Here is a 57,209-nt window from a genome sequence, read left to right as displayed (position 1 = left end):
CCTCATCGAGATCAAGGAGCAGCACGACATCGTGTGCGTGCATACCCGACCCGATGCCGTGCGAGGGAGGGGATCCAAACTCGTTTCGTCTCCCGTGAAGCGCGTGGCGCTCGAATCCGGCATTCCTGTGCGCGAACCGCGCACCCTGCGCGATGCCGGAGAGCTCGCTTTCCTGAGATCCCTCGCCCCCGATGTCGTCTGCGTCGCCGCCTATGGGAAGATCCTTCCGCAGGCCGTCCTCGACGTTCCACGCTTCGGATGCCTGAACGTCCATGCCTCGCTTCTGCCGAAGTACCGCGGCGCCGCGCCGATCGAGCGTGCGATTCTCGCGGGCGACGAGCAGGTAGGCGTCTGCATCATGCGCATGGAGGCGGGCTTGGATACCGGCCCGTTCTGCATCAGCCGTTCGGTCGCCGTCGCCGGCCGGGGCTGCGAGCATCTGACGGGGGAACTCGCCGATATCGGATCATGCGCGCTGCTTTCCGCCCTCGCCGAACTCGAAACGGGAGCGGTGCGGTGGATCGACCAAGACGACGCGTGCGCGAGCTACGCGCCCAAGATCGAGCGCGGCGAGCTCGATCTCGATCCTGCGGAGTCCGTCGCCGTCAACCTCAGACGGGTGCAGGCATCGTCTACGGCCCATACGTCGCGCTGCCGTATCGGCGCGAAGGGGATAACGGTTGTTTCCGCCGGGGCGGCTCCTGAAGGAGCGCGTGCGCCCGCGCAGGGCATGGCGACGTTTTCCGGCAAAAAGCTCCTTCTGGGATGCGCGGACGGAGCGGTTGAATTGCATGAGGTCCGTCCCGATGGGAAGGCGACGATGAGCGCGAAGGCCTTCGCCGCGGGCGTGCAGGGATTGAAGAACTCGGATATCGATTGGGAGAAGAGATAATGACGGAGCATTCGCATAACGGGTCGTCTTCGAACGGCAAGCGCAGCCAGGGCGGCTCTCCGCGCGGCGGACAGGGTTCGTACGGCGGCGGGCGCCCCGGATCGGGGCGCGGGGGATATCGTTCGTACGGGTCGAACCAGGGCCGCGGCGGGCGTCCCGGCGCAGGCAAAGGGGGCAGGCCCGGGTCATCGTCGCACGGCTCCGGCCCTTCGAGGGGCTTTTCCTCGGATAGGCGGGATCGTCGCGACGGCGGATACGCCGGCAAGGGTTCTTCGGGCGGTCAGAGGGGCGGCAAGCCGTATCGGTCCAATCATCCGGGATCCTCGTCCGACCGCGCGGATGGTGCGAAACGGGGGTACGGCGCGCGTTCGTATGACGGGAAGAAATCCTACGGCGATTCGAAGCCTCATGGGTTCAAAAAGCCGTATGCAGGGAAGAAGCCGTATAACGATCGTTCCCGCGATGGAGGGGCCCAGGGGCGCAGGCCCTACGGAACGGACGAACGCCGCGACGGGGACCGAAAGCCGTACGGATCCGGCCCGCGTCGGGACGACGGCCGCACGTCGTATTCATCCGGTCCGCATCGCGGCAACGACCGCAAGCCGCATGCATCGGATCCGCGTCGGAGCAACGGGCGTGCGCCGTATGGCGCGCCGCGTTCCGGCGGCGGACGCGGGTTCGATCGCAAGCCGGGTTCCGGCCAAGGCCGGCCGTTCGATCGCGACGCGAAGCGCTCCGACGCCCGTCCGAACGCTCGAGGGACCGATCGCCCGAAGCGTTCTTCCGAGCGCGATTCCCGTTCAGGGGCCCGTGCAGGTGCGCCTGCACGTCGTACGCATCTGACTCCCGCCGCACGTCATGACGCGCGCTTCAAGGAAAGCGGTTTCGTGTATCGCGGCGCCCTCGAGGACAAGCGCGACCGCATGAGCGGTCCGCGCACGGGTCCTCGCGGCGGACGCGGGTTCGATGCCAAGCCTCGACGCCCGTTCGACGATAAGCCGCGCCGCGATGCGAAGAAGCGTCCCGCGCCTTTGAAGCTGCGCCTGAAGGACGAGAGCATCGAACGGAAATTCCGCGTGGCCGACGGCCGCGTGGCCGCGTACGCCATCGGGCGCGCGGTGCGCGAGCGCGGCGCCTACGTGTCCTCCGTCGCGCCGACGGTCACCGCACGCATCGAAGACATCGATCCCAAAGACGTCGCCTTCGCGACTCGCCTTTCCAAAGGCGTCGCGGCCACCTGGGGCACCCTCGATGAATTCATCGATCGCACCATGTCGTCGCCCGACGACATCCAGGCCGACGTGCGCGATGCCCTGCGTGTGAGCGCTTACGAGCTCGTGTTCCTGCATAAGCCTCCGCATGTCGTCGTCGACCAGGGCGTCGAGCTCGTGCGCTTCGTCGAGCCCAAGGCCGCGAACCTTGCGAACGCGGTCTTGCACCGCATGGTCGAGGCCGCCGACGACTTCCCGTTCGGCGATCCCGAGACCGACGATGCCGCGCTCGCCCGCTCATGCGCGTTCCCAGGCTGGATATCGCGCCGCCTGATCGACGAGCTCGGGCGCGCCGATGCCGCCGAGTTCATGCGGGCCTCCATGGGCGATGCCCCGGTCTTCGTCGCGGTGAATTTCGTCCGTGCGAAGGTATCCGAGATCATTCAGGCATTCAAAGAGGTCGGCACCGAAGTCGAACCGATCGCGGGCGTTCCCGGATGCCTGCGCGTCCACGGCGCCAAGGCGTTCAAGACGCCGCGCATCAAGAGGCTCTTCGACGAAGGCAAGATGCTCGTGTCCGACCAGTCCGCCCAAGCCGTCGCCCTCTTCGCCCTTCCCAAGGAGCGTCCTGCGCGCTTCCTCGAAATCGGCAGCGGACGGGCGACCAAGACCGTCCTGATGCAAAGCGCCGCGTATCGCCGGTACGGCGCGTTCATGGATATGGTCTCGGTCGACGACCATGCTTTCAAGGCCGAGATCCTGCGCGAGCGCATGGAGTCCTACGGCATCGAAGGCGTCGAGGCGCGCGTCGCCGACGGCCGCATGCTTTCGAAGTCGTTCGACGCCGGATCCTTCGACGCCGTGTTCGTCGACGCACCCTGCTCGGGCATCGGCACGCTCCGTCGCCATCCCGAGATCAAGTGGCGCCTGACCGCATCGGACGTGTCGACGCTCGCGATGACCGGCTTCGACATGCTCATCGAGGCTGCCGGTCTCGTGCGCGTCGGCGGCATGCTCACGTATTCGACCTGCACCGCTTTCAAAGAGGAAAACGAACAGGTCGTCGATCGGTTCTTGAAGATGAAGACGGGCGAATCGTTCGTCGTCGAATCCACGATGGCCGTCAAACTCGTCGAGGGCGGTCCCGACGCGCATTACGCGGTCAGGCTGCGCCGCGTCCGATAGGCGTGGCTCCTTGCGTCGAAGGGCGCCTGTCCGATCGTCCCGATACTGCGGGATCGATGGTCGGACGGGTGCCCTTCACGCATTTTCCCGCCGCTCGGTCGGGACGCCTACGAGCGCGCATTCCTCCGTCCGAGGGCATCCACGTCTATGCCCTCGAGTTCCAGCAGATAGCGCTTGATCTTGGTTCCGTATGCATAACCGACCATATCCCCCGACGATCCGACGACGCGATGGCAGGGGATGACGATGGGGATGGGGTTCCTGTTGTTCGCCATGCCGACGGCCCTGAACGCCTTCGGCCGTCCCACCTGCGCGGCAATGTCGGCATAGCTGCGCGTCTGGCCGTACGGTATGGATGAAAGCGCCTGCCAGACCTCTTTCTGGAACGGCGTGCCCTTCGGGGCGAGCGGCAGCGAAAACGTGCGGCGCTTGCCCGCGAAGTATTCCATGAGCTGGGTCGCCGCTTCGTTGGTGAGCGCCGTGGGAGAAAGCGCGCTGCCCTCGACGTCCAGCACGCCGAATCCGATGCGGACGACGGCTCCTCCGCTGTCGACGATGGTCATGCGGCCCTGGGGCATGGCATAGACGTAGTGGTTCATCGATCCTCCTTCGGCTCGTATTCCGATTATACGGATTCGTCTCGGCGTGCGTTTCCGGCCTTCCTGCGGCATCGCGTGAAAAACGCGTCGGTGCGGCGTTGCTTAGACGCGAACGGCGCACCCTCGCCGAAGGGCTTCCCGGTTGGGGTAGAATGACATGAAGTCACACGCGCCTTCCAAGGAGTCCCGCATGCATTCCGATGTCCGCATCTCACCTTCCATCCTCTCGGCCGACTTCATGAACATGGAACGCGATATCGAGGCGATCACGATGGGCGGCGCGGATCTGATCCACGTCGATGTCATGGACGGGCACTTCGTCCCGAATCTGACGATAGGCGCGCCCGTGGTCGAAGGGCTGTCGCACGTCGCGCGCATACCGCTCGACGTGCATCTCATGGTCTCGAATCCCCTTGATCAGCTGCCGTGGTTTCTGAAGCATGCACCGTATCTGGTCACGGTTCATGCAGAGGCGCTTAATGCCGAGGCGGGCGAGTTCTCGCAGGCCATCGATGCCATCCATGCCGCCGGTTCCAAGGCGTGCATCGCGCTTAGGCCCGACACCGACGTCGATGTGCTCGCGCCCGTCATCGCCGATCTCGACATGGTGCTCATCATGAGCGTCTATCCGGGCTTTTCGGGGCAGTCCTATATCGGAGGATCCGATGCGCGCGTCGCGCGCGTGGTCGAAATCGCCCGCGTCGCCGGCGCTTCTCCGCTGATCGAAGTGGATGGGGGCCTGGGTGCCAACGAAGCGACGCGTGCGGTCGTCGCCGCCGGAGCGGACGTGCTCGTCGCGGGCAGCGCCGTGTTCTCGAACGGCGATTTCGCGACGAACATCGCCGCTATCCGCGCGGCGGCATCCGAGGCTCGGGCAGGATGCGCGCGATGACCTATCTCGACTACGCCGCCACCGCGCCGCTCGTTTCCGAGGCGCGTGCGGCGATGGAGCCCTTCATCGCGGATGCGGGCCATCTCTTCGGCAACGCCAACTCCCTCCACCAGACGGGGCGCGATGCCTTCGCCCTGCTCGAAGATCTGCGCGTATCCTTGGCGCGCACGCTCGGCGCACGTCGTCCCGACGAGATCGTCTTCACATCGGGGGCCACCGAATCGGACAACGCCGCCCTTATCGGCATCGCGCTCGGCATGCGCGAAGAACGCCGTCTTGCAGGTCGTGCGACCTCGGGGCGCGTGGTTATGTCGCGCATCGAGCACCATGCCGTGCTCAACTGCGATCGGATGCTGCGCGCCCTCGGTTTCGATGTGTCCTTCGTCGATAACGACGCCGCCGGCCGCATTTCTCCCGAAGCCCTCGAGCGCGTCATGGACGATGACGTCGTGCTGGTCAGCATCATGATGGCGAACAACGAGGTGGGAACCGTCCAGCCTGTCGTCGGGCTCGCACGCGTCGCCCGCACGCATGGCGCGCGCTTCCACACCGATGCCGTCCAGGCGTTCGGAAAGCTTCCCGTCGATGTGGACGCCCTCGGAGCGGACGCCCTCTCGCTTTCGGCGCATAAGGTCGGCGGACCCAAGGGGCAGGGCATCCTGTACCTGCGCACGGGCACGCCCTTCGTCGCATATCTCGCCGGAGGCGGGCAGGAACGCGGGCTGCGCAGCGGCACCCAGGACGTCATGGGCATCGCGGGGTCGGTCGCCGCCTTCGCGCAGGCGGCTGCGCATGCGGATGCGGAAGGATCGCGTCTGGCGCTCCTGCGGGACGCGGCCTACGCGCGCTTGTCGGCCGTTCCGGGCGTGACGCCGACGCTCGCATCGGCTATCGGCCCCGGTTTTCTTCCGAATATCGTCAATGTATGCGTGCGCGGATGGGAAAGCCAATCGCTCGTGCTGCGCCTCGATATGCGCGGGTTCAGCGTTTCGGGCGGATCGGCCTGCTCCTCGAATTCCCTTTCGCCTTCTCATGTGCTGTCCGCATGCGGCATCGACGGCAAGCGTGCCCAAGGGTCGTTGCGTCTGTCGTTCGGCCCCGACACGACGATCGAAGACGTGGAAGCCGTCGCGCAGGCGCTCGAAGATATCGTCTCGGCAGGGGATAGGTGATGGCTATGCTGACGGTAGGCGAGCTCGAGCGCAGGCTTCTCGAGCGGTATCCGGCCTCGGACGCCGAGCCGTGGGATCGCACCGGCCTGCTCGTCGGCGATGCGCATGCCGCCGTCACGCGCGTGGCCTGCGCGCTCGATGCGACTCCCGATGCCATCGCCCAGGCGCGCGATGCAGGCGCGAACGTGCTGCTCACGCATCATCCCGCCTTTCTCGAGCCTCCGTCGTCCTTCGTGCGCGGCCGCGCTTCCTACGAAGCGTCCATCGTCATGGCCGCGCTTTCATCGGACGTCGCGCTCATGAACTTCCATACGGCGCTCGACGTGAGCACGGATGCCCGCGAGACGCTTCCGGCGATGCTCGGCCTTTCCGTCGAAGGCGTTCTGGAACCCGTATCTCCTGGATCCGACAAGGGATACGGGCATATCTGCCGCCTGAACGCCCCCTGCGCGCTCGACGACATAGCCCGTTCGTGCGTGGGTGCCTTCGGGCGCATGCCGCGTATCTGGGGTGCGTCCGGCCTGTCGATACGCACGCTCGTCACCTGGACGGGCTCTGCCGGAGGGTGCGAACGGGAATGCCTTGCGCGCGGTATCGATCTGCTTATCTGCGGCGAGGTGAAGTACCACGCGGCCTTGGCCGCCGCCTCGCAGGGCCTTGCCCTCGTCGAGCTCGGCCACGACGCGTCGGAGCTTCCGTTCGCCGACGTGCTCGCGCGCGCCTGCGTGCGGGCGGGGGTCCCCTCGGACGACGCCTTCATCATCGGACGGGAAGACTCCTGGCATACCCTCTGAACGGAAAGGCGGCCACCATGCGCGCGACCGAAGAGCAAGTCGAAGCCCTCGAGGGGCTGCAGAAGGCCGATACGGCCATTTCGCGTCTGACACGCGAGATCGAGGCGCTCCCGCAGCGCGCCGAGATCGCAGAGGTCCGCCGTCGGCGCGCGGCGCTCCAGGATCGCCGCCGCACGCTCGTCGGCATGCGCAAGGATGCCGAAGCCGATATCGACGACCTCAAAGACCAGGATGCCGTCCACGCCTCACGGCAGGTCGAGGCCCAGGCGGCCATCAACGATGCCGCGGGCAACTATCATGAGATATCGACGCGCACGAGGGCGCTGGAAAACCATACGGCCAAACGCGCGGCATTGGCTGCGAAGATCGACGAGCTCGAGACCCGCGTGCTCGAAGCGTCCGAGCTCGAAGAGGCGGTCGACGGATCCCTTGCTGCGCTCGATGCGCGCGAACACGCTCTCGCCTCGGCGTTCCGCGATTCGGCGTCGGGGCTGGCATCGCAGCTCGAAGCCCTGAAGGAGCGCCGTGCGCGTCTCGTCGCGGCTGCAGGCGACGATATCGTCGCCGAGTACGGACGCATCGCCGCGCTTAAAGGCGGCGTGGCGGTCGGGCGCCTCGAGGAAGGGAAGTGCACCGCCTGCCGAGCGCCCATCGAGCCGGAACGCATCCTCGCCCTCCGTGCGGAGGCGCCGCTCGGCGCATGCCCGCGATGCGGCCGCATGATGGTCGTTCCCGAGAGGTAGGTTCCTTTGTGTGAATCTCCTGATGACGAATTCCTGTGCGGCACGTCGCCTTGCGCAAGCCGTATCATCGTGTCCACGTAAGGCGCACGACGTCCAGGTTCTTGCGCCTACCCGCTTGCAATGGCGGATGGCCCTGTGCTATATTGCTTGAGCTTTTTTGCGTATAGCCAGATAGATATCTGATTATGATGGAGTGTGAATTATGTCCAAGGTTTGTGATATCTGCGGTAAGCACCCTGTGGCGGGTCGCAGCATCAGCCACTCTCACCGCGTCTCCAATCGCATGTTCCGTCCTAACGTGCAGAAGATCACGGTTCTTGAGAACGGCCATCCGGTCAAGAAGAACGTCTGCACCCAGTGCATGCGCTCCGGCAAGGTCACGCGCGCATAATCACGTCCGTCTTCGCATGCATCAAGCCCGCCTTCGCGGGCTTTTTTCGTATCGGTCGCCTTCTCCGTTTGTGAAATCAGGTGAGATGCGGCGACGCCGCAGCGCAGAGCGGGCGATGGGCTATACTTTTCCCATATACGCGCGGTCGTGAGAAAGGATGATTTCATGGCTCTCCAGGTTTCAGGCAACCTGCATGTCTCCAATGACGTAATCGCCGACATCGCCGGCAAGGCTGCGATGGAATGCTACGGCATCGTCGGGATGTCCTCTCCCTCGCTGCAAGACGGCATCGCGACGCTGCTGCCGGCGAACCGCCTCCGCCGCGGCATCCAGGTCACGTCCTCGGAGGCCGGCATCCACGTCGATGTCTACGTCATCCTCGAGTACGGCACCAACATCGGCACCGTGTCCCAGAACCTCATCGACAACATCACCTATACGCTCGATACGTACGTCCAGGTGCCGCTTGACGGCATCGACGTGCACGTGCAGGGCGTCAAGGTCCGCAAGTAACGCGGCCAGGGGCTATTCGACAAGGAAGAGAGAGTACGTAACGTATGAGTGACTACACGCTCAACGGCATCCTCAATGCCGTTGCCGTTGCTGCGAAGACCCTCGACGGCCGTAAGGAAGAAGTCAACCGCCTCAACGTGTTCCCCGTCCCCGACGGCGACACGGGCACCAACATGTCCCTGACCCTCCAGATGGTCGTCACGAACCTCGCGAAGCTTCCAATCGGCGCGACGGGCGACGATATCTGCAAGGCCGTCACCACCGGCGCGCTCATGGGCGCCCGCGGCAATTCCGGCGTCATCACGTCGCAGATCCTGCGCGGCATCTGCGAAGGAGCCGCATCCCAGACCGAGCTGACCGCCTCGGCCGTCGACGCGGCGCTCGACCGTGCGCGCGAAGTCGCCTTCCAAGCCGTGCGCAAGCCGGTCGAAGGCACCATCCTCACCGTCATCAAGGATGCCGCAGCGGCGGCGCGCAAGGCCAAGAAGCGCAAGCTCGGCGTCGAAGAGGCGATGGAGGAAGTCGTCAAGGAGGCCTACGCGTCCGTCCAGCGCACACCCGATCTCCTTCCCGTGCTGAGGGAAAACGGCGTCGTGGATGCCGGCGGCTTCGGCCTGGCCATCCTTCTCGATTCCTTCGTCGCGTCGCTCACGGGCAAGGAAGGCTTCACGGAAAGCGCCTTGGCGCTTTCGCGTCCGGCCCCGAAGGTCGAAATCGAGCAGATCAACGACTGGGATCCCGATTCGGCGTTCCGGTACTGCACCGAATTTCTCGTCCATTCCGACACCATCGACGTGGATGCCGCCAAGGATTTCCTCCCTACGATGGGAGATTGCGACCTCATGGTCGGCATGCATCCCAATTTCAAGGTGCATGTCCATTCCAACCGTCCCGACCAGGTCCTCGGTTGGTTCCTCACGCATGATGCCCAGATCTCCGAGGTCCATGTGCACAATATGGGCCTGCAAAGCGAAGAGCGCGAAGCCAAGATCGAAGCCGATGCCGCCGCGGCACGCAAGCCCTTGGGCGTCGTCGCCGTGGCCCCGGGCGCAGGCAACGCCAAGATCCTCGAGTCGCTCGGCGTGGACAAGGTCGTGTCCGGCGGGCAGACGATGAATCCCTCGACGGCCGATCTGCTCGAAGCCGTCAAGGGCGTGAATGCCGATGCCGTCATCATCCTGCCGAACAACAAGAACATCATCATGGCCGCCCAGGCCTGCTGCGATGTGTCCGAGAAGCCGTGCGGGCTCGTGCCCACGACGAGCGTTCCCCAGGCCTTCAGCGCCATGTTCGGATTCGATGCCGACGCCGCGCTCGAAGACAACCTTTCGGCCATGGCCGATGCCTGCGCGGAGACCAAGACCGGAGAAGTCACGCATGCCATCAAGGACGCCAAGGACGCGCACGGCAATCCCATCAAGGACGGCGACGTGATCGGTATCGCCGACGGCTCGATCGAATCGATCGGCATCGACGTCTCAGACGTCGTGCTGGCGCTCTTCAAGGTCATGGACGCGGATGAAGCCGACACCGCCACCGTCCTCGCAGGCGAGGACTTCGCCGACGATGCCCTCGAAGCTCTGGTGGAACGTATCGAAGAGGCATATCCCGAGCTCGAGGTGGATTCCCAGCGCGGCGAACAGCCCCTGTACCCTGTCGTCTTCTCGCTCGAATAAGCCTACGTAGAGGAATGTCCCTGCATGCAGGATCGCTTAGCCGCCACCCTCGCCTTCGATGCTTCGGTCTCTGCCTTGACCGGCGTCAGCTCGGGCAGGGCGGCGGCGTTCCTGCGCCTCGGCATCGAAACGGTACGCGACCTGGTCCAGCATTATCCTCGACGCTACATTGATATGACCAGGCTCGACACGATCGAGCATGCGCCGCTCGGGGAGAGGGTCACGATCATCGGCGAGGTGCATGAGGTCGTGCTCAAGCGTCCGCGCCGCGATCTGAGCCTCGTCGAGGTCACCGTCGTCGACGGTACGGGAACGCTCATCGTCACCTTCTTCAAGCAGCCGTGGCTGCAACGCTCGATACGGCAGGGCATGCGTGTCGGCGTCTCGGGGGAGCTTGAATTCAATTACGGCTACAAGCGCATGAAGTCGCCCTTTCTCGACGTGATCGACGAGGGCGGGCCGATGCTCGCCGGCTCCATCATTCCCGTGCACGGCGCGACGGAGAAGGTTTCGGCCGGCATCATGCGCAAGGTGATCCGAGCCGCGCTTGCGTCCATCCAGGGCTGCTTCGATCCGCTGCCGCTCAGGCTTCGCACGAGGTATCGCTTGATGAGCCGTGCCGCCGCGCTCGCGTCCATCCATTTCCCGCAGACGGCGGATGACATCGCGCAGGCCAAACGCAGGCTTGCCTACGAAGAGCTGCTCCTGCTCGAGATGCACCTTCTCGCCTCGGCCCGCTCCTTCACGCAGGGGAAAGCGGCCCATGTCCACGTCTTCGACGGACCGTTCAGCCGCGCGCTTTCCGCCGCGCTCCCGTTTTCCCTGACCGACGATCAGCTGCGCGCCGTCGCCGACATCCAAGGCCGCATGGCGACGGATTCGGCCATGTCGCATCTGCTGCTCGGCGACGTCGGCACCGGAAAGACCATCGTCGCAGCCTTCGCCGCCGCCGCTGCGGCCGATGCGCGCGCGCAGACGCTCATGATGGCGCCGACCGAGGTTCTGGCTTCCCAATACGCTCGCGCGCTCGGCCCTCTGTTCGATGCGGCAGGAATCACGTGGGCGTTGCTTACGGGATCGACGCCCGACACCGATCGTCGGGACATGCTCGCCCTCTTGAAAAGCGGGCACATCGACGTGCTCTTCGGCACGCATGCGCTCATCGAGCCCGACGTCGTCTGCCATGATTGCGGGCTCGTCATCGTCGACGAGCAGCAGCGTTTCGGCGTGCGGCAGCGCGCCGATCTGCTCGCGAAGGGCGTTCTGCCCGACGCGCTCTATATGACGGCGACCCCCATTCCGCGCACGCTGGCGCTTGCGCTCTACGGCAATCTCTCGCTGTCATACCTGAAGGATATGCCGGAAAACCGGCCGGGCCGTACGACGCACGTCCTCGGTTTTCGAGAGCGGGGCCGCGCCTACGATGCCGTGCGAGCAGCATGCGCGAAGGGAAGGCAGGCGTTCGTCATCTGCCCGCTCGTCGGCACGAAGCCGCCGCGCGACGAGGGAGCGCATCCTCGTCCTCGCGACGATGAGACGGATAGGGAACCCTTCATCGATTCCTTCGACGACCTCCCCGAGAACAACGTGCGCGCGGCGGAGGCCGAAGCGGCGTTCCTCCAAGCCAAGGTCTTCAAGGAATTCCGTGTCGGGCTTCTGCACGGCAAGATGAAGCCCGCCGAGAAGGAAGAGGCCATGGCTCGCTTCAGAGAAGGGGACATCGATGTGCTGGTCGCGACGACGGTCGTCGAGGTCGGCGTCGACGTGCCGAACGCGACCTGCATGGTCGTCGAGGACGCCGAACGCTTCGGGCTCTCGCAGCTCCATCAGCTGCGCGGCCGCGTGGGCCGTGGCGGCATGCGCGGCGAGGTCTATCTCGTCGCGGCGACGTCTTCTGACGAAGCGCTCGAGCGGCTTTCGGCGATGGAGGCGACCGACGACGGCTTCGAGCTCGCCGAACGGGATCTTGCTCTGCGCCGCGAAGGCGATATCCTCGGGAACCGGCAGCATGGGGCATCGGCTCTCAAGCTCGTGAACATCATGCGCGACGGGGCGCTCATCGAGGCGGCCCATGCCGATGCGGCCGAGCTCGCAGACGACGATTCCGAAGAAGGCAAGGCCGTCTCGGCGCTTCTGCTGCACGAGGCCGAAGTCGTGTTCGGTCCGGCGACGCCGGATGCGGTGCTAGGAGGTTGACATATGATGAGGGTTATCGCCGGCGAGTTTCGCGGACGCAGGATCACGGCTCCTGAGGGCCTGGATACGCGCCCGACGGCCGACCGGGTGAAGGAATCCATGATGAGCGCGCTCGTATCGGCGACGGGCGGCTTCGAGGGAACATGCGTCCTGGACGCCTTCGCCGGAAGCGGCGCCTTAGGCATCGAGTGCCTTTCTCGGGGCGCCGATCTGGCCGTGTTCTTCGATTCGTCGCGCGATGCGTGCGCGGCCGTCGAGGCGAATCTGAAATCCATGGGCATCGACGCCGGGCGAGGCCGGCTTGTGGCATGCGATGTCCTGAAGCGTCCGCCCGTCTCGCCACACCGCCCGTTCGACGTCGTGCTGCTCGACCCGCCCTATGCGATGCCCGCAGCCGAGGTATTCGACCTCGTACGACGCCTTGCCGCGGCGCGCGCTCTCGCTGCCGACGCCGTCGTGTGCTACGAGCACGTCGCATCGCTCGATTTCGATGCGGAGACGGCGTCTGCGGGCCTGGCCGTCGACGTTCGGTCGCGCAAACGCATGCGCGACGTGGCCTACGACATATTCACGCTGCGCGACGGCGCGGCATCGAAAAAGGGGGACTGACATGAAACGAGCGCTCGTTCCGGGAACGTTCGATCCGATCACCAACGGCCACCTCGATGTCATCGAACGCACGGCCGGCATCTTCGACGAAGTCGTCGTCGGCGTGGCCGCATCCGCGAAGAAGCGTCCCATCTTCACATTGGAAGAGCGCGTCGCCCTCGTCCAGGAGTCGACGGCCTGCCTCGAAAACGTCACGGCCGTCGGCTTCGACGACCTTCTTGTCAATTTCGCACGTCAAGCAGGTGCCACGGTCGTCGTCAAGGGTCTGCGCGCGACGACCGACTTCGAATACGAATTCCAGATGTCGGCCATCAATTTCAAGCTCGACGGCGATGTCGACACCATGTTCATCATGTCGTCGCCTGACAAGATGCATCTGTCCAGCTCCATCGTGCGCGAGCTCATGCAGTTCCATGGCGACATCTCGTCCATGGTGCCTCCCTGCGCCGAGCGCGCGTTGAAGGAAAAGTTTTCGTGCTAGAATGCCAAGAAGTATTTTCTATGCACCGGGATACCGACTCCACGCGCGTCCGCACATCGGGTACCATATGCTGCGGATTTGCATGCAGAGCATCTAGGAAGGGAAGACATGGACGAAACGGGAGTATTGGGGCTCATCGAGGAGCTTTCCATCCTTCTTGAGGACTCGAAGCCGGTCTTCGGCAAGAACAATCTCCGTCAGGTCGACATCAACCAGGCCTTCGAGATCATGGATGAGATTCGCGAAACCTTCCCCGGGGAATTCGCCCAGGCCCGCCAGATCGTGCGCGAGCGTCAGAGCCTTCTGGACGATGCCGATGCCGAAAGCGCGCGTCTCATCGACGACGCCCGCAGCCAGGCCATGACGATCGCCTCCGAACAGGAGATCGTTCGCATCGCCCAGCAGCAGGCCGATACCATCATGGCGGATGCCCGCGAGCTCGAGCGCCAGACGCGCGCCGGGGCGGAAGATTACGCCGACGAAGTGCTCGGCCACGTCGAATCCAGCCTAGATTCGCTGATCACGAGCGTTCGTCGCAGCCGCGACCGTCTCAACAACCAGAGCGTCCAACGATGAGGAACGGCCTGTCCATCGAATTGCCTTCGACGCTCTTCGCCACCGCGGAGAGCGTTCCCTTTTCAGGCGCCTACGATGTCGGCATCCTTGCATCGGGTTCGGACGAATACCGGGCCGACGCCCCCTTCGTCTGGAACGTGCGCGTCACGAACGTCGGAGGGGCCATGCTCGTCGAGGGCACGGTCTCAGGCAGCCTGACCACGCGCTGCAGCCGCTGCCTCGCCGATGTTCCTATCGATGTTTCGGGCGACGTCGAGGGGTATTTCATCATTCCCGGCAAGGGCACGGCGCCCGACGGCATGGAGGCCGACGAGTTCGACGTCCTGAGCAACGATCACGTCATCGATCTCGAACCTCTGCTCAATGCCGCGGTCCTGCTCGAGACGCCGCTTATGCCGCTGTGCAGACCCGAGTGCCTCGGGCTCTGTCCGACCTGCGGCGCGAATCTCAACGACGGTCCCTGCGGCTGCGCGCCGGGCTCCGCGGGACCTTTCAGGGAGAATCCGTTCTCGGTTTTGAAAAACCTTGATTTAGGTGTGGAGTAGCCTTGCGAGGTGGCGTTTCCTTTGATAGCATATCTCGTCGCGTGATTTCGTAGTGTATGTTCGGCCGGTGGTTCGGCCGGCTGGATAAGGAGATGGAGAACCATGGCAGTCCCTAAGCGTAAAACCGGTCGTGCCCGCACCCATTCGCGTCGCAGCGCCAACGACGTCGTTCCTATGCCCGCTCGTTCCACCTGCCCGCAGTGCGGCGCCGTCAAGCTTCCTCACCGCGTGTGCGGCAACTGCGGCTACTACAACAAGCGTGAGGTCATCGAAGTCGAGTAGCCTCGCCTTGGAACCGAACGCCTTGAATTGCCGGCTTTAGGGTCGGCAATTTGCGTATAGAGAGGTAGTGCAATGAGCAGCATCGTCATCAGCGTCGATGCCATGGGCGGAGACGATGCCCCGGGCGTCGTGCTCAAGGGAGTGGCCGAAGCGCTTGCCGCCGATACCGACCTCGAGGTCGTCCTGGTCGGCCCCGAAGACGTCGTCGGGGATTTCTGCCGCACGCACGACCGGTGCGAACCCTGCGTGGCCACCGAGGTCATCGGCATGGGGGAGCATCCCGCGAACGCCGTGCGGGTCAAAAAGGATTCGTCGATCGTCGTAGGATGCCGTCTCGTCAAGGAAGGCCGCGCCGACGGGTTCTTCTCGGCAGGCTCGACGGGCGCCTGCCTCGCGGCGGCCGTGCGCGTCATCGGACGCATCAAGGGCGTGCGCCGTCCGGCGCTCACCACCATCATCCCGTCCCCTGAAAAGCCCGTTGTCATGGCAGATGTCGGGGCGAATGCCGATTGCAAGCCCGAGTATCTCGTGCAATTCGCTCAGATGGCCGTCATATACGCGCGCCGCATCATCCATATCGCCGACCCTCGGGTCGCGCTGCTCAACATCGGCTCCGAGCCGACCAAGGGCTCCCAGTTCTATCAGGAAACCCATGGGCTTCTGCGCGCCCAGGTGCCCGAATTCGCCGGCAACGGAGAAGGAAACGATATCATCCCCGGCGCCTACGACGTGTTCGTCTGCGACGGATTCACCGGCAACGTCGCGCTCAAGACCATCGAGGGGACATCGAAGCAGCTGTTCAAAAGCCTTAAAGGCGTCATGACCGCACATCCCCTGAACGCTCTCGCCGCCGCCGTCCTGAAAGGGTCGCTGCGCGATTTCGCATCCCGGCTCAGCGCGGATACCTACGGCGGCGCGCCCCTGCTCGGCGTGCGCGGCGCAGTGATCGTCGGCCATGGCTCGAGCAGCCCGCTCGCGATCAAGAACGGCATCCTCACCACGGCGGCCTGCGTGCGCGAAGACGTCTGCGGGCTCATCGAGAAAGCGGTGCAGGCATGAGCCATACCCCCGAGCAATCGGCCAAGCTCGATTTGGCGCAGCACGTGATCGGCGTTGCATTCGACGATATCGACATCCTTCTCGCCGCCATCACCCATCCTTCCGCGACCGAGGGCAAGCCGGTCAAGTTCTCATACGAACGCCTGGAATTCCTCGGCGACAGCATTCTGGGAGCCATCGTCGCGAACGAGGCCTTCCACGCGTATCCTGAAATCGACGAAGGCGGGCTGACCCGCATCAAGGTCGCGCTCGTTTCAGGCTCCAGCCTGTCCGATGTCGCCGCCAAGCTCGGGTTCGCCGATATCATCGTCTTCGGGTCCTCCGAGCGCGGCACGGGACGCCGCGGCCTGCATTCCGCGCTCGAAAACGTCTACGAGGCCGTCGTCGCCGCGCTTTTCCTCGACAAGGGCATGGACGGCGCGCGGGATTTCGTGCGCCGCACGCTCATCCCGCGCATGGATATCGAGATGGCGCGCGAACCCGAGAATCCCAAGAGCGCGCTTCAGGAAAAGCTTCAGGAAGAAGGCATCACGCCTACCTACAAGCTGGTCGAAACGCAGGGTCCGCCGCACGACCGCACGTTCGTGTCCCAGGTGTTCGCCGGTCTGACCGCGCTCGCGCAAGGCATCGGGCGCACGAAGAAGGAATCGGAAAGCCAGGCCGCCAAGGCGGCGCTCGATATGATCGACGCCGACGGCGCCCAGGCGCCGGACGCGCGCACCATGAAAGAGCTCCAGAAGGCAGAGGCGAAGCGTGCCCAGGCCAAGGCGAAGGAGGAGCAGCGTCGCGCCAAGGAGGAGGCGAAGCGCCAGCGTGCCGAGGCCCGCAAAGGAAAGGACGCATCGTTTTTCGGTTGGCCTCTCAAGCCGGCCGAACCGCGCGAGCTTCCTGCAGCGGCCGATGACGAGGCATCGCCTGCCGACAAGGAGCTCTGAGCCCTTTGTACCTGAAGTCGCTCACGCTCAAGGGATTCAAATCGTTCGCCGACCGCATCCAGCTCACATTGGAACCGGGCATGACGGCCGTCGTCGGCCCGAACGGATCGGGCAAATCGAACATCTCGGACGCCGTCCTGTGGGTCCTGGGCGAACGCAACCCCAAGCATCTGCGCGGCCAGGCCATGGAAGACGTCATCTTCGCCGGCTCGACGGCGCGTCGCAGCGTGAGCGTCGCGGAGGTCGAGCTCGTGTTCGATAATTCCGACGGGATGCTCCCGGTCGATTTCGACGAGGTATCGCTCACGCGCAGGATCTTCCGCAGCGGAGAGAGCGAATACCTGATCAACGGCATCGTCGCCCGGCGCATGGACTTCATGGACATCCTGCATGACACGGGGCTCGGCACGGGCACGCATACGATCATCGGCCAGGGCAACCTGGACGCGGTGCTCACGGGAAAGCCCGAGGACCGTCGCGCGCTCATCGAAGAAGCCGCCGGCATCCTCAAGCACAAGCAGCGAAAGGAACGCTCGGCTCGCAAGCTCGCATCGATGGACGAGCACCTGGCGCGCGTGAAAGACGTTGCCGTTGAGGTGGAACGCCAGCTCAAGCCATTGGCTCGCAAGGCGTCGCGGCAGCAGGCCTACGAGGCGCTCTCGACCGAGCTCACGCAGATGGACCTTCTGCTCGCGGTCGACGATCTTCGTCGCCTGCGCACGGCGTGGGATGCCGTGGAGCGTGCCGAGAAGGAGGCCGCGGCGAAGATAGACGTCGATCGCCTCGCGTCCGAAGACGCCGATGCACGGGTCCAGAAGCTCTCGCAGCTCCTGCAGGATCGGGGGCTCTACGTCGGCGACCTCACCGAACGGCGCGGACGGTTCCATATGCTCGTCGAGCGCTTCGAATCGGTCGAGCGCGTCCTTCGCGAGAAGGAACGCTCGATCGAGTCCCGCCTGTCCGCTGCCGAGGGAACGGCGTCCGGATCGAAGCGCAGGATCGCCTCGCTGAGCGCGGAGGTCGCATCGCTCAAGGAACGACGCGATGCCCAGGTCGCGAAGCGCGATGCCTTGTCGGCCGATATGTCCGAGCTCGCAGACGCGCTCGAGGACGCGCGCGCCGCGAGGCGCGACGCAGACGCGCAGGCGGCACGTCTGCGCACGGACCTTGCCGAAGCGGAGCGCACGATCGCCGATGCGGATGCGCGCCTGTCGCGGGCGCGCGACGACCACCATGCGCTCGCCGCGCGCGTCGACGCGCTGTCGGCTCGCCATGACGCGCTTTCCGCCGAGCTTGCCGATGTGCGCGGCGAGCTTGCCTCGCATGAAGATGCGTGCGCGGCGAAACGGGAGGCGCTCGATGCCGTGCTCGCCGAAGCGGCCCATGCCGATACGCTCCGCATCGATGCAGCCGATGCGGAGCGCGCTGCGCGCAGCGCGCTCAAAGAAGCGCGCCTGCGCCTGCAGGGCGCGGCGGGGGAGCGCGCCGCCGTCGAGCGCGCGCTCGCATCCATCCGGACACGTACGGCGGCATCCGCGTGGATGCACGAACATGCCGCGCATGACGGGCATGCGCGCACCCTGGCATCCCTCATGCACGTGCCGCCGCATCTCGAGCATCTCGTCGAATTCCTTTTGGGAGACGATCTGACCTGTCCCGTCGCCGCCGACGGGCGTACCGCCGCGTCCCTGCTTTCCGCCGTGCGCGAAGCAGGGATCGGAGGCGATGCCCGCGTTCTCTTCGCATCGGACCGCGATCGGTCTGCGGAGGCGACCGGTCGTCTGATAGACGCCATCGATGCCGATGCATCCGTCCAAGGGCTTCTGGATGCCCTGCTGGGCGATGTCATGCTGGTTGAAACCGCCGAAGAGGCGTTCGCGGGTTCTTCCGAGGCGCTGCGCTATGCGACGCCGGACGGCATCGTCGTCAGGCCTCGGGCGAAGGCGCTTGCCGCCGCGCCCGATCGCGACGCGCGCTCAGGCGCCCTTTCCCGCGAGCGCCGGCTCTCCGAGCTTGCAGACGAGCAGGCGCGCCTCGAGGCCGAAGAGGCATCGGCCGCCGTCGCCCTCGAGAGTGCCGAGGCCGCCCTTGCGCAGGCGCAGGCATCGTGCCTTTCCCATGCATCCGAGAAGGCGCGCCTCGAAGGCGCCTTCGCCTCGGCTGAAGCCGAGCGACGCAGACTCGCTCAGCGCCTGTCGACGCTCGAATCGGCCTTCGCCTCGGTCGAGGCCGACCTGGACCGCGCACGCGACGCTCTTTCGGGCGCATCGCCCGATATGGACGGGCTTTCCGCCCGTGCGACCGATGCGCGCGCCCGCCGCGCGTCCTTGCAGGCCGAGATCGAGGCGATCCAATCCGACCGCGATGCGAAAGCGGACGCCGAGCAGAAGGCGGCGCAGGCGCACGCCGACGCGAAGCTCGATTGCATGACGTCCATCGAGCGCGCGCGCTCGTTCGAACGGGAATGCGCGGAGAGGGAGCGCGATCTCGAGCGCGCCGTGCGTGCGAGGGACCGTGCCGCCGCCGAGCTCGTCGGGCTGCGTCGCGCCCATGGCCGCATCGAGCCTTTGCGCGCCGTCGTGGCATCCCTGCGCGCAGGCGTGCAGGGATGGGTCGACGATCTGGCTGAGAAGGCGACGCTCGAACAGGCTCGGTCCCAGTCGCTTACGCAATCGATCGCCGACGCCCGGGAAGCGGCGGCTCGGGCGAAAGCCGTGCTGGACGCGTCCGTATCCGCGCTTTCCGACGTCCGCGTCGAGCGCGGCCGCCTTGAAGTCCAGGTCGATGCCGCGCAGGCGAAGATCGTCGACGAATGCGGCGTGCCCCTGGAAACCGCGCTGCTGCTCGGAGCCGTGGACGATCGTTCCGAACTCGAAGAGCAGGCGGCGTCGGCGCGGCGCCGCATCGCGAAGATGGGCACGATCGACTCGTCGGCCGCCGAGGAATACGAGGCGGCGAAGGAGCGCTTCGAATACCTCTCGTCTCAGATCGAAGACATGGAGGCGGCGCGCCGCGCGCTCAAGCGCATCGACGCGGCCATAGACGCGCGCATGAAGGAGCGCTTCGATCTCACGTTCGAGGCTGTGAACCGGAACTTCCAGAACATCTTCGCCAGCCTCTTCCCGGGCGGCTCCGGCGAGCTCACGCTCGTCGGCGGCGAGGGCGACGAACCTGTCGGTGTGGAGGTCAACGCGCAGCCGCGCGGCAAGCGCATCACCAAGATGATGCTCATGAGCGGCGGCGAGCGATCGCTGACCGCGCTTGCGCTGCTCTTCGCCGTCTACAAGATCCGCTCGACGCCGTTCTACATCCTCGACGAGGCCGAGGCGGCCCTTGACGACAGCAACCTGCGCCGTTTGATCGCCTACCTCGATGAGCTGCGCCGTGAGACGCAGCTCATCATGATCACCCATCAGCGCCGCACGATGGAGATGGCCGACGTCCTCTATGGCGTGTCCATGCAGGCCGACGGCGTCACCAAGGTCGTTTCCCAGCGGCTCGAGCGCACGGCAGGCGCGCCGTCAGGAAAGGAATGATCCCATGGCATGGTTCGATCGCATGAAGTCCGGCCTGTCGAAAAGCCGGGAGAAGCTTCAGGAATCCATCAACATGCTCGTCTTCAAGGGTCCCGAAGTCGATGAGGACTTCTGGGAGAACCTCGAAGAGACGCTGGTCATGAGCGATATCGGATATCCGGCGGCGTTCAAGATCTCGGTCGATATGCGCGACGCGGCGCAGAGGCGCGCCCTTCCTGACGCTCCTGCGATCCTCGAAGAGCTGAGCGCGCAGATCGCGCGCGGCTTCGCCGTGCCCGAGGAAGGCAACCCGCTCGACGAGCGTCCGCTGTGCGTCCTGCTCGTAGGCGTGAACGGATCGGGAAAGACGACGACGGCCGGCAAGATGGCCGCCGAGGCCAAGGGCCGGGGCGACACCGTCGTTCTCGGAGCTGCGGACACCTTCCGCGCCGCGGCCATCGAGCAGCTCGAGGAGTGGGCCCGCAGAAGCGATGTGCCCATCGTCGAGCGCGAACGCGGATCCGATCCCGCAAGCGTCTGCTACGAGACGCTCGACGAAGCCGAGCGCATCGGGGCGGACCTTGTGCTCATCGACACGGCCGGGCGCCTCCACACCTCGCCCGATCTGATGCGCGAGCTTCAGAAGGTCACGTCCGTCGTGCGCAAGCGGTGCGCCTGGCGCGTGGTCACCGTGCTCGTGATCGACGCGACCGCAGGCCAGAACGGTTTGACGCAAGCCAAGAAATTCGACGAGGCGCTCGACCTCGACGGCATCGTCATGACCAAGCTCGACGGCACGGCCAAGGGCGGCATCGCCCTTGCGATATCCTATGAGCTGGGACTTCCCATATTGAAGATCGGCGTCGGCGAAGGAATCAACGACCTTCGCGATTTCGACGCGCTCGACTACGCCCGTGCGCTCACGGGCAGCGAGGAGTAATGCATGCTTGAGAGCCTATCCGACCGACTTCAGGGGGTTTTCGGCGGCCTGAAATCGAAAGGACGCCTGACTCCCGACGATATCGACGCGGCCATGCGCGAGGTGCGCATGGCGCTGCTCGAGGCCGACGTCAACTACAAGGTGGTCAAGACCTTCGTCGCCAAGACGAAGGAACGATGCATGGGCGCCGACGTGCTCGAATCGCTGACGCCCGCCCAGAACGTCGTGAAGATCGTCCTCGACGAGCTCACGGAGCTTCTGGGCGGCACGTCGTCGCGCATGGTGCTGACGAGCCGCATCCCGAACGTCATCATGCTCGTGGGCCTGCAGGGCTCCGGCAAGACGACGGCCGCCGCGAAGCTCGCGTACCTGCTGAAGTCCAAAGGGCACAGCCCGCTGCTCGTGGCCTGCGACACCTACCGTCCTGCCGCAGCCGATCAGCTCGAAACCCTCGGCAGCGAGATCGGCGTGAAGGTGTTCCGCGGCGATGGGGCCCATCCGGTCGGCATCGCGCAAGAAGGCGTTCGATTCGCCATCGACAACCTGCGCGACGTCGTCATCGTCGACACCGCCGGCCGCCTGCAGGTCGACGAAGCCATGATGGCGGAAGCCGCCGATATCAAAGCCGCGGTCGAACCCGATCAGATCTTCATGGTCGTCGATGCCATGACCGGCCAGGAAATCGTCAACGTGGCTTCCGCCTTCGCCGAGCGCGTCGATTTCGACGGCGCCATCGTCTCGAAGATGGACGGCGATGCCCGCGGCGGCGGCGCGCTTTCCCTCATGCAGGTGACGGGCAAGCCCATCAAATTCATATCCGCAGGCGAAAAGCCCGACAGTCTTGAAGAGTTCCATCCCGACCGCATGGCCAAGCGCATCCTCGGCATGGGCGACGTCGTCTCGCTCATCGAGCAGGCGAGCCGCATAGAAGCCGACGAGGCCGAGCGCGCCTCGGCGGAGCGCATGGCGCGCGCCCAGTTCACGCTCGACGATTTCCTCCAGGTGAAGAAGCAGGTCGCCCGCCTCGGGGGCATCTCGAAGCTCGTGAGCGCGCTTCCCGGCGGCGACCGCGCGATGGCGTCGGGCAAGGTGGACACCGGCGCGCTCGACCGCATGGAGACCGTCATCTTCTCCATGACCTCGTATGAACGCGCACATCCCGATGCGCTCAACGCGTCGCGCCGCCGCCGCGTCGCCGCGGGCGCGGGCGTGACGGTCCAGGACGTCAACCAGGTCATCAAGCAGTTCAACGAGACCAAGAAGATGATGAAGCGCACGATGTCCCAGGTCGATCCCAGTGGAGGCGGCAAGAAAGGGAAGAAGGGCAAGCGCGGCAAACGCCGTCGTCCGATGCTTCCCGGCGGCATGTCCATGAAGGATCTGAAGGCCATCGAGGATATGATGGACGGCCGGAATCCCTAGGATTCACGCATCGCCCCGCCCGCCCCGACGTTTCCGTTCGATTTCGGGGAAGGCGGGGCTTTTCGTCTATAATCGCCTTGCTGTGAAACCTAGAAAGGGGTTGGTATGACGACAAGGGTTGGCATTAACGGATTCGGTCGCATCGGTCGCCTCACGTATCGCGCGATGGCGAACGATCCCGACATCGAAGTCGTGGCAGTCAACGACACGGGCAGCATCGAAGCCGCAGCGTATCTGCTTAAATACGATTCCGTGCACGGCCAGGCGTTCGAAACGGTCGAAACCTACGACGAGGGCTTCGTCGCCGACGGCCGCAAGGTCAAGGTCCTTTCCGACCGCAACCCGCTGAACCTGAACTGGGGCGATCTGGGCGTGGACGTGGTCATCGAATCGACCGGCGCGTTCCGCAAGGCCGAAGACGCGCGCATGCATATCGAAGCCGGCGCCAAGAAGGTCCTCATCACCGCTCCGGGCAAAAACGAGGACGCCACCATCGTCATGGGCGTCAACGACGAAGTCTACGACAAGAGCATCCATCGCATCGTCTCCAACGCGTCCTGCACCACGAACTGCCTCGCACCTATGGCAAAGGTGCTGCTCGATAGCTTCGGCATCGAACGCGGCTACATGAACACCATCCATAGCTACACCAACGACCAGCGCATTCTCGACGGTTCCCACAAGGATCTCCGCCGTGCCCGCGCTGCGGCCCTGTCCATGATCCCGACCACCACGGGCGCGGCCAAGGCCGTGTCCCTCGTGCTTCCTGCGCTCGCCGGCAAGCTCGACGGTTTCGCCACGCGCGTTCCGACCCCCGATGCCTCTATGGTCGATCTGACGGTCCAGCTCTCGCGTCCCGTCACCAAGGAAGAGGTCAATGCCGCGATGAAGGCCGCCGCCGCGGGGGCCATGAAGGGCTACCTCCAATACTGCGACGAACCCATCGTATCGACCGATGTCATCGGCAACTCCTCTTCATGCGTCTTCGACAGCATGCTCACCATGGTGCTCGGCGGCACGAACGATCTGGTCAAGGTCGTCGGCTGGTACGACAACGAATGGGGCTATTCCAATCGCGTGAAGGATCTCACGAAGATCCTCATGTAAGGCGAGATGCTGCAAAGGGGGGCCGTCGCGCAATCCGCTTCGAGAAAGCGGGACGCGACGGCCCTCGTGCTTGGCACGCCTGCGAAAACAGAGAAAGGAGCATGCATCCATGCCGATCCAGAGCGTCGAGACCGCTGAGGTCGCCGGCAAGCGAGTCCTCGTCCGCGTCGATTTCAACGTTCCCGTCACCGACGGGCGCGTGACCGACGACACCCGTATCAAAGCGGCGCTTCCCACCATCGAACATCTCGTCGAACGGGGCGCCAAAGTCGTGCTCATGAGCCATTTCGGCCGTCCTTGCGGCACAGGCTTCGAAGCGGATTTCTCCCTTGCTCCCGCTTCGGCCCGCCTCTCCGAGCTCATCGGCCGTCCGGTGGCAATGGCATCCGACGTGACGGGCGAGGATGCCCGCGCGAAGGTGGCGGAGCTTTCCGACGGCGCGGTCGTGCTGCTCGAGAACCTGCGCTTCGACGCACGCGAGAAGAAGAACGATCCGACATTCTGCGAAGAGCTCGCAGCGTTCGGCGACCTCTATGTCAACGATGCGTTCGGCTGCGCCCATCGCGCGCACGCATCGACGACCGGCGTCGCGAAGCTGCTTCCCGCCTATGCCGGCTTCCTGCTGAGCGCGGAGGTCGAAACGCTTTCGAGCGTGCTCGACGCGCCTGAGCGTCCGTTCGTGGCCATCCTCGGCGGCTCGAAGGTCTCCGACAAGGTCGGCGTCATCGAATCGCTCATGGACAAGGCCGACGTCATCATCGTGGGCGGCGGCATGTGCTTCACGTTCCTGCTGGGCCAGGGCAAGGCGATCGGCGCCTCGCTCAAGGAGGATGACTGGGTCGATCGTTCCCGGGACATGCTTGCGCGCGCCGAAGAGGTCGGGTGCGCGATCATGCTGCCTGAAGACGTTGTCTGCGCAGACCGCTTCGCAGAAGATGCGAATGTCGTCACCTGTTCGGTCGACGCCATGCCTGCCGATATGATGGGACTCGACATCGGACCTGCGACCGAGGCATCGTATGCCGCGGCCATCGCCGGGGCCAAGACCGTCTTCTGGAACGGCCCCATGGGAGTCTTCGAGATGAAGCCGTTCGCGCATGGCACCAAGGCCGTGGCGGATGCCATGGCGGCGAATGAAGCCGCGACGACGATCGTCGGCGGCGGCGACAGCGTGGCGGCCGTGAACATGTTCGGCATGGCGTCGGAGATGTCCTTCATCTCGACCGGCGGCGGCGCCGCGATGGAGCTCGTGGAAGGAAAGGCGCTTCCCGGCGTCGAGGCATTGAGGAGGTAACCCGATGCGCAGACCGCTCATCATCGGCAATTGGAAGATGAACAAGACTCCGGCTGAAAGCGTCGTGCTCTCGCAGGGGATCTCGAACCGCTACGACCGCGCCTGGGATGCCGTCGACGTGGTGCTCTGTCCGCCCACCATCGACCTGCGCTCTGTGATCACGGTGCTCGATTTCGATAAATCCCTTGTCGAAACGGGTGCGCAGAACGTCCATTGGGAACCTTCCGGCGCCTTCACGGGCGAAACGAGCATCCCTATGCTCAAGGATGTAGGCTGCACCTGGTGCATCGTCGGGCACTCCGAACGGCGCGAGATGTTCGCCGAAAGCGACGAGACCGTCAATCTCAAGGTGCGCGCGCTCTGCGAATCCGGGCTGCATCCGATTATCTGCGTGGGGGAAAGCCTCGCCATGCGCGAGTCGGGCGCGACCGTGCCCTTCGTCGTCGACCAGGTGCGTGCGGCCTTCGCCGGGCTCGAACCGGAAGAAGCTCGGCTGGCGGTCGTCGCCTACGAGCCCGTCTGGGCTATCGGAACGGGACGCACGGCGACGCCGGATCAGGCGCAGGAGGTATGCGCAGCCATCCGCGCGACGCTCGCGGATCTGTTCGGCGTAGGCGTCGCCGATGAGATGCGCGTTCTATACGGCGGCTCCATGAAGCCTGAAAACGTCGAGGGCTTCCTTGCGCTCGCCGATGTCGACGGGGGGCTTATCGGCGGCGCCTCGCTCAACGTCGACGATTTCGCCTACCTTGTCGCTGCGGCCGCGACGATACGTTAGATCCAGCCGGACGGCACTATCCGTCCGGCCCTGTTCCAGAGGAGCCTCGAGATGCACCACGACATGCACGAATACACCCTGCCGGCCCTGCTCGTCATCATGGACGGCTTCGGAATCGACGAGGCGGGAGAAGGAAACGCCATTTCGCTCGCATCCACGCCGAACCTCGACCGATATTGGAAGACCTGTCCGCGCACGACGCTCGAGGCCTCGGGAGAAGCCGTGGGGCTTCCGGCGGGCCAGATGGGCAATTCCGAAGTCGGGCATCTCAACATCGGCGCCGGACGCGTCGTGCATCAGGAGCTCACGCGCATCAACGCCGCCTGCGCCGACGGATCCATCGCGCGCAGCGAGGGCGTTCAGGCGGCGTTCGAGGCCGCATCGACGCCGGGTTCCGCCTTGCACCTGATGGGGCTCTTCTCGGACGGTGGGGTGCATTCGCACATCATGCATCTGCTCGCGCTCATCCGCCATGCCGTGGCGGCGGGCGTTCCCGATGTGCGCGTCCACTGCTTCATGGACGGCCGCGACGTCTCGCCGACGAGCGGCATCGGATTCGTGCGCGAGCTCGAAACCATGATCGAAAAACGCGAATGGGGCGATCGAGTCCGCATCGCATCGATCTCCGGGCGCTACTATGCGATGGATCGCGACAACCGTTGGGAGCGCGTCCACGCGGCTTGGGATGCCATCGTCTGCGCGCAGCCTCTCTCCGACCAAGCGCCCGAGGCGTTCGTGCAGGCTTCCTACGACGCGGGCACGACCGATGAATTCATCGTTCCCGGGGCATTCGACGGGCGCGGCGTCGTCGACGGGGATGCGGTCCTCTTCTTCAACTTCCGCCCTGACCGCGCCCGTCAGATCAGCCGCGCCTTCACCGAACCCGATTTCGACGGCTTCGCGCGCGGGCGCGCGCCTCGCGTGACCTATGTCTGCCTGACCGAATACGACCCGACGCTCGATGCGCTGGTCGCCTTCCCGAAGGCCTTTCCCGAGCATGTGCTCGCCGACGTCATCGCCGATGCAGGCCTCACGCAATACCACACGGCCGAAACCGAGAAGTACGCGCACGTCACCTTCTTTTTGAACGGCGGCGTCGAAGAGCCCAAAGCAGGGGAGACGCGCAGGCTCGTGTCTTCGCCGAAAGTCGCGACCTACGACCTGCAGCCCGAGATGAGCGAACCCGAGGTCGCGCGCACGCTCGTCGAGGCGATCGAGTCGGACGTCGCGGACGTGTATATCGTGAACTTCGCGAACTGCGACATGGTGGGGCACACGGGCATGATCCCCGCCGCCCGCGCCGCGGTCGAGGCGGTCGACGCCGGCGTCGGTTCGGTCGTCGACGCCGTCTGCGCCAAAGGCGGATTCGCGCTCATCACTGCCGACCACGGCAACGCGGACAAGATGATCGCGGAGGACGGATCGCCCCATACGGCCCATACCACCGCGCCCGTGCCGCTCATCCTGGTCGATGGGACCGGCGCAGGCCTCGGCCTGAAAGACGTGCACGGCGCGCTCTGCGATATCGCTCCCACGATGCTCGAGGCGATCGGGCTCGACCGGCCGGCCGCGATGGACGGACGCTCGCTGCTCGTATAGCTCCCCTGCCGTCTGCCGAGGGATGGCCGTTCTCGCGTCTAAAGACGGGCGATGCTCGTACAATCGCCCGTTAAACATCCACGTATTCGTGGCGACGCTTGAAAGGAACCATCATGATCGCAGTCATCAGGAAAGGCGTGTCGGACGCTCGCGTTGCCGAGCTATGCGAGCGCCTCAGAGAACGCGGACTTGAGACCCATGTGAGCGTCGGCACCTATCAGACGATCGTCGGCCTCGTCGGCGACACCGCGTCTATCGATATACGCCTCCTCGAATCGCTCGATGAAATCGAACAGATCAAACGCGTATCCGAACCGTTCAAGAAGGCGAATCGCAAGTTCCATCCGGAAGACAGCGTCGTCGAGGTCGGCGGAGTGAAGATCGGCGGAGTGAAGATCGGCGGTGGGACGTTCACCGTCATGGCGGGTCCGTGCTCCGTCGAAAGCGAAGAGCAGTGCATGATCATCGCCGAAGCCGTGAAGGCCCATGGCGGCGCGATTTTCCGCGGAGGCGCGTTCAAGCCCCGCACCTCTCCCTATGCCTTCCAAGGCATGGGCAGGGAAGGACTCGGCATCCTCTCGGCCGTCAAAGAGCGTTTCGGCCTTCCTACGGTGAGCGAGATCATGGATGCGCATGACCTGCCGTATTTCGAAGATATCGATATCCTGCAGGTGGGCGCGCGCAATATGCAGAACTTCACGCTGCTCAAAGCCCTCGGCGCCCAAGACAAGCCCGTTCTGCTCAAGCGCGGCATGGCGGCTACGATCGACGAGCTTCTGATGTCGGCGGAATACATCATGGCGGGCGGCAATCGAAACGTCATCCTGTGCGAACGGGGCATCAGGTCGTACGACACGCGCACGCGCAACGTCTTCGACGTCTCCGCCATTCCCGTGCTGCGCGAACTCACCCATCTTCCGATCGTTTCGGATCCGAGCCACGCCACCGGGCGCACGAGCCTCGTGACGCCGGTCGCGTGCGCGGCCGTGGCCGCCGGCTCCGACGGTCTCGAGGTCGAAGTCCATCACGACCCGAAGCACGCGCTCTCCGATGGCGCCCAAGCGCTGCTGCCTGAGCAGTTCGCCGACATGATGCGCCGATGCGCAGCCATACGCGATGCGATTCGCGAGGAGTAGGGCGATGCCGTCTTCAGCGAAGCGTCGGGTCGATCTCGACCTCATCACGCGTTCGGGCACGCCGGGCGCGGTCGGCATCGTGGGGCTCGGCCTCATCGGCGGGTCGTTGGCGAAGGCCTATGCGGAAGCGGGCGTGACGGTGTATGCCGCCAATCGCACGCGCTCGACGCTCGAAGCCGCCATTGCGGAAGGCAGCGTCGCCGCCCCTCTCGACGATTCGACCATCGAGCTGTGCGATCTGGTCGTCATCGCGCTATACCCTCAGGCCACGGTCGATTGGGTGCGCGACCATGCCGATGCGTTCGCAACCGATGCGCTCGTCGTGGACTGCGGAGGCGTCAAGCGTGCGATATGCGCGCCGTGCTTCGCCGTCGCATCGTCTTACGGCTTCCACTTCATCGGCGGCCATCCGATGGCCGGCATCCAATACTCGGGCTTTCGCCACGCGCGCGTCGATCTGTTCGCAGGCCAATCTTTCGTCATCGTGCCTCCTGAAGACTGCGACCGCCGCGTCGTCGACGCCTGCATCGCCTCTCTTTCTCCCTGCGGGTTCAAGCGGTATTCGATAGCCACGCCCGAGCGCCACGATGAGATCATCGCCTATACCTCCCAGCTTGCGCATGTGGTGAGTTCGGCGTTCATCAAGAGCCCGACGGCCCGAGCGCATTCAGGGTTCTCGGCCGGAAGCTATCGCGACCTCACGCGCGTCGCGGAGCTGAACGCAGGCATGTGGACCGAGCTGTTCTGCGACAATGCCGATTACCTGAGCCTTGAGATCGAACGCGTGATCAAGGAGCTCTCTCGATACAAGGACGCGCTCGACGCCCGCGATGCCGACACGCTCGAGGCGCTGCTTGCCGACGGCGCGCGCGCCAAGAGAAGGGCCGACGGACGCTTCAGCGATGGGGGAGGCGCCTCATGACGGCCGTCGACGTCCACGCCTCGAAAGACTATACGGTATTCATCGACGAACTTTCGCTCGACGATATCGGCGGCCTGGCGCGCAAGGTGTCGGGAGGAGACGCGGCGCTTATCGTGAGCGACGGCAACGTCGCACCGCGCTATCTCGCCCGAGTCCGAGCATCTCTGGAAACGGCAGGCTATCCTGTCTCGACCTTCGTCTTTCCCGCAGGGGAGAAGTCCAAGACCTTATCGACGTTCGCGCGCGCCGTCGATGCCTGCGCCGAGGCCGGCCTGACTCGTTCATCGGTCGTCATCGCGCTCGGCGGCGGCGTCACGGGCGACATCGCGGGGTTCGTCGCGGCATCCTACATGCGCGGTTGCCGCTGCATCCAGGTGCCGACATCGCTTCTTGCCTGCGTCGACTCGTCGGTCGGAGGGAAGGTCGGAGTCGATATCCCTGCGGGCAAGAACCTGGTCGGCGCGTTCTTCCAACCCGATGCCGTACTGATCGACACAAGCCTTCTCTCGACGCTCGACCCCGTGTTCTTCACGGACGGCTGCGCCGAGATCATCAAATACGGCGCCATTCGGGATGCCGCGCTCTTCGAAGAGCTCGCATCGCCTCTTATGCCGGGGGATGCGCGCCTGCCTGACGTTATCGCGCGATGCGTCGCCCTCAAGCGCGATATCGTCGAGGCCGACGAGCGGGAAAGAGGCCTGCGCAAACTCCTGAACTTCGGACATACGGTCGGGCACGCGATCGAAAGCCTCACGGACTTCCAGGTCCATCACGGATTCGCGGTGGCAACCGGCATGGCGGTCGTGACGCGCGCTGCAGCGAGGAGCGGTCTTTGCGCGCTCGATACGCTCGAGCGCATCGAGCGGATCGTGCAGGCATACGGATTCGATATCGAAACGCCGCTTTCGCCGCGCGCCCTTGCCAAGGCCATGCGCGCAGACAAGAAGCGCACGGGTGACGCCGTCGGCTTCATCGTCGTCGACGCCATCGGCGCGGCCGCCATACGCGAAGTGCCGATGAACGGCGTCGAGGCGTTTCTCGAGGGTTCTTGTGCGTCGATCAATCCATCTTTCCTCACGTCCAAGGAGCGCTCATGTCATCGTGCATAGGCAAGAACATCACGGTTTCCCTCTTCGGCCAGAGCCATTCCGCGGCCGTAGGCGTCGTCGTCGACGGGCTGCCTGCTGGGATCCGTATAGACAAGGAGCGCTTGCAGGCGTTTCTCGACCGGCGCGCTCCAGGCCGCACCCCCTGGTCGACGCCGCGCAAGGAAGCGGACGCGCCCGAATTCGTCAGCGGCATCGTCGACGGCATGACGTGCGGAGCTCCGGTCGCCGCGCTCATACGCAACACGAATACGCGCTCCTCCGATTACGATGAGCTTCGCTTCGTGCCGAGACCGGGGCATGCCGATTACGTCGCCGATGTGAAATACGGAGGCCATCAGGATGTTTCGGGAGGCGGGCATTTTTCCGCTCGGCTGATGGCTCCGCTCTGCATCGCAGGCGGCATCGCCATCCAGGTTCTTGAAGACGAAAATATCCACGTGGGTGGGCATATCGCGCGCATAGCAGGAATCGACGACGCCGCGTTTCCAAGGCAGGGACTTTTGTTCGAAGCGCTCCATGAGCCGGCGGGAAAGCCGCTGCCCGTCATCGACGATGCCGCCGGCGCGCGCATGATCGATGCGATCCTCGAGGCGCACCGCCTTTGCGACAGCGTCGGCGGCGTCGTGGAATGCGCTGCCATCGGGCTTCCCATCGGCGTGGGCGAGCCTCTTTTCGAGGGAATCGAAAGCGCGCTGGCGCGCATCCTGTTCGCCATACCGGCCGTGAAGGGCGTCGAGTTCGGATGCGGCTTTCATGCGGCGGACATGCGCGGAAGCGCGCATAACGATCCCTATCGCATGGTCGGCGGACAGGTCGGGATCATCAAGAACGATGCGGGCGGCATTCTTGGCGGCATTTCGACGGGGGAGCCGGTCGTCATGCGCGTCGCGTTCAAGCCGACATCGTCCATCGCTGCCGTCCAGCAGAGCGTGAACCTGCGGACGGGCGAAGACGCCGAGCTTACCGTGCGCGGCCGGCACGATCCATGCGTCGCGGCCCGCGCCGTTCCCATCGTGGAGGCTGCCTGCGCCTGCGCCCTGCTCGATCTCGTCATGGAAAGAAGGATGCGATGAGCGGCACGAACGGATCCGGCATATCCGGGCTTGATGCGCTGAGGGCGCGCATCGACGAAATCGACGAATCGATGGTCGCGCTCTTCGCCGAGCGCATGGACATCGCCGAGGACGTTGCCGAGACGAAGCGCGCATCAGGTCGTCCGGTGCTCGACGCGACGCGGGAGGCTGCCAAGATCGCCCAGGTGACGCATTTGGCGCCCGAGCGCTTCCGCCCGTATGTCTCCTCGCTGTACGGCGTCGTCATGGCGCTTTCCCGCATGCGGCAGCATGTCGTTCTGGACGAATCCCAAGGCGAGCGCCTTGCGAACGGCGCCGTGAACCGCGAGGAGCTTCCTTCCTCGGCGCATACGGCCATTCAAGGCGTGGCGGGATCGTGGTCGCATGCAGCCGCGCGCGCCATGCTCGACGATGTGCATCCGGAGTTTCTTTCCAGTTGGGAAGATGTTTGCGCCGCCGTTGAATCGGGCCGTGCGGATTTCGGCGTGCTTCCGCTCGAGAATTCGACCACAGGCACGGTGAACAGGACATGGGACCTTATCGCGCAGCACGGCCTGTTCATCGTGTCGTCCGCTATGCAGCGCATCGATCAGGCCCTTCTCATGAATCCCGGGCACGACGTCTCGGAGCTTTCTGAGGTTTTCTCACATGAGCAGGCGCTTCGCCAATGCGAACGATACCTCGAATCGCTCGGCCCGAACGTTCGCCCCACTATCTGCGAGAACACGGCCGTCGCCGCGCGTAGCGTCGCCGAATCCGGCAGGGGGGACATCGCGGCCGTCGCATCGGAGCTCTGCGCAAATACGTACGGACTCGATGTCGTCGCGCGCCGCATTCAGGATTCGAAAGACAACTACACGAGATTCGCCTGCATCGCGCGCGAGTGCATCGTCACGCGCCGGGCCGATCGATCGTCGTTCGTCGTCGTGGTCTCGCACGAGCCGGGATCGCTGTTCCGCCTGCTCGGCCTTTTCGCAGCTTTCGGCGTCAACCTCGTGAAGCTCGAGAGCCGTCCCATTCCCGGCAGCGCCTTCGAGTTCGGCTTCATGCTCGAAATCGAATCGGTGCCGGGCGATTCGACATTCGATGCCATCGCAGCCCAGCTGCCGGCATACTGCGAATCCTCACGCTACCTTGGAAGCTATCAGACGCACGGAACGGAGGTCGGACGATGAACGACAGGAAATTCGGCTTGGTGGGCCACCCGCTCGGTCACAGCTATTCCCCGCGCATCCATGAGCTTTTAGGATCGACGCCCTATGATCTCATCGATATCGCGGAAGACGAGCTCGAGCCCTTTTTCGCCCGTCGCGCCTTCGACGGCGTGAACGTGACCATTCCCTATAAGGTCGCCGCGCTTTCCCTCGTCGACGACGCATCCGAAGCCGCGCGCGCCATCGGATGCGTCAATACCGTCGTGAAGCGCCCGGATGGCACGCTCTTCGGGCATAACACCGATTACGACGGGTTCGCCTACCTGATCGATTCCCTCGGCGCCGACATCGACGGGCGGACGGCGGCCGTATTCGGCAACGGAGGCGCGACGCGCGCCGTCCTGGCCGTGCTGCGTGACAAGGGTGCCGCGCGCATCATCGTGTTCGACCGCAAGGCCGAGGGCAAAGGCGAGCCGGAAAGGCATGGAGGAACGTGCGAGGTCTGCGTGTGGGGATACGACGCGCTCGCTGACGCCTATGCGGCCGATCTGGTCGTCCAGACGACGCCGGTCGGCATGTATCCCGCCTGCCCGGCTTCGGTCTGCGATCTCGAACCCTTCGCCGCATGCGGCGAGAGCGGTCCAGGCGCCAAGGACGGCCTGATCGCGGTGCTCGATGTCGTATACAACCCGGCGAACACCGGCATCCTGATGCAGGCCGAACGTCTGGGCATTCCGCATGCGGGCGGCTTGGGAATGCTCGTCGCGCAAGCCAAGGCGGCCTCGGAGCTTTTTCGCGGCATCGCTCTCGACGATGCGGAGATCGAACGCATCGTGCATGAGCTTTCCTTCGACATGCGCTCGATCGCGCTCATCGGCATGCCGGGATCGGGGAAGGCTGCGATCGGCGGCATCGTCGCCCAGATGCTCGGACGTCCGTTCGTCGACATGGATGCCGAGGTCGTTCGCGAGGCGGGCAAGTCGATTCCCCAGATCTTCGCCGAAGAAGGAGAAGAAGGGTTCCGCGCGCGCGAGCATGAGGCGCTCGTACGCATCGGGCGCATGAGCGGTGCGGTCATCGCCTGCGGCGGAGGCGTCGTCACGCGACCGGAGAACTACGAGCCCTTGCATCAGAATTCATGCATCGTGCGCCTGCTGCGCGACCTTGACGAGCTTCCGACCGATGGGCGCCCCTTGTCGCAGTCGAAGGGCGTCGCGATGCTCGCGCAGGAGCGCGAGCATCTCTATCGCGCATGGGGCGATACGGTCGTCGAAAACAAAGGCGACGTCGAAACCGTCGCGAAAAACGTCATCGCCGCGTGCCGGAATCTTCGATAGGGGAGGATCCATGGATCACGTTCCGCGCCTGCTCGTCATAAACGGGCCGAACATCAACCTCCTGGGCATGCGTGAACCCGGCATCTACGGCACGCAGACCTACCAAGACCTTCTCGATTCGGTGGCCGCGGCAGCCACGGAGGCGGGCGTCGAGGTGACGTGCTTTCAAAGCAATCATGAAGGCGCCATCGTCGATGCCATCCAAGAGGCGCGGGGCGCTATCGATGGGATCGTCATCAATCCCGCGGCCTATACGCATACGAGCATCGCGATCCTCGACGCCCTCAAGGCCGTGTCCATCCCCTTCGTGGAGGTCCATATTTCCGACGTCGCATCGCGCGAAGGCTTCCGTCAGGTCTCTTACATACGGCCGCACGCCGCGCTGACCGTTTCCGGCGAAGGCATCGGGGGATATCGGCAGGCAATTCTGTATTTGACGCGGCTTCTTGCGCATACTGCCTCGATACCGCTATAATCCTTAACTTGTGATTTCATCTATTTTTCGGTAAGGAGACCGCGAAGTGAACGCACTTCTCATCGTCATGCTCATCATATGGGCGATTTCCGGCGTCGGGCTGATCGTTTTCGTCATGCTGCATTCCGGGAAAGGCACCGGCCTTTCCGATATGATCGCCAGCTCGCTGTACTCCACGCAGACCGGAACGAACATCATCGAGAAGAACCTCGACCGCATCACGATCGCGCTTGCCATCGTGTTCATGCTGTCGCTGCTCGTCTTGATGATCATCTATCCGCAGGGCACGATCGTCCGGTAGTTTTTGAAATTGACCCTTGAAATCACGGGTCGCTTTGCTAATATTACCCACGTTGCTTTTGCAAGTCGGAGTGGTGGAACGGCAGACACGCTAGCTTGAGGTGCTAGTGCCTAATTTTCGGGCTTGCGGGTTCAAATCCCGCCTCCGACACCAGGAAATCGAAAGAGTCCCGCACGGGGCTCTTTTTTTATAAGATGATAGATGCGAACGACCGAACGATTCCGAGGAATGCATGGGCCTCTTTGACTTCATACGACGCTTTCGAAGATCGGGCCGGCTGCGGCGCAGCGCCTCTTCCCGTGCGCCGCTGAGGCGGGGCGCTCACGAAGGCGCTACGAGCAGGCACGGACGCGCGGCATCTGCATCGCGACGGGCATCCCGTGCTTCCTGGTCGATCAAGTCGGCATCGGGCCATGCTCGAACTGCCGCGCACGGCTCGCGCGTTCAGAGCCGCCATGCGAACCATGCGGCGGCATCGAACGTCTTCGCACGCATTCCCGCTTTGCGGTACGCGATGCTCGTCGCACTCGTCGTCGTGCTCGTCATAATCGTGCGAGGCGTGACGACTTGCACGGCATCGTCCGACGGCTCTTTCGGCCCTCACCATGATGCGGACAAGGCGGCGTATACCGATATGCGCTCGTCGCGACATGCGGGAACATACGATTGGACGCATCTCTACGCGAACGACGGCCGTTACACCTACGAGGTGGATGGGATCGTGAAATCGCGTCTCGGCATCGACGTATCCTCTTATCAGGGCGATGTCGATTGGCCCTCGGTCGCGTCCGACGGCGTGTCCTTCGCTATGCTTCGTGTCGGGTATCGCGATGCCGCAACGGGCGACATCGCACGCGACCGTGCATTTTCCGCCAACCTTGAAGGCGCCCAAGGCGCAGGCCTCGATGCCGGCGTCTACTTCTTCTCCCAAGCGACCAACGAAGAGGAAGCGAGGGAAGAAGCCGCCTTCGTCCTGTCCGAGCTCGATGGCGCGGCTCTCGAATACCCCGTCGCGTTCGATTCCGAGGTCGTCGCAGGCTCCCAACGCACGTCGTCCCTGTCGAACGAGGAGATGACGGCGATTGCGCGGGCGTTCTGCGACGAAGTCGCCGCTGCGGGCTATACGCCGATGATCTACGGGAACGAAACCGACATGGCACGCTACGACTTGAATGCGCTTTCGGGCTACGGCCGCTGGTTCGCCGGCTACGGCGTCGTCCCGTCGGCATCCTTCGATTTCGCGCTTTGGCAGTACACGGAGACGGGGCGCGTCGACGGCATAGAGGGCAACGTCGATATCGATCTCGACCTCACGGGAGCCTGGTAGGGCGAAAGCGCCTCGCGGCTGCAGGGGCGAAGCGACGGTTTGAGAAGCTGCCTGCGATGCAGAGCGGAGCTATCAGGCTGCCGGGGAAGGCCGCAGGCTCGTTCGGCATTCCAACGGCGCAGGGGCCTGCGCCCCGTCGGTCCCTATTTGAAAAAGCGGCTCTTCTTGAAGAAGATGCCGAGCAGCACGCAGACGAGAACGGAAAGCCCGATAGGCAGGTACCACGACCCGACGATGGGCAGATCCGGCACATTCATGCCGTAGAAGCTGAAGATGATCGTCGGCACGGCGAGCAACAGCGTGATCGTGGTGAGCGTGCGCATCGTGAAGTTCAGATTGTTGTTGATAACGCTTGAGAACGTATCCATCGTGCCGTTCAAGATGCTCGTGTAAATGGTGCACATCTCAATAGCCTGACGCATCTCGATCAGCACGTCGTCGAGCAGGTCGCGATCGTCTTCGTACAGACGGATATAGCGTCCGCTGCTGATCTTCGCCAACGTCGATTCCGCGCCTTTAAGCGAGGTCGAGAAGTAGACGAGCGATTTCTCCAATGCGAGCATCTTGATGAGCTCGGCGTTGCGCATGGTTTCGCGCAGCACGCGTTCGGTGCTGTTGAACTGGCGGTCGATGTTGCGCAGATAGCCCAGGTAGCGCTGCATGATGTTGAGCATGATCTTCAGGATCAGGCGCGTCGAATGCTTGGTATTGACCTGTTTGATGCGTCCCGTCTCGAGCGCCCGAATGGTGTCGTTCGGCTTGAGGCTGACCGTGACGAGGATATCGCGTTCTTGCAGGAACAGGATGGACAGAGGGTGGGTATCGTATTGAACGATGGAGGCGTCTTCCGCCTCGTGCGCGTCTTCGATGAAGGGGCAGTCGATGATGATGAGCGTCTGATGCGCGTCGTCATCGAAATCGACGTGCGAGCTCTCCTCGTCGTCGAGGACCGACTGCACGAACTCAGGCAGCACGCCGAGCTCGTCGCGCAACCATGCGCGCTCTTCGAGCGTAGGGGCGACGATGCTCACCCAGCATCCAGGCTCGGGCGCTTCGAGAGGAAACGTGCCTTCAGACGACGTCTTATAGCATGCGATCACGAAGGCCTCGCTTCCCAGAGAAATTCGAATCGGAGATCTCGGCAACGCCGGTACCGGCGGATACCGCACCCGAAAGCGCATACATTATAGGCAACGCACGCCTTGGCCTCGCGGTTCACATGAAATCAATCGAAGCGAAGGAATCTCAAAATCACGCTTGCATTCACCTAGGGGTTCGCATAGTATATGTCCTCGCCGGTTCGCCGGCACAGAAACGTGGGCGTTTAGCTCAGGGGGAGAGCGCTTCCCTGACACGGAAGAGGTCACAAGTTCAAATCTTGTAACGCCCACCATTCGCGGACATGGCTCAGTTGGTAGAGCACCACCTTGCCAAGGTGGGGGTCGCGGGTTCGAGCCCCGTTGTCCGCTCCAGAACTTCGAAGGCCCCGCCGAAACGCGGGGCCTTTTTCGCACATAGAAAACTTTCGTTATATATAAGCGGCGGCAAGGGATACGAGCCTCGCGTGCGTCGGTCGATTGCAGCGCTAGGCGGTTGCGGACTCACCCTTGCCGGCACAGGCTTCCGCCGCCGTCTTGCCGGTGAAGACCGCGAATCCCTGGCAGGATCCTTCGCAGATCGACACGTCGTACGCATCCCCGTACAGTCCGCCAGCATCGCATCCTGCGGCATAAAGGTTTGCAATGGGCATATTCTTCTCATCGAGCACTTGGCAATCGTTGTTGATCTTCATGCCTCCGACGGTTGAGAAAATACCGACTTTGAGTTCGAAAGCGTAGTAAGGACCTTCATCGAGAGCGAAAAGGTACTGCGGATCCTTGTTGAACTCAAGGTCTTTCTTCTCCTTGCAATACCCGTTATAGGCGTTTATCTCGGATTTCAGAGCGTCCGCATCGAGTCCGAGTTCCTTCGCCAGCTCGTCGATCGTGTCGATTGGGCCGTGAACGGCCTTATTGCCCGCATCCTGCTGTTCTTTGAGTTGATCCCACAGCATGGTAAGAGGCTCGCCCGCATGTATGTACTCGCCGCATCCGAAGGTGCCTCCGTGCTCGTGCATGTTATCCATCTGCGCCTGCGTGACTATGGAAATGACGCGGTCTTGCATGGCCTGGGCGTCGCCGGAGAAGCTGAAGTTGCGCTCAGCGTAGTATTCGTTGACGAAACGTTTGGCATCTTGGTTGACCCAGAAGTACGGCTGAAACGCCGATGCGCAGTACAGATGCGTGCCGTAATCGATGCCGGGAATGCACCCGCCATAGGGAACGATGCATCCGGGGGAGGGCGCAAGCACGCCGCCGGCCTTCCGAGCTGCATTGATGCCGAAACCCGTTCGTCCGCCGGCACCCATCGGCTGGATACGATCGGGGTTTTTTCCGAATTCGCGAATCATGTCAGGATTATCGGAATATCCGCCCGTAGCGAGAATGATGCCCTTCGATGCATTGTACTGCTTGTACGTATCTCCTTCCTTTGCGACGATTGCTTTGGCCGCACCGTCGTCGACTATGATATCGACGGCTTCGCTGCCGGTTACGATCGTAGCGCCCGCAGCTTCGACCGCAGCAGCCCACTGCGTAACGTAGTTGTAGCCGGAAGGCTGTCCTTCGGTGTATTCGTAAAGATGCCAGGTGTTGTATTCGTTGCCGCACATCGTCGATGTGCCGGTGAAAACGATGCCCTGCTCTTCCATCCATGCAATGTCTCCACCTGAATCGTTGCAGTATTTGCGAAACAGGTTTCCATTCGCATACCAGTGATGGTAGTCCATCGCCATCGTGTAGATATCGTATCCGAGATCTGCAGGGTTTTTCCCGTTCTCTTTCTGTATATGGGAATCAAGCGCGAAGAGACCTTCGGTGAACAGAGAGGTGCCCCCTGTGGCGGGATGCTGTTCGAGCAGCACGGTTTTAAGGCCGAGTTCGGCCGCGCGCGTCGCCGCTGACATGCCCGCGCCTCCGCCGCCCACGACGACAACGTCATAATTCGCGGTTTCCCCAACGGTATAGCTTCCTGGATTCAAATAGCTCGAAGCATCCGTTTCGGTTCCAACGCCGCTTCCGGACATCGAACCTTTGGATGCTTCCGTGGCCTTCTCCGTGCATCCTGCAAGGCCGAAAGCAGCTAGCGCCCCCGTCGCTGCGGCGCCGGTTAAAAATGAACGACGATCCATGCCCGATTTCATGATGCCCTCCTAGGCTCGACTCGAGGAGCACGTGCTCCCACAGATCCCTACAACCTGCACGGTAGTCATTGACCTGCTCATACACTTCACCGTTGAGGTATGAATATTGTATGGATGCATATATAGACCTTAAAGGGTGAAAAGCTTTGACGTGCGATTTCGGCCTTTCGTACAATGATGCCGATAGGAAGCGAGGGGGCTCATGGGGCGTCGAAACATGCTCTCGGGAGAGACGGTCATCGGAAGAGACCGCCTTATCCGTCATCGAACTTGGGAGAATTTCGGATTCGGATGCACGTATGCCTGGCTTATGACGATGCTCTTCGGCGGGGGCGTCGGACGAATCGCAGGATTCGACCAGATGGTTCTTTCGATAGGATTCTTGCTCGCCGGTATCGGCGCAGGAGCGGTGTTTTCGTACGCATCCAAGACGAACGTGCGCGTCGCAGGTCCTATTCGTTCCGTCCCTCCGTTTCTCATCGGAGCGCTCGGATCCCTTATGACCGTACTGATATTCGTTCCTCTGGAAGGCCTCGCCCTTCTTGTCGTGCTTCCTATTTCCTGCGTGCTGTCAGGATGTTGCTATATGCTTCTCGTATTGCGCGGCAACGAAGTCTGGGCGCATGCCCGTGCCGAACGTGCGATGTTGAACGTCTCTATGGGATCTTTGTTCGCGATGCTGCTGTGCATCCTGTCGATCGTCATGCCACCGATCGTGTCGGCGGCGCTTTCGAGCGTCCTTCTGCTTCTGGGCAGCGTGATACTCAACATGACGCATGTCGGACGTCAGCAGGTGCGCAGGCATGGCGAGCCCTCTTCGATGGAACAACGTCTTCTCTTCAAGATCCTCGCATTCGTTGCATCGTTCTCTTTCGCACTCGGATCGCTTTCCGCACTGGCATCTCTTGATGCCTCGCCAGGCTTTCATATCGCCTTGATCGCAGGTCCCTTGGCTATGAGCGCCTGCATCGTCGCTATGACGGCACGGTTCTCGCCTTCGACGGCCTTCCGACGCATCCATCAGCTCGGAAATCCCATCATCAGCATCGGATGCCTCCTTGCGCTTGCCGCAACGAGTGTGTTTGGGTTTGGATGCTCGCTTATGCTCGGCGGCATTGTCGCGTGCGATCTGTTCATGTGGTTTGTGAATGCTGAAATCGTCGCACGGACCAAGCGGCCGGCCGAGGAGGTCTTGGCTCGATCGTGCATGATAGAGGCGATGGCTGCGCTTGCCGGATACGCGACCGTCGCGGTCCTGGGACCTCTCCTCGGCGCGGGTGACCGAACATCGTTCGTGACGGCACTTGCGCTCATCTGCGGCATTCTGTCGGTCGTCGTCGGAAGTTTCGTGTTCACCTCGCACGATGCCCGACGGCTCATCGAAAGCCATCAGATGGCCGAACGCTCGTTCGTCCTTGCGGATGCATGTGCCGCGATTTCCGATGCATGCGGGCTTTCTCCGCGAGAACAAGAAGTCATGACCTTGCTTGCCGAGGGGCGCGATTCACCCTATATCCAAAGCACGCTGGTCATAGCCCAGAACACGGCAAAGACCCATATGCGAAACGTGTATCGGAAAACCGGCGTGAGCAACAAGCAGGAGCTTATAGCATTCACGCATGAGAAGCTCGCCCGCATGAAGGACGAAGCGGTGCGCCCAAGCGATGTTTGACTACGGTATCCGCGGCGCATGCAAAACGCTGGCATGAATGCACATGAAAAGCATTCGATGCACGAATATAGAATGCGTTCGCGAATCGGATCGCATAAGGATTCGCTTCAATCTCCAGCGTGCGCCTGCGCATAACGATGTGGTTGCGGAAGCGGCAGCAAATAAAAGCTTGCACCCCGAATGGGGCTTCGGTATTATTCTCTCCTGCGCGGCTTTCGGTCGCGCGCATGGATGGCGAGATGGCCAAGTGGTAAGGCAGGGGCCTGCAAAGCCCTCATCACCGGTTCGAATCCGGTTCTCGCCTCCATCTTCGCGGACATGGCTCAGCTGGTAGAGCACCACCTTGCCAAGGTGGGGGTCGCGGGTTCGAACCCCGTTGTCCGCTCCAGAAACCAAAGGAAGGCCCCGCTTTCATGCGGGGCCTTCCTCGTATCTGCTTCATGTTCCGACAGACGCGCTTCAATGCGCGAATGCCGCCAAGATGAGATCCTTGCTGCGTTTCAGCAGGCGTCTTACGGCGTCTTACGTCCGGAGAACGCTCGATACGCTGGCAGAAAAGAGCGCCTCTTGCTTCTTTACGCCTGCATCATGTGAATGCCTACGTACGACACGTTCGCAGGCAGTCCGGAAATGCTGTAGACAGCGCTGAGAGGGCAGGCGGAGATGCGCCAGGAGTAATCGCCGCGATCGGTCTCGAAGGTGCCTTCCTGATAGATGTTGCCGACCGAATCCTGGCCTTCGTCGGTCACCGTGACGGTCTCGCCATCGATCCACCCCTGCGCGTCCATCGCCGCCTGCACGGCCGCCGTCGCATCGGGCGAGACGAAATCGCAGTAACGCAGGCGCTTGTCGAAGCCGGAATACGAAGACGAGTATATCCAGGTGCCAGGCAGGTACTTCGATGCGGTCTCGCCGTTCATCTTGTCGATGCCCGCCGCGAAGGCCACCTTCGCGTCGACGGTCGAGGCATCGCTCGGAATCTTTACGATGCGCGCCTGCTCGTCGTTCGAAAGGTCGATGGTCTGATAGCCCGAATCGGCGAAATACTCGTTCGCGGCGTCGATATCGGAATCCGCGAGCGTGGATGCGGAAGGAAGCTCGAGGCTCACGTCGCGCGTGAGGTTCGCATGGATGGCCTCGGCCTTGCGCTCGTCGGCATGCAGGATGGAATCGGAGGTCTTCAGCAGGAAGGACCCGCCGATCACGGCAGCGACGAGGGAGACGACGAGCGTGACGACGTATACGCTGTTGGGGATGCGGATATCGCGCAGAAGAACCGAACCGTCCAGGTAGTTGATCCGTGCGGGTTCCTGCGCCTCGGAATCGTGCGAACCCGATCTCCATGTTGAAGCCATCGTATGCTCCTCTGTGACAATTATGAGACGGTTCATTATACCAAAGCGCTTCATTCGCCCCGGTATGCTACGATGCGCCATGCCTTGGGGGAGTAGTTGGCATCCGGCTTCGCTTCAGCCTGCGATGCGACACGTCAACAGCCTCGGCGCATTCGCGCCTGGCGTGTCTGAAATAACGAGACTCATGGCACAGCCGCATGTCAGTTGTGCCGGAGCCCCCATTTGCGCTTCGGCTCTTATGCAAAGGAGCCGCATGGATCTTTCGATCTTCGCCACGCCCGAAGCGTGGATCAGCCTCGTCACCCTCATCTTCCTCGAAATCGTGCTCGGCGTGGACAACCTCGTCTTCATCGCCATCACCACCGACCGCCTTCCTCACGGCAAGCAGCATATCGGACGTATCCTGGGCCTTGTCGGCGCTTTCTTCGGACGTGCGGCCTTTCTCTGCTTCGCATCGTTTCTGGTGCATCTTGCCACGCCGCTCTTCACGATCGACCTCGGCTTCTATACACACGGCGTCTCGGTGCGCGACCTCGTGCTCTTCTGCGGCGGCGCGTATCTGATCTACAAGGGCATCGACGAAGTGCGCGACATGCTCGCCTTGACCGAGCTTAAGGCCGAACATTCGGAAGAGCATAAGGATGCGCGTCTGATCTCGCTTCCTCAGGCGGTCGGAACCATCGTCGTCATGGACCTCGTGTTCTCGATAGACTCGGTCATCACCGCGGTCGGGCTTGCGAACCACCTGATCATCATGGTCATCGCGGTGCTGTTCGCTATCGTTCTCATGATCGTCTTCATCGATTTCATCTCGGATTTCATCAACTCCCATCCGGAGATGAAGATCCTCGCGCTCACATTCATCACGGTCATCGGCATCCTGCTCGTGCTCGACGGGCTGGGCATCAACTCGGGCTTCGAGGTCTTCGACATGCACGCCGAAAAGCTCATGGTGTATTTCGCGATGGTCTTCGCCTTCGTGCTTGAGTTGATCCAGATGTCGTACAACAGGCGCATAGCGGACTTCAGGGTCGAGCATCCGAAGGAGGATGATGCATCCTAGCCGAGGCTCGACGCCGTCCTATTCGAAGAGCTTGACCGCGTCGTCGGACACGACGAGCCGCGACGCGGCAGGCAGCACGCGCACCGTGTAGGGCGTCGAAAGCTCGGTCGGCTCGCCGTCGTGCTCGATAAGGAAGGCGGGATCGGCTTCCACGGTGATCTCCCTGCCCGAGTAGATATCGAGCGCATCTCCTCGGTCGGGAAACTTGCCGTCGACGTCGAGCAGCGCGGCGAAGATGGACGGCAGAAGATCGAAGGCCGATTTCGCCTTCAGCACCACGACGTCGAGCATGCCGTCGCGCGGCTGGTTGACATGTGTGATGGAAAGCTCCGCGGTGATCTTCGAGAAATTGACGAGCACGATGCCGATGCCCTTGGTCTCGTACGACACGCCGTCGATCGTGAGCTTGATGTCGGAGCGCTGCGGAAGCAGATTCACGCTTGCGGCCAGAAAATACGCCATGCTGCCGAGCGCATGCTTGCCGGGCGCGGCCGTCGCCATGAGCGTCGCGTCGTAGCCCGAGCCGGCCATGATGGCGAATCCGCGACTGTCGCTCTCGGTCGATATCTCGCCCATGTCGAAGTCGAGGATGCGGCCGTCGCGCAGCAATGCCGCGAGCGCATGGGGCTCTTCGGGATTCTGGAGGTTCATCGAAAGCAGGTTGGCCGTTCCGGAGGGGAAGGGAAGCACCGGGATGCCCGAGTACCGCAGAGCGTACATGACGCAGGCCACGGTCCCGTCGCCGCCTGCAGCGACGACGCGATCGAACGTACGGGCGTCTTCGACGAGCGCCGAGATGGGCGTGGTCCCGTCGGTGTTGCGCAGGCAGATTTCATCGCCGTCGCGCGCGGCCGAGCGGATGAAGTCGTAGATGGCGGTATCATACTGTCCCGAAGCGAGATTATTTATAATAAGGATTTTCATAAGGCCTCGTTTCCGTTTGAGCAATCGTACTACATCGAGGCGCCGACACCGAAGGACATGCCGTTGTACATCACCGATACGAAGCAACTGGAGGAATTCGTCGCGTTTGCGCGCACCTGCGACGTCGTGGCGATCGATACCGAATTCCTGCGCGAGCGCTGCTACTGGGCCAAGCTCTGCCTGATTCAGCTCGGAACCGACGAACGGTCGGTCGTGGTCGATCCCCTCAAGGTGCGCGACCTCTCTCCGCTGCGCGATCTGATGGTCGATACGTCCGTGGTCAAGGTGTTCCACGCGGCGACCCAGGACCTGGACATCCTGTTCCACGAACTCGACGTCATGCCCGATCCCATCTTCGACACCCAAGTCGCCGCAGCCCTGCTCGGACAGACGGTTCAGGTCGGTTATGGGACGCTCGTTCTGAACGAATGCGGCGTACGCCTGAAGAAGGCCGACTCCTTCACCGACTGGGCGCGACGCCCTTTGTCTTCCTCGCAGATCAATTACGCGCTCGAAGACGTCGTCTACTTGCCGCGCATCTATCGTCAGCTCACGGAGCGCCTCGAAGCGCTCGGACGCGCGAGCTGGCTCGAGCACGACTTCGCGGAGCTCGTCGATCCTTCGCGGTATCGGGTCGATCCGGAAAACCGCTGGCGGCACCTGAAGAACGTCAATCAGCTCAGCGGCCGCCAGCTCGCCTGCGCGAAGCATGTCGCCGCATGGCGCGAACGTAAGGCCATGGAACGAAACATCCCGCGCAAGGCCGTGCTTTCCGACGTGCAGATCGTGGAGATGTGCCGTCGCGAGCCTCGGTCGATCGACGATATGTTCATGGTCAGGGGCGTTGCGTCGGCGCTGTCCACGAAAGAGGCGCGCGACGTGCTCGCCGCGTGCAAAAAAGGACTCGAAACGCCCGACGACGAATGCCCGTCGCTCGCACGCGCGCCTCGCGGCGAGCAGAACGTCGACGCGCAGACCGCGCTCCTCGCGGCGCTCGTCCATCAGCGCGCACGGGAGAATTCCATCGCTTTTTCCGCGATCACCTCGAACGCCGAGCTCGCGCGCATCGCGCGCGGACATACGGATGACTGCGACCTCCTGAAAGGATGGCGGCGCGCCATCGCGGGAAAAGACGTGCTCAAGCTCATGGCGGGAAAATTCACGCTGACGATCAAAGACGGTCAGCTGCGCGTGTCCAAGCGTCGGCTTAGAAGCGGAAAGCCGAAGGACCCGACGGAGCTTTCGGCCGCTGTTTAGGGCTTTCGCATGCGATCGCGCACGCGACGTCGTTTTTTGGATACGAATTCATTACGGCGTAACGTAAGGCTTCGCGGCGTCGGCCCTGTACCGTATAATGCATGAAAAACGAACGTAAGTACGATTTTAAGGAGCACGCATGCCTTTCTCCGGCGGTTCTTTCGGCCTGTACATCGCGGTCATGGTCCTGACGCTTATCATCGGCGGGGGAGCGCAGGCATATGTGTCGTCCCAGCTCAAAGGTAAAAGCAGAATCCAGAGCTCCTGGGGCGTCACAGGCGTCGACATGGCGCGCCGCATGGCGCACGACAAGGGCATCGGCGCCATTCCCGTCTATCAGGGAGGGCCTAACCAGGATCACTTCGATCCGCGCAACAACTCCGTCACGCTCGGCACCGAGACCTTCGGCCAGACCAGCCTGACGGCCGTCGCGACGGCCGTGCACGAGGTCGGCCATGCCTGCCAATACGCCGAGGGGTATTGGTTCATGAGCGTACGCAGCGCATTCGCTCCGATCGCATCGCTCGCGTCCAACGGCTGGATCATCGTGTTCTTCATGGGCATCTTCTTCGGCGCCGCAAGCGCCCTCGGCGCGTTCTTCATCAAGCTCGGCATCGTTATGTTCGCGGCCGTGCTTCTGTTCCATCTGATCACGCTTCCCGTCGAATTCGACGCATCGCGGCGCGGACTTGCGTATCTGCGCGATTGCGGCATGAACCAGGGCGAGCTTGCAGCATGTTCGCAGGTTCTGCGCGCGTGCGCGCTTACGTACGTCGCCGCAGCGCTCACGGCCCTCATTCAGTTCCTGTACATGCTCCTTTCCGTTCGCGACAACTAGGCGCGCCATGGCGTATCGATATGCAGAGGACGTGCTCGCAGGCGAGGGCCGCAAGCCTTTCGGGGTCACCGAAGCCATCGCCCGCATGAACGGATACCTTTCGGGCTTCCCCTTGGCCATCCTGGGCGAAGTCTCGGAAGTGAACGCCAAGCGCGGCTACAGCGCCGTGTACTTCACCATCAAGGATCAGAAGTCTTCGCTGCCCTGCATGATGTGGAATACCATATACGAGCGGACCTCGGGGCTTCGCGTCGGCATGAAGATCGAGGTCGCCGGTCAATTCGATATCTATGCCCCCAAGGGACGCATGAGCTTCAAAGCATCGTCGTTCAAAATCGCGGGGGAGGGAAACCTCCGTCAGAAGGTCGACGCGCTCGCACGTGCGCTTCGCTCCGAAGGCCTCATGGATGACGCGCGCAAGCGTCCCGTTCCGCGATTTCCCGAAAAGGTGTGCGTCGTCACCTCGCCGCGAGGCGATGCGGTGCGCGACGTCCTGCGCACGCTGAGACGCAGGTTCCCCCTTGCAACGGTGTCGGTCGCAGGCGTGCCTGTCGAAGGCAAGACGGCGGCCGAAGGCATGGTGCGCGCGCTTGCGACCTGTGCGCTGGAAGGATGCGATGTCATCCTGCTCGTGCGCGGAGGCGGCAGCTTCGAGGACCTCATGCCGTTCAACGACGAGGCGCTCGCACGCGCGGTGGCCGCGTCGCCCGTTCCCGTGGTCACGGGCATCGGGCACGAACCCGACACGACGATCGCCGACATGGTGTCCGACCACCGCGCTTCCACGCCTACGGCGGCGGCCGAGGCGGTCTCGCCGTCTCCGGAACAGATGAACGCGTTGTTCGCATCCTACGCCGAACGCCTGTCCGGTCCCCTGGGCCATCGTCTCGAGCGCACGCGCATCCGTTTGGATGCCGTCGCAGGACGCCCCGTCTTCCGCGACTCGGCTGCTTTGATCGCGGAAGACCTCATGCGGCTCGATATGGCATCCGATCGCCTGCATCGAGCCCTGCCCGAATCGCTTGCGCGCAACAGAACGTCGCTCGACGCCTATGAGGGCCGCCTGCGTCGATCGGTATCCTTCGACGCACGACGGACCCGGCTCGAAAGCATGCAGACTCGTTTGAACGCCTCCGGAAAACGGATCCTCGACCGTGAAGCCTCCGCATTCGGATCCGCGACCGAGCGCATGCGTGCCATCGGCGCAACGCTGACGTCTGCGGCGCGGCACGACCTGGCGTTGCGCGCCGGGCATCTGCACGATCTCTCGCCGCTCTCCATTCTGTCGCGGGGTTACGCCATGGCGACCGATAAGGACGGACACGTCGTGAAGCATGCGGATGCCGGCCTCGTGGGTTCTGCGATCAAGGTCCGCGTCTCGGATGGCGTGCTGGACTGTTCGGTCGAATCGGTTTCCCAAGAACGAAGAGGGTCTTGACGTTTTTCAATCGCGTTCTGCGCATATGCGTTTTACGATGCGCGCACCCCGCGCGTTCGGCTCAAGAAAGGAATGGATCATGGAAGATACCCGCAAGAACATCGACGAGCTTTCGTTTCGCGAGGCTATGGCCGAACTCGACCAAGTCGTTGCGAGCCTCGAAGGCAACGGTCTCGAGCTCGAAGACAGCCTGAAACAGTATGAACGGGGCGTCGGCCTGCTGGCTTCGCTGAAATCCCGCCTCGATGAAGCCCAACAGAAGGTCGAGGTGCTCATGGGGCAGTTGGACGCTAGCGCCGACGACGCTACCACTGACACCACGCTTTCGTAGGCGTCCGTCATTTTCAAGTACACTGCGCGTATTCGGTCGCATTCGTGAAGCAAAGGGGACGCAGCATGGACGACTGCCTGTTTTGCAAGATAGCTGCGGGAGACATTCCTTCGAACAAAGTATATGAAGACGATGACGTCTACGCGTTCGACGATATCTCGCCGATGATGCCGGTCCATACCCTGATTATCCCGAAGGAGCATTACGACAGCCTGAATGACGACGTGCCCGAGGAAATCCTGGGCAAAGTCTTCGCCGCCGCGCGGAAGGTCGCGAAGCTCAAGGGCATCGATGCAAGCGGTTTTCGCATCGTCTCCAATGCGGGCGAAGACGCCATGCAGTCGGTTCATCATCTGCATGTCCACGTGCTTGGCGGCGAAGCCATGAATGACGGGTCACCGAAGAAAATAGGGTAGACAGTGAAGATCCTCGTATTGAATGCCGGTTCTTCGTCCCTGAAGTACCAGCTCATCGAAACCGACACGCAGACGATGCTTGCAAAAGGCCTCTGCGAGCGCGTCGGCAGCAAGAATTCCTATATCAAACACGGCGCCGACAAGGACGAGCGTATCTTCCATCAGTTCATGGCCGATCACGAAGAGGCGCTGCGCGTCGTCTTCGATGCGCTCACTCATTCCGATCGATCGACGATCACGTCGATCGATCAAATTGATGCCATCGGCCATCGCATCGTGCATGGCGGCGACTTCTTCGATGAATCGGTCCTCATCAACCAGGACGTCATCGATAAGATCGCACGTCTGTCGCCCTTGGCGCCCCTGCACAATCCGCCGGCGCTCGCGTGCATCGAAGTCTGTCAGAAGTTTGCTCCCGGCATGCCGCAGACGGCGGTGTTCGATACGGCGTTCTTCCAGACGCTTCCGCCGTCGGCATACATGTATCCGCTGCCCTACGAGCTCTGCCGCGCGCATCGCATCCGCAAGTACGGGGCCCACGGCACCTCGCACCGCTATATCGCGCATCGGTGCGCCGCGCTGCTCGGGCGTCCCATAGAAGACCTGAAGATCGTCACCTGCCATCTCGGCAACGGATGCTCCATCTCGGCAGTCGACCACGGCATCGCAGTCGATACCTCGATGGGGTTCACGCCCCTCGACGGCCTCATGATGGGAACGCGCTGCGGCTCCATCGATCCTGCCATCATCCCGTATCTCATCGAGAACGAGAACCTGAGCGCCGCCGAAGTCAACGACATCATGAACAAGAAGTCAGGGCTTCTGGGCGTGTCGGGCATCAGCAACGACGTGCGCGACGTGACCGACGCGGCCATGTCCGGCAACGAGCGCGCCGTGCTCGCCTACGACATGTATGCGCATTCGATCAGGAAATACCTGGGGCAGTACATCGTCGAGATGGCCGGTGTCGATGCCATCGTCCTTACAGCAGGCGTCGGCGAGAATGCCGAGCGCATCCGCCGCCTCATCTTCGCAGGCCTCCAGCCTTTAGGTATCGTGCTCGATCAGGAGAAGAACCGTCTCAGGCACAACGGCAAAGAACGTTTCATCTCCCGCGACGAGTCTCCGGTCAAGATCATCGTCATCCCGACGAACGAAGAGTTCATGATCGCCCAGGATACCTACGACATCGTTTCGAGGCTTCCGTAAGAACCTATACGATCCCTTGAGCCTGAACGGCCGTGATGGCGACGACGGCAACGATGTCTTCGGCCGAGCAGCCGCGGGACAAATCATTCATCGGCGCATTGAGCCCCTGCGTGATAGGGCCGAAGGCATTGGCGCCTGCAAGACGCTGAACCAGCTTGTAACCGATATTGGCGGCATCGAGGTCGGGGAAGACGAGGACGTTCGCGCAGCCAGCGACGCTGGAATCCGGCGCCTTTGAAGCGCCGACGCTCTGCACGATCGCGGCATCGGCTTGAAGCTCGCCGTCGATCAGGAATCCCGGCGCCTTCTCGCGAGCAAGGCGGGTCGCTTCGACGACCTTCGCAGCATCATCGTCGATGACGCTGCCTTTGGTGGCATGCGAGAGCATGGCGACGCGCGGTTCGGCTCCTGTGAGATCCTTGAAGGATCGGGCGGATGCGACGGCGATTTCGGAAAGCTCCTCGGCATTCGGCTGGATGCAGACCGCACAGTCGCTGAACAGCATCAGGCCGTCGTCGCCGTAGGCTTCGTTCGGAACCTCCATGATGAAAAACGAGCTTACGACCTTGGTGCCGGGTTTCGTTTTGATGACGCGCAGGGCGGGGGAGAGAACGTCTTTGGTCGGATGGCATGCACCGCTCACAAGCCCTTGGGCGCGGCCGGTCTTAAGCAGCATCGTGCCGAAATACGTCACATCGTCCATCAGCGCATCGGCCTGCTCGATCGTCATGCCCTTCGCTTTTCGGATTTCGAAGAGCGCTTCGGCAAGCTCGGCGCGCAACGGGTCGGTCGTGTTGTCGATGACGGTCGCGCCGCTCAAGTCGTATCCCGACGATGCGATGGCCTGCTGATTCCCGATGATGATCAGGTCGGCGATCCCCTCGGCAAGGATGCGTTCGGCCGCGACGAGCGTGCGCTCGTCTTCTCCTTCGGGAAGCACGATCGTAGTCTTCTGCTTTTTGGCCTGGGAATATACATCGCTCATAAACGTTGACATGCAGGATCCTTTCGAGGCGAAGATCTTCGTCGCAAAACCGAAGACGTTTCGGCTTCACGCGCTGATACGACGATTCTTGCAGAGATGCGTCGTGCTGCGCAAGCACCGGATGTCGTGCGGGCGAAATATAGATGGAATGCGGCATCTGTTGACATCGCGAAATTGCATCGAAAGGCCGGAATGGCAATAATGGATACCGCATGCGCACAAGCTGCACCGACTCGTATCGGTCGCCGTTGCGCGCGCCGCACCAGAAACGCTCTGCGCGACGATCGCGGCTGCATACCAACGTATTCGACAGGAGCATCGTGAAAGCCATTTCATTCGCCATTCCGTGCTATAACTCGGCCGCCTACATGGATACCTGCATCGAGTCGATCATGGCCTGCGTCGACGAGCGCGATGACATCGAAGTCATCATCGTCGACGACGGTTCGACCAAAGACGACACCGCGGTGCGCGCCGACGAGTGGCAAAAACGCCATCCATCGGTCATCAAAGCGGTTCATCAGCCGAACGGAGGGCACGGCGAAGCGGTCAACACCGGCCTCGCGAACGCGACAGGACTGTATTTCAAGGTCGTGGATTCGGATGACTGGCTCGATCGCGATTCGCTCGAAAAGGTGCTCGATTACGTGCGTTCGCAGATCGGCGTATCCGAGCCGACCGACCTCGTCATAGCGAACTACGTATACGAGAAGGTTCACGAGGGCACGCATACCACGATGCGTTATCGCAACGTGTTCCCGACGGAAAGGCAATTCGGGTGGGAGGACACCAAGGGTTTCCGCCAGTCCCAATACCTGCTCATGCATTCGGTCATCTATCGCGCGCAGCTTCTGCGCGATTGCGGGCTGAAACTGCCGAAGCACACGTTCTACGTCGATAACATCTTCGTCTACGTGCCTCTGCCTCATGTGAAGACGATGTACTATCTGGATGCCGATCTGTATCGGTACTTTATCGGCCGCGAGGACCAGAGCGTCAACCAGGATGTCATGTACTCACGCCGCGACCAGCAGGTGCGTGTGACTCGCGCGATGATCGATGCGGTCGATCTGGATGCGGACGTGCCTTCCGAGAAACTGCGCCGGTATATGCGCACCTACCTTTCCATGATGATGGCCATCAGCTCGGTATTCCTGCGCATGCACCGCACGCCTGAGAACGATGCGGCCCTCGAATCGCTCTGGAAGTATCTTGCCATCCGTCGACCGCAGCTCGCACCGAAGATCAGGCATTCGCTCATCAACGCGGCCCTGAACCTTCCCGGCGAAGCAGGACGCCGCGTAGGGCTTGCCGGATATGCCGTCGCACGCAGGATCTTCAAGTTCAACTAAGAGGCCAAGCGGGCGCGCCTGGCAATCGATCATGCGTAATCTTCGGGGTTCTTGGCAGCCGTGCCGGTCGTATTCTCTTTCACATGAAGATCTCGGCCGAAGTACACCGCCGCCTCTCCGAACCGGTTTCTGACGATATCCGTCGCGCTCGCAAGTTCGCGCGCATGCCGTTGCAGGATCGCATCGCCGCGATCTGCCGAGGACATGGCGCGGTCGTTGTCGCTATCCTGAACGGCATCGGTTAAATCCGCATCGAAAAGCGCTTCCTGCACAGGAGCAGCATCTTCCCTGAAATCCGATACGCCGATGCCGACGAGCCGCACACGTGAAGGCGCGCTCCACACGCGTTTGATCAGAGATGCGGCATGAACCATGATTTCGTGCTCATTGTCCGTCGGAACCTGCAGTTTGACCTGGGCGTTGCGAATGGATCGATCGGCGAACCTCAGTTTCAGCGACACCGTGCGGCCTTTGAGTTCCTTGGCGCGCAGACGGCGTCCGACCTTTGCAGCCATGGTCGCGCACGCATTATGTATATCGTCATAGGATATAAGGTCGACGGCGAAAGTGGTTTCGCTCGATACGGATTTAACCTCGTTGCTGGACGAGACGGGCGATGCGTCGAGTCCGAAGCAGCGATTGCGCATCATCGAAGCGTTCTTGCCGTAGATCGACTCGAGAAGACGATCGGGCGCATGCGCCAAGTCGCCCAACGTGTCGATGCCATGGGCCTTCAAAGCCTCTTCGGCGCGCTCACCGACGCCGGACATCGTGCGAATGGGAAGAGGGGAGAGAAATTCAATCTCTTGACCTGGATAAATGATGGTCATCCCGCTCGGTTTATCGAAATCCGACGCGATCTTCGCGATGGTCTTGCTGGAGCCGACCCCAATGGAGCACGTGACGCCCAGATCGGCGACACGCTCTTGAATCCGTCGAGCGATGGCGACAGGATGCTCGGTATTCACGCGCGTCGGTGTGACATCCAAGAACGCCTCGTCGATACTGACCTGTTGAAGATAGGGGCTTTCGTCACGCAGAATGTCCATGACCGCGCGCGAGACCTCTCGATAGCGATCGAAATGACCGGATGTCCAGATGGCCTGCGGGCAAAGCGTGCGCGCCCGAGACGATGGCATGGCGCTATGAACGCCGAAGACACGCGCCTCATAGCTGGCTGTGGAAACGACGCCGTGCTTGTCCGCATCGCCGCCGACGATAACGGGTTTCCCACGCCAATCAGGATGGTCGAGCTGTTCGACCGATGCGAAGAACGCATCCAAATCCACGAGCAAGATGGCTTTGCCTATCCAAGGTGTTTCACCTGGTATGTTCGTGGGAAGCTTCACCAGGCCTCTTCCCCTATACGAATATTTGTTCGTATTCTATCACGTTCGATCTTGTGTTCGACAGCAGGTTCTTCGTCTTTTCAGTCATGAGGGTTTGTCTTGCTTTACATGTCGTGGCAGCTGCAGCTGCTATGTTGTACGAACATCTTGATGTTGAGATATTGCATTCAGAACAGTGCGTATTCGTCGTTCTGCATTCGCGCGTGCTCGAAATCTCGATTCCATGATGCAAAGGTCTTAGCAGTTGCTGGTCGACCGAGAAACACGAGAACGCATGGCAGCGGCATTTCCGGCTATCTATGGAACCGAAAACTGCGTTTTTTGCCATATGAGGAGTCAAGGAGAGACAAAAGCGGCCCTTAAAACGGCTTAGAATCGATCGTTTATAAAACACCAGGTCAAACGACTAGAATTAGGCGCTGTTCAAGAAGCATCCGTTAAATCCTACGAATATGCATGGAAAAATGCACTTCTTGTCGAAAAACCGTATGATCGAGCATGCTCGCACGGCATGCCCATTGGGGCGAAGATTCTCACTGACAGCCACGAGACGATTCCTTGAGAAAATGCCGTACAAAGAAGGTCCTAAGAAAGAGCATCCATGCACATTGTCGTGAAACGACGGGTCGGCACATATGGTTCGACACATGTAGCATTGCGTACGCTTGGCACACGCGCATTCGTGCACTCATGTTTCAAACAAGAAGACACGACGATCGAAGCGTAGAATCGAAGCCGGCGACGTTTCATGAGGGATCGTTCGTGTCATTCTTTTCAGGACATTCGATATAAAATATTGATAATATATCTTATGTAAAGTAGCGTATGTACGCGCCGAGCAGGCTTGGCGGGAACACCCGGTTCGCGGGTTCGACCGGAGCCCAGCGCATTGAAGTTCGCCCCTCCTTTCGACAGAATTTTACACAGCTTTTCGTAGCAGTGCTTTGCATGGGCCTTCTGCCGGCTTTGCCTGGGGTCGCAGAAAGAGGCTGCGCACTCCGAACAAGATCGTATCGAGTCGATGCCGCTGCGGGCGTCGCTCCTGCGTGTGTCTTCGCTAGGTCTTGCGCCCATTTCTTCTCGTAGAATCTGTAGAGGTGCAACCGGACGGTCTTCCTTGCGTTTATGAGGACCGGCAATTTTGACACATGCGATCGTCTCTTCCGGAGGCAAGTATCGTTGCTAGCAGCTAGGGCCGCCTATTCTCACAAAATCAATGAGCTCTTGTTTGCTATGTATGTCGAGTTTTCGGTAGATGTTGCGTCTGTGAGTAATTGCTGTACCTTCGGAAATCACCAGTTCTTCCTGCACACGTACGAGCGTGTTGCCCTGCGCCAAGATAATGAGTACTTCGAGTTCGCGTGGCGTAAGACCGTATTCAAAGGCAATATTCTTGCAGCACGTGACGACCGGAGGCTGCTGTATCGATTCCTCGGTAGATCGTATGGAACCTTGATGTAGCTGCATCCGTTCGGCGGTTTGGAACCTCTTTTCGCTGTTGTCGGCTGCATCTTGCTTTCCAGCGTGCACGATGGTTTCTTCAGGAACGTGGAATGCAAGCTTCCCTCTACCGAACAGTGCGACCTCGTGCAGCATTCCTTTGGTGGCAAGAACGTTTGTGGCAACGAACAGCACCATGACGCATATCATGCTTAGGCTGCAAACGAGCATGGTGCCGCTGCTGTTTCGTTCCACGACTTCCGAGAACTGCGGTATCGAAAACTTGATAAAAGCGACAATCATCAAACCCGCCAATGCGCCGATGCATATAGAAATGGTGCTTCTTCCCACGGAAAAGCTGCCGCACTCGGCGTATTCGCGATCAACTTCGCACGATACGAGCATCGATATTCCGGCCAGCGAAACGACCCAAACCATGCTGAAAACAAGCACAAGCCACATATTGAGTTCGCTTCCTGGGGACAGGGGGAAGAAACTTATAAGCGCTGTGGCGAAAAGCGCCCGCAGCGACGTGAAAGCATCGGACTCGCGATTGGGAATCCAGCCTGCGACGATGATTGCGACGAAGAAAGCGAACGCAAGTGGCGTCCACGAGGCTATCATGCGTGCTATTTCTGCCGAGTTTCCGATAAATGACGAGTCACTTGAAACGAACAGCGCAATGGGAATTGCAGAAGCGGTGCCCAGCAGAAACATAGCGGTTCCCATTCTCAGGTCGAACGATTTCATACGAATGTGCAAAAGCTTCGAGTCGAGGGCTGACGGCGCCTTTTTCGGGTATTCGAGACGGGGCCTTATAAGCATCGACGCAACTACGAAGCATGCAGAGGCGACGAGGGCGCCAGCGGAGGGCAGAACTGCTAGCGCGTAAATCGCTGTGCTCGCGATTCCCGCGGAGCATATAGCAACACATGTGGTATCGTGCCGCGGAAGGCATGCAAGGCAGCGTTCCCATTGAAGAACGGCGATGCCGCTAGAGCAACCGACAAGCGTAAGCCCTATGCATGCCAGCGAAAGTCCATTGTTCGAAGCGAGCAGTACGGCTGTGCCGAAAAGGTACGTGGCAATTGCACCAATGTCCAACGTATGGCTGGTGTCGGATTTCAGCGTCGCCGTCATGCCAATCCTAACGCACAAGGCCGACGCGATGATTCCCGTGAAATAAAAAGCTATGGGCAGCGCGCTTTTGAGTGGCAGCCCAGACCATTCGACATTTTGAGTGTAAATAAGCGCCGGCACCCACGACACTTGCAACGCGCAGCCAATCGCGCTTTGCACAGTCGACTTATCTAGTGCGCGATCTGCGCGGCTTTTCCCGCAAAGATTCATCGGCCCCTCCTTACGACCCGCCGAATACGTGTCGCCCACGGCACGCTCGCTCTCCCCTTCGCGAGCCTCTCTTTCTCGAGCACGATCATTCGAAGGATCATCTCCCATCAATAACGTATCAGGTTCTTGGTGCCGCGTTTGCCGCCTTTTACAAATACTCCGTTACAGATGATTCGCGAACAGGGCAAACGCAATTCATTTAGTACGGGGGATTCGCTGTTGGGGCTTGTGGCGTACGGTGCGCATCGTATTCGAACGAAAGCAAGGAAGGGGGAAAGATGGACATTTCGATTCGAGATGAATGCAAAAGCAAGGTTTGTGAGGCATGTGCGGCAATGGCTGCGGTGTCGCTGCTCGCGCTTGCTTTATACGGTTGCCAACCAACAACATCGAGCGATTCGTCTGGCAAATCGGACGATTCAAAGGCGAAAGAAAGCATCACGTTAACCGATTGGTCGCCTGCCACCGATTGCACCACGTGCCATGCAAACGAGGCGTCTTCCGAGTCAGACGCATCGTGCACGGCGTCGAAGCACACGTCGCTGTCGTGCAGCGATTGTCATACTGATACTGAGAAGCTCGCAAAGTTGCATAACGGTGTGAGTTACAACGATCGCCAGCCTACGCGCCTGAAGCAGACCGAGGTATCGAGCGAGGTGTGCCTCAGCTGCCACGACAAGAGTGAGCTGGCACAGAAAACCGCATCGGTGACCGCGCTTACTGATTCGAACGGCAAGACGGTGAACCCG

51 protein-coding genes and 5 tRNA genes (2 of these 56 only partly in view) are annotated in these 57,209 nt (G+C 62.2%); 48 read left to right on the top strand and 8 right to left on the bottom strand.

The window, feature by feature from the left end:
- Positions 1–892 carry the 3' portion of a methionyl-tRNA formyltransferase gene (gene fmt / locus HMPREF1155_RS06525; protein WP_009078581.1) on the top strand. Its footprint begins 44 nt before the window's first position, so the window shows 892 of its 936 coding nt (coding positions 45–936); its start codon lies off the left edge, out of view; it ends in the stop codon at positions 890–892.
- Positions 892–3,288 carry a transcription antitermination factor NusB gene (locus HMPREF1155_RS09125; RefSeq protein WP_009078178.1) on the top strand — a complete coding sequence of 799 codons (2,397 nt, stop codon included), beginning with the start codon at positions 892–894 and terminating at the stop codon, positions 3,286–3,288. The genes fmt and HMPREF1155_RS09125 overlap by 1 nt, the downstream gene beginning before the upstream one ends.
- A 107-nt stretch (positions 3,289–3,395) precedes the next feature.
- On the opposite strand, the gene HMPREF1155_RS06515 is transcribed toward HMPREF1155_RS09125, so the two are convergent.
- A complete protein-coding gene (locus HMPREF1155_RS06515; RefSeq protein ID WP_006361360.1) occupies positions 3,396–3,887 on the bottom strand; it encodes a methylated-DNA--[protein]-cysteine S-methyltransferase in 492 nt (163 codons plus the stop codon).
- A gap of 190 nt (positions 3,888–4,077) precedes the next feature.
- Between HMPREF1155_RS06515 and rpe the strand changes: the two genes are divergently transcribed.
- The 32 genes from rpe (at position 4,078) to HMPREF1155_RS06355 (ending at position 36,240) form a co-directional block, all read left to right on the top strand.
- Entirely contained in the window at positions 4,078–4,779 is a 702-nt protein-coding gene (rpe, locus tag HMPREF1155_RS06510; RefSeq protein WP_009078478.1) for a ribulose-phosphate 3-epimerase, read from the top strand.
- Complete coding sequence (locus HMPREF1155_RS06505) at positions 4,776–5,951, top strand: cysteine desulfurase family protein (protein WP_009078402.1); 1,176 nt, start codon at positions 4,776–4,778, stop codon at positions 5,949–5,951. Before rpe ends, HMPREF1155_RS06505 begins: the two co-directional genes overlap by 4 nt.
- Positions 5,951–6,745 carry a Nif3-like dinuclear metal center hexameric protein gene (locus tag HMPREF1155_RS06500; RefSeq protein WP_009078219.1) on the top strand — a complete coding sequence of 265 codons (795 nt, stop codon included), beginning with the start codon at positions 5,951–5,953 and terminating at the stop codon, positions 6,743–6,745. Before HMPREF1155_RS06505 ends, HMPREF1155_RS06500 begins: the two co-directional genes overlap by 1 nt.
- Positions 6,746–6,762: 17 nt before the next feature.
- On the top strand, positions 6,763–7,488 hold the full coding sequence (locus tag HMPREF1155_RS06495) for a zinc ribbon domain-containing protein (RefSeq protein WP_009078699.1): 726 nt from the start codon (positions 6,763–6,765) through the stop codon (positions 7,486–7,488).
- Between the two features lie 202 nt (positions 7,489–7,690).
- Positions 7,691–7,879 carry a 50S ribosomal protein L28 gene (gene rpmB / locus HMPREF1155_RS06490; RefSeq protein WP_009078211.1) on the top strand — a complete coding sequence of 63 codons (189 nt, stop codon included), beginning with the start codon at positions 7,691–7,693 and terminating at the stop codon, positions 7,877–7,879.
- Positions 7,880–8,044: 165 nt separating this feature from the next.
- Positions 8,045–8,392: an Asp23/Gls24 family envelope stress response protein gene (locus HMPREF1155_RS06485; RefSeq protein ID WP_006361368.1), complete on the top strand. Its 348-nt coding sequence runs from the start codon at positions 8,045–8,047 to the stop codon at positions 8,390–8,392.
- Between the two features lie 44 nt (positions 8,393–8,436).
- Positions 8,437–10,068, top strand: coding sequence for a DAK2 domain-containing protein (locus tag HMPREF1155_RS06480; protein WP_009078697.1), 1,632 nt, complete (start codon positions 8,437–8,439; stop codon positions 10,066–10,068).
- 24 nt (positions 10,069–10,092) lie between these two features.
- The gene (locus tag HMPREF1155_RS06475; RefSeq protein WP_009078162.1) at positions 10,093–12,264 is read left to right on the top strand and encodes an ATP-dependent DNA helicase RecG; all 2,172 of its coding nucleotides are present in this window, start codon (positions 10,093–10,095) and stop codon (positions 12,262–12,264) included.
- 3 nt (positions 12,265–12,267) lie between these two features.
- Positions 12,268–12,873, top strand: coding sequence for an RsmD family RNA methyltransferase (locus tag HMPREF1155_RS06470; protein WP_009078335.1), 606 nt, complete (start codon positions 12,268–12,270; stop codon positions 12,871–12,873).
- Between the two features lies 1 nt (position 12,874).
- Positions 12,875–13,354 (top strand): pantetheine-phosphate adenylyltransferase, encoded by a 480-nt coding sequence (gene coaD, locus HMPREF1155_RS06465; protein WP_006361372.1) that lies wholly within the window; start codon positions 12,875–12,877, stop codon positions 13,352–13,354.
- 108 nt (positions 13,355–13,462) lie between these two features.
- Positions 13,463–13,930: a hypothetical protein gene (locus HMPREF1155_RS06460; protein ID WP_006361373.1), complete on the top strand. Its 468-nt coding sequence runs from the start codon at positions 13,463–13,465 to the stop codon at positions 13,928–13,930.
- Positions 13,927–14,475 carry a DUF177 domain-containing protein gene (locus HMPREF1155_RS06455; RefSeq protein WP_009078637.1) on the top strand — a complete coding sequence of 183 codons (549 nt, stop codon included), beginning with the start codon at positions 13,927–13,929 and terminating at the stop codon, positions 14,473–14,475. Before HMPREF1155_RS06460 ends, HMPREF1155_RS06455 begins: the two co-directional genes overlap by 4 nt.
- 102 nt (positions 14,476–14,577) lie before the next feature.
- A complete protein-coding gene (gene rpmF / locus HMPREF1155_RS06450; protein WP_009078180.1) occupies positions 14,578–14,757 on the top strand; it encodes a 50S ribosomal protein L32 in 180 nt (59 codons plus the stop codon).
- 72 nt (positions 14,758–14,829) lie between these two features.
- Positions 14,830–15,816: a phosphate acyltransferase PlsX gene (gene plsX / locus HMPREF1155_RS06445; protein WP_009078291.1), complete on the top strand. Its 987-nt coding sequence runs from the start codon at positions 14,830–14,832 to the stop codon at positions 15,814–15,816.
- Positions 15,813–16,751 (top strand): ribonuclease III, encoded by a 939-nt coding sequence (rnc, locus tag HMPREF1155_RS06440; protein ID WP_009078244.1) that lies wholly within the window; start codon positions 15,813–15,815, stop codon positions 16,749–16,751. Before plsX ends, rnc begins: the two co-directional genes overlap by 4 nt.
- A 5-nt stretch (positions 16,752–16,756) precedes the next feature.
- Entirely contained in the window at positions 16,757–20,287 is a 3,531-nt protein-coding gene (smc, locus tag HMPREF1155_RS06435; protein WP_009078615.1) for a chromosome segregation protein SMC, read from the top strand.
- Between the two features lie 4 nt (positions 20,288–20,291).
- A complete protein-coding gene (ftsY, locus tag HMPREF1155_RS06430) occupies positions 20,292–21,206 on the top strand; it encodes a signal recognition particle-docking protein FtsY (RefSeq protein ID WP_009078467.1) in 915 nt (304 codons plus the stop codon).
- A 3-nt stretch (positions 21,207–21,209) separates the two neighbouring features.
- Positions 21,210–22,628, top strand: a complete 1,419-nt coding sequence (gene ffh / locus HMPREF1155_RS06425) for a signal recognition particle protein (protein WP_006361380.1) — start codon at positions 21,210–21,212, stop codon at positions 22,626–22,628.
- Positions 22,629–22,733: 105 nt separating this feature from the next.
- Entirely contained in the window at positions 22,734–23,735 is a 1,002-nt protein-coding gene (gap, locus tag HMPREF1155_RS06420; RefSeq protein ID WP_009078749.1) for a type I glyceraldehyde-3-phosphate dehydrogenase, read from the top strand.
- A 109-nt stretch (positions 23,736–23,844) separates the two neighbouring features.
- Positions 23,845–25,029, top strand: a complete 1,185-nt coding sequence (pgk, locus tag HMPREF1155_RS06415; RefSeq protein ID WP_009078548.1) for a phosphoglycerate kinase — start codon at positions 23,845–23,847, stop codon at positions 25,027–25,029.
- 4 nt (positions 25,030–25,033) lie between these two features.
- On the top strand, positions 25,034–25,807 hold the full coding sequence (gene tpiA / locus HMPREF1155_RS06410; RefSeq protein WP_009078496.1) for a triose-phosphate isomerase: 774 nt from the start codon (positions 25,034–25,036) through the stop codon (positions 25,805–25,807).
- Positions 25,808–25,858: 51 nt separating this feature from the next.
- Positions 25,859–27,406: a 2,3-bisphosphoglycerate-independent phosphoglycerate mutase gene (gene gpmI, locus HMPREF1155_RS06405; RefSeq protein ID WP_009078649.1), complete on the top strand. Its 1,548-nt coding sequence runs from the start codon at positions 25,859–25,861 to the stop codon at positions 27,404–27,406.
- 113 nt (positions 27,407–27,519) lie between these two features.
- Entirely contained in the window at positions 27,520–28,542 is a 1,023-nt protein-coding gene (aroF, locus tag HMPREF1155_RS06400) for a 3-deoxy-7-phosphoheptulonate synthase (protein ID WP_009078563.1), read from the top strand.
- 4 nt (positions 28,543–28,546) lie between these two features.
- Entirely contained in the window at positions 28,547–29,464 is a 918-nt protein-coding gene (locus HMPREF1155_RS06395; protein WP_009078383.1) for a prephenate dehydrogenase/arogenate dehydrogenase family protein, read from the top strand.
- The gene (aroB, locus tag HMPREF1155_RS06390; RefSeq protein ID WP_009078659.1) at positions 29,461–30,573 is read left to right on the top strand and encodes a 3-dehydroquinate synthase; all 1,113 of its coding nucleotides are present in this window, start codon (positions 29,461–29,463) and stop codon (positions 30,571–30,573) included. The genes HMPREF1155_RS06395 and aroB overlap by 4 nt, the downstream gene beginning before the upstream one ends.
- Complete coding sequence (aroC, locus tag HMPREF1155_RS06385) at positions 30,558–31,646, top strand: chorismate synthase (RefSeq protein ID WP_009078504.1); 1,089 nt, start codon at positions 30,558–30,560, stop codon at positions 31,644–31,646. Before aroB ends, aroC begins: the two co-directional genes overlap by 16 nt.
- Positions 31,643–32,821, top strand: a complete 1,179-nt coding sequence (locus HMPREF1155_RS06380) for a bifunctional chorismate mutase/prephenate dehydratase (RefSeq protein WP_009078372.1) — start codon at positions 31,643–31,645, stop codon at positions 32,819–32,821. The genes aroC and HMPREF1155_RS06380 overlap by 4 nt, the downstream gene beginning before the upstream one ends.
- Positions 32,818–34,137, top strand: coding sequence for a shikimate kinase (locus tag HMPREF1155_RS06375; protein ID WP_009078701.1), 1,320 nt, complete (start codon positions 32,818–32,820; stop codon positions 34,135–34,137). The genes HMPREF1155_RS06380 and HMPREF1155_RS06375 overlap by 4 nt, the downstream gene beginning before the upstream one ends.
- A gap of 10 nt (positions 34,138–34,147) precedes the next feature.
- Positions 34,148–34,612 carry a type II 3-dehydroquinate dehydratase gene (aroQ, locus tag HMPREF1155_RS06370; protein WP_009078235.1) on the top strand — a complete coding sequence of 155 codons (465 nt, stop codon included), beginning with the start codon at positions 34,148–34,150 and terminating at the stop codon, positions 34,610–34,612.
- A 46-nt stretch (positions 34,613–34,658) separates the two neighbouring features.
- Positions 34,659–34,913, top strand: a complete 255-nt coding sequence (gene secG / locus HMPREF1155_RS06365; protein ID WP_006361393.1) for a preprotein translocase subunit SecG — start codon at positions 34,659–34,661, stop codon at positions 34,911–34,913.
- Positions 34,914–34,977: 64 nt separating this feature from the next.
- Positions 34,978–35,066 (top strand) — tRNA-Leu (locus tag HMPREF1155_RS06360).
- A gap of 361 nt (positions 35,067–35,427) precedes the next feature.
- Entirely contained in the window at positions 35,428–36,240 is an 813-nt protein-coding gene (locus HMPREF1155_RS06355) for a glycoside hydrolase family 25 protein (RefSeq protein WP_039993501.1), read from the top strand.
- A gap of 143 nt (positions 36,241–36,383) precedes the next feature.
- On the opposite strand, the gene HMPREF1155_RS06350 is transcribed toward HMPREF1155_RS06355, so the two are convergent.
- On the bottom strand, positions 36,384–37,340 hold the full coding sequence (locus HMPREF1155_RS06350; protein WP_009078323.1) for a magnesium transporter CorA family protein: 957 nt from the start codon (positions 37,338–37,340) through the stop codon (positions 36,384–36,386).
- Positions 37,341–37,558: 218 nt separating this feature from the next.
- Here HMPREF1155_RS06350 and HMPREF1155_RS06345 point away from each other — a divergent pair.
- Positions 37,559–37,633: transfer RNA gene (locus tag HMPREF1155_RS06345), tRNA-Val, on the top strand.
- Between the two features lie 3 nt (positions 37,634–37,636).
- Positions 37,637–37,712 (top strand) — tRNA-Gly (locus HMPREF1155_RS06340).
- A gap of 113 nt (positions 37,713–37,825) precedes the next feature.
- Here the strand turns inward: HMPREF1155_RS06340 and HMPREF1155_RS06335 are convergent.
- A complete protein-coding gene (locus HMPREF1155_RS06335; protein ID WP_009078712.1) occupies positions 37,826–39,481 on the bottom strand; it encodes an FAD-dependent oxidoreductase in 1,656 nt (551 codons plus the stop codon).
- 202 nt (positions 39,482–39,683) lie between these two features.
- Between HMPREF1155_RS06335 and HMPREF1155_RS06330 the strand changes: the two genes are divergently transcribed.
- The 3 genes from HMPREF1155_RS06330 (at position 39,684) to HMPREF1155_RS06320 (ending at position 41,541) form a co-directional block, all read left to right on the top strand.
- Positions 39,684–41,153: a response regulator transcription factor gene (locus HMPREF1155_RS06330; RefSeq protein WP_238319133.1), complete on the top strand. Its 1,470-nt coding sequence runs from the start codon at positions 39,684–39,686 to the stop codon at positions 41,151–41,153.
- A gap of 233 nt (positions 41,154–41,386) precedes the next feature.
- Positions 41,387–41,460: transfer RNA gene (locus tag HMPREF1155_RS06325), tRNA-Cys, on the top strand.
- A 5-nt stretch (positions 41,461–41,465) separates the two neighbouring features.
- Positions 41,466–41,541, top strand: a tRNA-Gly gene (locus HMPREF1155_RS06320).
- 187 nt (positions 41,542–41,728) lie between these two features.
- On the opposite strand, the gene HMPREF1155_RS06315 is transcribed toward HMPREF1155_RS06320, so the two are convergent.
- The gene (locus HMPREF1155_RS06315; protein ID WP_009078202.1) at positions 41,729–42,508 is read right to left on the bottom strand and encodes a hypothetical protein; all 780 of its coding nucleotides are present in this window, start codon (positions 42,506–42,508) and stop codon (positions 41,729–41,731) included.
- Between the two features lie 253 nt (positions 42,509–42,761).
- On the opposite strand from HMPREF1155_RS06315, the gene HMPREF1155_RS06310 reads away from it, so the two are divergent.
- Positions 42,762–43,571 (top strand): TerC family protein, encoded by an 810-nt coding sequence (locus HMPREF1155_RS06310; RefSeq protein ID WP_009078710.1) that lies wholly within the window; start codon positions 42,762–42,764, stop codon positions 43,569–43,571.
- A gap of 18 nt (positions 43,572–43,589) precedes the next feature.
- Here the strand turns inward: HMPREF1155_RS06310 and HMPREF1155_RS06305 are convergent, their stop codons facing one another.
- Positions 43,590–44,495, bottom strand: a complete 906-nt coding sequence (locus HMPREF1155_RS06305; RefSeq protein WP_009078571.1) for a diacylglycerol kinase family protein — start codon at positions 44,493–44,495, stop codon at positions 43,590–43,592.
- Between the two features lie 57 nt (positions 44,496–44,552).
- On the opposite strand from HMPREF1155_RS06305, the gene rnd reads away from it, so the two are divergent.
- The 6 genes from rnd to HMPREF1155_RS06275 all read left to right on the top strand — a co-directional run bounded on the left by rnd (position 44,553) and on the right by HMPREF1155_RS06275 (position 49,984).
- Positions 44,553–45,752: a ribonuclease D gene (gene rnd / locus HMPREF1155_RS06300; RefSeq protein WP_155999176.1), complete on the top strand. Its 1,200-nt coding sequence runs from the start codon at positions 44,553–44,555 to the stop codon at positions 45,750–45,752.
- Between the two features lie 139 nt (positions 45,753–45,891).
- Positions 45,892–46,590 carry a zinc metallopeptidase gene (locus HMPREF1155_RS06295; protein WP_006361404.1) on the top strand — a complete coding sequence of 233 codons (699 nt, stop codon included), beginning with the start codon at positions 45,892–45,894 and terminating at the stop codon, positions 46,588–46,590.
- A gap of 7 nt (positions 46,591–46,597) precedes the next feature.
- Positions 46,598–48,028 (top strand): exodeoxyribonuclease VII large subunit, encoded by a 1,431-nt coding sequence (gene xseA, locus HMPREF1155_RS06290; protein ID WP_009078665.1) that lies wholly within the window; start codon positions 46,598–46,600, stop codon positions 48,026–48,028.
- 79 nt (positions 48,029–48,107) lie between these two features.
- The gene (xseB, locus tag HMPREF1155_RS06285) at positions 48,108–48,359 is read left to right on the top strand and encodes an exodeoxyribonuclease VII small subunit (protein WP_009078736.1); all 252 of its coding nucleotides are present in this window, start codon (positions 48,108–48,110) and stop codon (positions 48,357–48,359) included.
- Between the two features lie 65 nt (positions 48,360–48,424).
- Positions 48,425–48,775, top strand: a complete 351-nt coding sequence (locus tag HMPREF1155_RS06280; RefSeq protein ID WP_006361407.1) for a histidine triad nucleotide-binding protein — start codon at positions 48,425–48,427, stop codon at positions 48,773–48,775.
- 3 nt (positions 48,776–48,778) lie between these two features.
- On the top strand, positions 48,779–49,984 hold the full coding sequence (locus tag HMPREF1155_RS06275) for an acetate/propionate family kinase (protein ID WP_009078556.1): 1,206 nt from the start codon (positions 48,779–48,781) through the stop codon (positions 49,982–49,984).
- A gap of 4 nt (positions 49,985–49,988) precedes the next feature.
- Here the strand turns inward: HMPREF1155_RS06275 and pta are convergent, their stop codons facing one another.
- Positions 49,989–50,981 carry a phosphate acetyltransferase gene (gene pta / locus HMPREF1155_RS06270; RefSeq protein ID WP_009078754.1) on the bottom strand — a complete coding sequence of 331 codons (993 nt, stop codon included), beginning with the start codon at positions 50,979–50,981 and terminating at the stop codon, positions 49,989–49,991.
- Positions 50,982–51,289: 308 nt separating this feature from the next.
- Here pta and HMPREF1155_RS06265 point away from each other — a divergent pair, with 308 nt between their 5' ends.
- Positions 51,290–52,321 carry a glycosyltransferase family A protein gene (locus tag HMPREF1155_RS06265; protein WP_039993499.1) on the top strand — a complete coding sequence of 344 codons (1,032 nt, stop codon included), beginning with the start codon at positions 51,290–51,292 and terminating at the stop codon, positions 52,319–52,321.
- A gap of 29 nt (positions 52,322–52,350) precedes the next feature.
- Here HMPREF1155_RS06265 and dinB read toward each other — a convergent pair whose 3' ends face one another.
- Positions 52,351–53,670, bottom strand: coding sequence for a DNA polymerase IV (dinB, locus tag HMPREF1155_RS06260; RefSeq protein WP_009078410.1), 1,320 nt, complete (start codon positions 53,668–53,670; stop codon positions 52,351–52,353).
- A 1,182-nt stretch (positions 53,671–54,852) separates the two neighbouring features.
- A complete protein-coding gene (locus HMPREF1155_RS06255; RefSeq protein WP_009078642.1) occupies positions 54,853–56,460 on the bottom strand; it encodes a helix-turn-helix transcriptional regulator in 1,608 nt (535 codons plus the stop codon).
- 278 nt (positions 56,461–56,738) lie between these two features.
- On the opposite strand from HMPREF1155_RS06255, the gene HMPREF1155_RS06250 reads away from it, so the two are divergent.
- Positions 56,739–57,209: the 5' portion of a cytochrome c3 family protein gene (locus HMPREF1155_RS06250; protein ID WP_050999274.1), read on the top strand. It continues 162 nt past the right edge of the window; the window shows 471 of its 633 coding nt (coding positions 1–471); the start codon lies at positions 56,739–56,741; the stop codon falls past the right edge of the window.

This window comes from Slackia sp. CM382 (assembly GCF_000293015.1).
GTDB lineage: Bacteria > Actinomycetota > Coriobacteriia > Coriobacteriales > Eggerthellaceae > Slackia > Slackia exigua.
This window is presented reverse-complemented; position numbering and strand designations above follow the sequence as displayed.

Bases quoted from the DNA above. Each gene is read 5' to 3' on its own strand.
- HMPREF1155_RS06310 (WP_009078710.1), top strand. From the start codon at position 42,762: ATGGATCTTTCGATCTTCGCCACGCCCGAAGCGTGGATCAGCCTCGTC.
- ffh (WP_006361380.1), top strand. From the start codon at position 21,210: ATGCTTGAGAGCCTATCCGACCGACTTCAGGGGGTTTTCGGCGGCCTG.
- aroC (WP_009078504.1), top strand. From the start codon at position 30,558: ATGTCATCGTGCATAGGCAAGAACATCACGGTTTCCCTCTTCGGCCAG.
- HMPREF1155_RS06460 (WP_006361373.1), top strand. From the start codon at position 13,463: ATGGACGAAACGGGAGTATTGGGGCTCATCGAGGAGCTTTCCATCCTT.
- HMPREF1155_RS06455 (WP_009078637.1), top strand. From the start codon at position 13,927: ATGAGGAACGGCCTGTCCATCGAATTGCCTTCGACGCTCTTCGCCACC.
- pgk (WP_009078548.1), top strand. From the start codon at position 23,845: ATGCCGATCCAGAGCGTCGAGACCGCTGAGGTCGCCGGCAAGCGAGTC.
- coaD (WP_006361372.1), top strand. From the start codon at position 12,875: ATGAAACGAGCGCTCGTTCCGGGAACGTTCGATCCGATCACCAACGGC.
- aroQ (WP_009078235.1), top strand. From the start codon at position 34,148: ATGGATCACGTTCCGCGCCTGCTCGTCATAAACGGGCCGAACATCAAC.
- rnc (WP_009078244.1), top strand. From the start codon at position 15,813: ATGAGCCATACCCCCGAGCAATCGGCCAAGCTCGATTTGGCGCAGCAC.
- HMPREF1155_RS06395 (WP_009078383.1), top strand. From the start codon at position 28,547: ATGCCGTCTTCAGCGAAGCGTCGGGTCGATCTCGACCTCATCACGCGT.
- HMPREF1155_RS06315 (WP_009078202.1), bottom strand. From the start codon at position 42,508: ATGGCTTCAACATGGAGATCGGGTTCGCACGATTCCGAGGCGCAGGAA.
- rpmB (WP_009078211.1), top strand. From the start codon at position 7,691: ATGTCCAAGGTTTGTGATATCTGCGGTAAGCACCCTGTGGCGGGTCGC.
- ftsY (WP_009078467.1), top strand. From the start codon at position 20,292: ATGGCATGGTTCGATCGCATGAAGTCCGGCCTGTCGAAAAGCCGGGAG.
- gpmI (WP_009078649.1), top strand. From the start codon at position 25,859: ATGCACCACGACATGCACGAATACACCCTGCCGGCCCTGCTCGTCATC.
- rpmF (WP_009078180.1), top strand. From the start codon at position 14,578: ATGGCAGTCCCTAAGCGTAAAACCGGTCGTGCCCGCACCCATTCGCGT.
- rpe (WP_009078478.1), top strand. From the start codon at position 4,078: ATGCATTCCGATGTCCGCATCTCACCTTCCATCCTCTCGGCCGACTTC.
- HMPREF1155_RS06330 (WP_238319133.1), top strand. From the start codon at position 39,684: ATGGGGCGTCGAAACATGCTCTCGGGAGAGACGGTCATCGGAAGAGAC.
- HMPREF1155_RS06255 (WP_009078642.1), bottom strand. From the start codon at position 56,460: ATGAATCTTTGCGGGAAAAGCCGCGCAGATCGCGCACTAGATAAGTCG.
- plsX (WP_009078291.1), top strand. From the start codon at position 14,830: ATGAGCAGCATCGTCATCAGCGTCGATGCCATGGGCGGAGACGATGCC.
- HMPREF1155_RS06495 (WP_009078699.1), top strand. From the start codon at position 6,763: ATGCGCGCGACCGAAGAGCAAGTCGAAGCCCTCGAGGGGCTGCAGAAG.
- rnd (WP_155999176.1), top strand. From the start codon at position 44,553: ATGCCGTTGTACATCACCGATACGAAGCAACTGGAGGAATTCGTCGCG.
- tpiA (WP_009078496.1), top strand. From the start codon at position 25,034: ATGCGCAGACCGCTCATCATCGGCAATTGGAAGATGAACAAGACTCCG.
- HMPREF1155_RS06355 (WP_039993501.1), top strand. From the start codon at position 35,428: ATGCTCGTCGCACTCGTCGTCGTGCTCGTCATAATCGTGCGAGGCGTG.
- HMPREF1155_RS06505 (WP_009078402.1), top strand. From the start codon at position 4,776: ATGACCTATCTCGACTACGCCGCCACCGCGCCGCTCGTTTCCGAGGCG.
- HMPREF1155_RS06380 (WP_009078372.1), top strand. From the start codon at position 31,643: ATGAGCGGCACGAACGGATCCGGCATATCCGGGCTTGATGCGCTGAGG.
- HMPREF1155_RS06295 (WP_006361404.1), top strand. From the start codon at position 45,892: ATGCCTTTCTCCGGCGGTTCTTTCGGCCTGTACATCGCGGTCATGGTC.
- HMPREF1155_RS06335 (WP_009078712.1), bottom strand. From the start codon at position 39,481: ATGAAATCGGGCATGGATCGTCGTTCATTTTTAACCGGCGCCGCAGCG.
- HMPREF1155_RS06485 (WP_006361368.1), top strand. From the start codon at position 8,045: ATGGCTCTCCAGGTTTCAGGCAACCTGCATGTCTCCAATGACGTAATC.
- HMPREF1155_RS06305 (WP_009078571.1), bottom strand. From the start codon at position 44,495: ATGAAAATCCTTATTATAAATAATCTCGCTTCGGGACAGTATGATACC.
- gap (WP_009078749.1), top strand. From the start codon at position 22,734: ATGACGACAAGGGTTGGCATTAACGGATTCGGTCGCATCGGTCGCCTC.
- HMPREF1155_RS06480 (WP_009078697.1), top strand. From the start codon at position 8,437: ATGAGTGACTACACGCTCAACGGCATCCTCAATGCCGTTGCCGTTGCT.
- aroF (WP_009078563.1), top strand. From the start codon at position 27,520: ATGATCGCAGTCATCAGGAAAGGCGTGTCGGACGCTCGCGTTGCCGAG.
- HMPREF1155_RS06475 (WP_009078162.1), top strand. From the start codon at position 10,093: ATGCAGGATCGCTTAGCCGCCACCCTCGCCTTCGATGCTTCGGTCTCT.
- HMPREF1155_RS06500 (WP_009078219.1), top strand. From the start codon at position 5,951: ATGGCTATGCTGACGGTAGGCGAGCTCGAGCGCAGGCTTCTCGAGCGG.
- HMPREF1155_RS09125 (WP_009078178.1), top strand. From the start codon at position 892: ATGACGGAGCATTCGCATAACGGGTCGTCTTCGAACGGCAAGCGCAGC.
- aroB (WP_009078659.1), top strand. From the start codon at position 29,461: ATGACGGCCGTCGACGTCCACGCCTCGAAAGACTATACGGTATTCATC.
- HMPREF1155_RS06280 (WP_006361407.1), top strand. From the start codon at position 48,425: ATGGACGACTGCCTGTTTTGCAAGATAGCTGCGGGAGACATTCCTTCG.
- HMPREF1155_RS06515 (WP_006361360.1), bottom strand. From the start codon at position 3,887: ATGAACCACTACGTCTATGCCATGCCCCAGGGCCGCATGACCATCGTC.
- HMPREF1155_RS06470 (WP_009078335.1), top strand. From the start codon at position 12,268: ATGATGAGGGTTATCGCCGGCGAGTTTCGCGGACGCAGGATCACGGCT.
- xseB (WP_009078736.1), top strand. From the start codon at position 48,108: ATGGAAGATACCCGCAAGAACATCGACGAGCTTTCGTTTCGCGAGGCT.
- HMPREF1155_RS06375 (WP_009078701.1), top strand. From the start codon at position 32,818: ATGAACGACAGGAAATTCGGCTTGGTGGGCCACCCGCTCGGTCACAGC.
- pta (WP_009078754.1), bottom strand. From the start codon at position 50,981: ATGTCAACGTTTATGAGCGATGTATATTCCCAGGCCAAAAAGCAGAAG.
- xseA (WP_009078665.1), top strand. From the start codon at position 46,598: ATGGCGTATCGATATGCAGAGGACGTGCTCGCAGGCGAGGGCCGCAAG.